Here is a 57,671-nt window from a genome sequence, read left to right on the forward strand (position 1 = left end):
GTCCAACACCGAGCCCTGCGACTCCGGGACAAGTGCTGCCAAGCCGAAGACTGCGACGCCCCCGCCGCCTGGACCGAAGCCCACCACCTCAAACCGTGGTCCGAAGGCGGCCGAACCAACCTCGCGGACATGGTCTTGTTGTGTCCGAGCGACCATCGCCGCATCCACGACCCCAACTACACCTATGAGCGACGACCCGACGGACGGATCAGGTTCGCGCGCCGCGCCTAGGGGGTTCGAGAGGGGACTAGGGAACGACGACGGCGCGGCCGCGAAGCGTGCCTTCGTGAAGTCGCCGGTACGCCTCCGGTGCCTCGTCCAGGGAGAACCGCTCCGTCTCCACGTGCACGAGCCCGGCACGGGCCAGGTCGAAGACCTCCATCAGCTCCGAGCGCGAACCCCAGTACGGAGCCCGGATCACCGCGTCGTACGGCTTGGCGAGCGTGCCGACCTGGGCGCTGGCGGTGCCGACGCCGACGATCACCAGGTCGCTCTCCACGCCGATCACGGACGAGGCCAGGTCGACGGTCGGCTGGGCGCCCACGAAGTCGAAGACGGCGGTGACGCCGCGGGCGCCGACGACCTTGCGGATGTTGTCGGCGGCCGTCTTGTCAGACAGGAAGGCGTGGTGGGCGCCGACGTCGGTGGCCAGGGCGAGCTTGTCCTCGCCGAGGTCGAGCGCGATCACAGTGGCGGGGGAGAGGGCCCGCAGCAGCTGGATCGCTACGTGGCCGAGGCCGCCCGCGCCGATCACGACGGCGGTCGAGCCGGCGACCAGCTTCGGTAGCGTGGCCTTGATGGCGTGGTAGGGCGTCAGGCCGGCGTCAGTGAGCGCCACGTTGGCGATCGGGTCGAGGTCGCCGAGCGGCAGCAGGTGTCGGGCGTCGGGGACCAGGACGTACTCGGCCATGGTCCCGTCGGTGCCGAGGCCTGGCGGGCTGATGTGGAGCTCGGCGGCACGCTCGCAGTAGTTCTCCTTGCCCTGCGCGCAGGGGTAGCAGCGGCCGCAGCCCTGCGGCCCGTAGATCGCCACCGGCTCACCGGGCTCGACCCCTTGCACGCCGTCGCCCAGCGCGTCGACGACCCCGACACCCTCGTGTCCGAGCGTCATCGGCAGCGGGTAGCCGAACGTATGCCAGGCCTCCTCCGGCAGACCCATCAGGAAGGAGTCGGAGTGGCAGGCGCCGGCTGCGGTGATCTTCACACGCACCTGGCCCGGTCCCGGCTCCGGCATCGGAACCTCGCTGATCTCCGGTGCCGCGCCGATCGTGACGTACCTCAGAGCCTTCATCGTCGATCTCCAGACCGGCAGGACCCCCGCCCGCCGCTGCGTCCCGTTCTACCCTGGCGTCCGCGACGACGCCAGGGTAGAACCGGTCCGGCTACTGACCGAAGACCTGCAGTTCCGCGGCGTGGACGATGGTGCCGCGGTCGGAGCCGGTCTTGCAGTCGGTCGTGGTGAGCGGGTCGGCGTCCTGCTCACCGGCGTAACCGGCGTAGCCCGTGCACTGGTTCTCCAGCGCCACCAGACGGACCGCCGCGGCGGCCGTGTCGGGGACGTCGAAGGTGCGCAGGTTGAGGTTGGGGGCGACCGGCCTCGGGCGCTTTCCGGGGAAGGCGTCATCGGCCGAGGTGTAGAAGCGCTTCCAGGTCGCCCCGGCCGTGTCGCACGCGGAGACGCATGCCTCCAGTGCGAACTTCCGCAGCGCGGTGAAGCGCGACCCCGAGTCGGCGTCGGTGTCTGTCGCCGGTGACAGGTAGGCGCTGACGTTGACGGTCCTCACCGTTCGCGTACCGCCCGCCAGGTCGACGGCGATCGAGGGCGTGGTGGCATCGACGTTGTCCGCGGTCACCCCACCCCAGTTGGTGCCTTCGGTGCCGTCGATCAGGGCGGCCGGGTTGCGCGAGCCATCCGTCGAGGTGAGCACCTTGGCGCCGTTGGCGGCCGCGGCCAGGTTGGTCGCGGCCGCGAACGAGACGGTCTTGGTGATCTCGGCAGGGGAGACCGTGACCGTCTTGCGCTGGGCGCCCCCGGTGGCGGAGACGTAGAGGAGCTCGTACGTCCCCGGCACGAAGTGAGCCACCGACCCGAGCGGGGTGTCGGGGAGCGTGTCGGCGATGGGGGTCGCCCGTGCCTCGAAACGACCGACGTAGACCTTCCCGGGCGCCGGCGCGCTGAAGGTGACCTTGACGTTGCGCGAGGCCGGCGAGGCGAAGCTCGGGGTCGGCTCGTGGTCGTCGGCGGTCGTGGTGGCGTACTGGCCCATGCCACGCCGGGCGAACGCGTCGGCGATCACCTGGCGGTTGGTGCCGCCGAAGCGCATCTGGTCGGCGGCGAGGAAGGCGTCACGGGCGTCCAGCATCGAGGTCGCGCCCTGCTGGAGCAGGAACGAGTCGAAGACCAGCTGGATCCAGCGGCGGTTGCCGGGGCACTTGTCGGCGGCCAGCGGTGAGGCGGTCGTCGTCCCGACCGAGCAGCGCCGCTGCAGGGCCTTGTCGGTGTAGGGGTAGGTCGCGTCGTACTTGTCGACCAGTGCCTGCCGCACCGACCACATCGTGCCGTTCCAGATCTCACCGTCGGCGTGGACCTCGGGCCCGGTGGTGTCGAAGCCGTAGTCGGAGAAGTTGAGCGGGTTCTTGTCGATGGCGAAGTCGCGGATCGCGGTCTCGGTGTTGCCGGTCGCGTAGGTGCCGACCGCCCACGGCGTGCCGCCGTTGTAGAGGTCGTGGGCGAACATGTGCTCCGCGCCGGCCAGGTCACCCCACGACTCGCCCATCGCGCCACCGTGCTCGGAGGTGATCCCGTCGTCGGGCCCACCGATCATCCGGTTGGAGATGGCGTGGGTGTACTCGTGGCCGACGATCCCGAAGTCCAGCGACCCGTCGGTGCAGGGCGCGTAGAAGGCGCCGGCGGCGGGCTGGAAGAGGTACTGGTTGGTGATGCCCGGGACCCCGTCCATCAGGGTCAGCTGGTTGGCGTTGTTGCGGCCGGTCAGCAGGCCGGTCTGCTCGATGACCTGCGAGTCGAGCGCGGCGGCCTGGGCGTTGCCGACCTCGGCGTCGAGGCCGCGACCGCCACGGCCGAGGTTGTCGGTCTGCAGGTTGTAGTTCTCCTCGGTGAAGCCGAGGAAGTAGGACCAGTCGTGCATCCGGTTGTGGCTCGCGAACAGGTTGCCGACGACATAGTTGACGTCGTTGCCGCCGGGAACCAGGTTGGTCGGTGCGCACCGGGAGTTGTTCCAGGTGTCGGTGAACGTGCCCGTGTAGTCACGCAGCGGCGAGATCGGCGCCTGCTCGAGGCCACCGGCGGCCAGCGGTGAGAGCCAGCCCTCGTGGGTGTTGGCGTTGTTGCCGATGGTCGTCAGCGAAGGCACGCCGACGGTCGTGTTGAGGAGCGTGTCCCACGGGCCGGCGTTGGCCAGGCTCTTCAGCTCCGGTCCGGTGCACTCGGCCACCTTGGTCCAGCACGCGACCACGTCGTTGGTGGGGACCGCGGCGCCGCCGGTCGAGGCGGCGTCGGGAGTGCCGGGAAAGTAGGACCAGCGCGGGTTGCTGCCCGGCAGCTCACCGCTGGCCGCGCCGGCGTCGGAGGACGCCACGGTCACCGTGTAGCTGCCGACGAGGAGCGAGTCGTCGAAGGGACACACCTGGACCGCGTACGTCCCGGGGTCGATCTTCTCGGCGGTGTAGGTCGCGGCCTCGGGGCTGGTGAGCAGGTCACCCTCCACGAGCAGGCGGCCGTCGGGGGGCGAACAGCTTCACGGTGAAGTCGTCGGTCGGCAGCCCCAGCGCGACCGCGGCCAGGGTGCGGGTCTTGTCGTCGGAGATCTCGAAGGTGTGCTTCGGGCCGCAGGCGCCGAGCGCGGTGCCGGTGAACGGTCCCTCGACGTCGTTCTCGTGGTCGACGTTGTCGCGGCGCAGGAGCACCTCGCCGGTGACCGCGTCGACCAGCACCGTCTGCCCCAGCAGGGTCGCCGCGGCGGAGTCGACGACGGTGGCCTGGAAGACGGGACGTACGCCCTCGCCGGGGACGGGGAGGGCCCGCAGCCGCACCAGCTGATCGGTCGCCAGGTCGGGGACCGTCAGCTTCGTCCAGTCGGTCAGCTTCGCGGCGGCGTCGGTGACGATCTCGCCGACCAACGAGTCGGAGATCGGCCGTCCGGCCGAGGCGGCGGCCTTCAACCATGCCTCGGTCGGGCTCAGCCTCGCCTCGGCGACATCGCCGGTCACCTTGGACAGCGAGGAGGAGACGTAGGTTATGTCGCCGTCGGCCACACACACGGTGACCAGCCCCTCGGTGGCGGCGGACAGACCGTCGTAGGTCTGCCGGAAGAGCACCGCATGACCCCCGCCACCGGCCAGCTTCTGGTCGCTGACGAGCTCGAGGTCGTCCAGCTGGGCCGCGGTGAGCCCGAAGACCGCCGCGTTGTCGTCGAGGAAGTCCCGGGCGGCGGCGACCGGGTCCGAGGAGCCGGCCGTGGCCAGCACGCCGTCTGAGGCGATCAGCGAGGTCGGAGTGCCGTGGGCGTTCCAGCGGATGTCGACGGCGTCCAGGGCATCGGCCGCGGACCTCTGGGTCGAAGTGGGCAGCACCCGGTCGCGTACGTCCAGGCCGGCATCGGCCTCGTGACCGAGCAGCCCGCCGGAGCGGGCCTCCTCGGCCTTGGTGGCAGTGTCATCAGTGGTGGAGAGCGCGGCACCCGAGACCGGCGTCGCCAGTACGAAGGCGCCGAGAGCGATGCTCAGCGCGGCACCGAGGCTCACCCCGGCGCGACTGGAACGAATATCGGTCATGTTATTGAAACGCCCCTTTACCGGCTGGGGTTACGTGATACCCGCAACGCCTGTACCGCGAACCGGCACACGAGAGGTGGAAGGCACCCGATAGTGTTCCGAACACATGTAACCGCCTTCACAGACAGGGGAGCGCCACGATGGGTGACTTCGTCAACCTCACCGTCGAGGACGGCATCGGCACGATCCGGCTCGACCGCCCGAAGATGAACGCGATCAGCTTCCAGGTGCAGGCCGAGCTGCTCGAGGTCGCGACCCAGGCGGCAGCCGACGATGACGTACGCGCGGTCGTCGTCTACGGCGGCGAGAGACTGTTCGCCGCCGGGAACGACGTCAAGGAGATGGCCGGCCTCTCCTACTCCGAGATGGCCAAGCGGGTCGCCGGAGTGCAGGCCGCGGTGACCGCCGTCGCGGAGATCCCCAAGCCGGTGGTGGCCGCGGTGACCGGCTACGCCCTGGGCGGTGGCTGCGAGCTGGCGCTCGCGGCCGACTTCCGGATCGTCGCGGAGGACGCGACCTTCGGCCAGCCCGAGGTCCTGCTCGGCATCATCCCGGGTGCCGGCGGCACCCAGCGGCTGGCGCGGCTGGTCGGGCCGTCCAAAGCCAAGGATCTGATCTTCTCGGGCCGCTTCGTCAAGGCAGACGAGGCGCTTGCAATCGGCTTGGCCGACCGGCTCGTACCGGCGGCCTCGGTCTATGAGGAGGCGCTCGCGTGGGCGAGCCAGTTCAAGAAGGCGGCACCGTACGCCCTGGCGGCAGCGAAGACGGCGATCGACAAGGGGCTCGGGGTGGACCTCGCCACCGGGCTGGCCATCGAACAGCAGCAGTTCGCCGGCGTGTTCGCGACGCAGGACTCCCAGACCGGGATGGGATCCTTCCTGGAGAACGGCCCCGGCAAAGCCAACTTCGAAGGGAAGTGAATCCTGTGTCCGACACCAAGACGTCGACCGGCCCGGGCGTGGTCCACACCATCCGGTCCTACGCCTCGAGGGTGGTCTGGGTGATCGCGCTGCTCGCCGCGCTGGCGCTGGCGATCGGAGCGCTGCTGATCGCGCTCAACGCGAACCAGGACAACCCCCTCGTGGAGTTCGTCCTCAACCTCGCCGACACCGCCGATCTGGGCCTGTTCTCGCGGGAGAACGGCATCAAGCAGTTCAGCGGTGAGGACGCCGAGATCAAGAACGCGCTCTTCAACTGGGGCATCGGGGCGCTGGCGTGGCTGATCGTAGGCCGCATCGTGGCCGGTGTGATCCGACCCTGATCCATGTGACATTCTCAACGCGTAGGCACCTGTCATCCGTATGTGACTGACGGGTAACATCGCTGGCGAACTACGACCATTCCAGGAGGGGCCGGCAAGGCCGCACCATCATGAACATTGTTGTGCTTGTGAAGTACGTGCCGGACGCGACCGCGGACCGGCAGTTCGAGGACGACTTCACCGTCGACCGCGTGAACGTCGACGGTCTGCTCTCCGAGCTCGATGAGTACGCGGTTGAGCAGTCGTTGCAGATCAAGGAGAAGCGTGAGGGTGAGGAGATCACCGTCACCGCGCTGACCGTTGGTCCGGAGGCCGCCGAGGCCGCTGTGCGCAAGGCGCTGCAGATGGGTGCCGACAAGGGCGTCCACGTCGTCGACGACGCCATCGCGGGCTCGGACGCCATCGCCACCTCGCTGGTGCTGGCCAAGGCGATCGAGAAGATCGGTGCCGAGACCAAGGTCGACCTCGTGGTCGGCGGTCTGGCCTCGACCGACGCCGGCATGAGCGTCGTCCCGGCGATGCTGGCTGAGCGCCTCGGCCTGCCGCAGGTCACCCTGGCCTCGGTCGTCGAGACCCAGGGCGACCAGATCCGCATCAAGCGGGACGGCGACGTGGCCACCGAGGTCATCGGCGGCACGCTGCCGCTGGTCCTCTCGGTCACCGACCAGTCCGGCGAGGCCCGCTACCCGTCCTTCAAGGGCATCATGGCGGCCAAGAAGAAGCCCCTCGACGCGTGGTCGCTGGCCGACCTCGGTGTCGACGCCGGCCAGGTCGGCCTGGGCGCTGCGTACACCGCGGTCGAGGAGACCGCGGCCCGCCCGCCGCGTACTGCCGGTGAGATCGTCACCGACGAGGACGGCTCGGGCGCCAAGGCGCTGGCCGAGTTCCTCGCGTCCAAGAAGTTCATCTGAGGCCGAGAAAGGATCTTTGAATCATGGCTGAAGTTCTCGTTCTCATCGACCACGTCGCTGGTCAGGTCAAGAAGCCGACCTACGAGCTGCTCACCCTGGCCGCCAAGCTCGGCGAGCCGTCCGCGGTCTACATCGGTGGCGCCGACGGCGCCGCGGGTGCCGCGGAGGCCGTGAAGGGCTACGGCGCCGAGAAGGTCTACGTCATCGACGATGCCCAGATCAAGGGCTACCTGGTCGCTCCGAAGGCCGAGGCGCTCGCGCAGCTGGCTGCCTCCGCCTCGCCGGCCGCGATCCTGCTGCCGTCCTCCGCGGAGAACAAGGAGGTCGCGGCCCGGCTGGCGATCAAGCTCGACTCCGGTCTGATCACCGACGCCGTCGACCTCGACGAGTCCGGTGTGGCGACCCAGTCCGTCTTCGCGGGCAACTTCACGGTCAAGGGCAAGGTCACCAAGGGCACCCCGATCATCACGGTCAAGCCCAACTCGGCCGCTCCGGTCGAGAAGGCCGGCGCCGCCGCGGTCACCCCGTTCGAGGTGACCATCTCCGATGCCGCCAAGACCGCCCAGATCGTGGCCTCCCAGCCGCGTAAGGCCTCCGGTCGCCCCGAGCTCACCGAGGCCGCGATCGTGGTCTCCGGTGGTCGTGGCACCGGCGGCGACTTCTCCGCCGTCGAGGGTCTCGCCGACGCGCTCGGTGCCGCTGTCGGCGCCTCGCGCGCCGCGGTCGACTCCGGCTGGATGCCGCACACCTTCCAGGTCGGCCAGACCGGTAAGACCGTCTCCCCGCAGCTCTACGTGGCCAACGGGATCTCCGGTGCGATCCAGCACCGTGCCGGTATGCAGACCTCGAAGACCATCGTCGCGGTCAACAAGGACGAGGAGGCACCGATCTTCGAGCTCGTCGACTTCGGTGTGGTGGGCGACCTGCACACCGTCCTCCCGGCGGTCACCGAGGCTGTGAAGGCCGCCAAGGGCTGATCACGTGTGGGACGTACGTCCCGAAAACCCGCCTCCGAGCACTGCTCGGAGGCGGGTTTCTTTCTGTTTGGCATCGTGTTCTGGGAATTGTCGTTGCACGGCATACGTCGCTGGGTATAGTCCGGCCGCATGTGGGGGAATGTGCTCAGGTCGAGGAAGACCCGGAAGATCTCGATTGCTTCGGCTGTGGCCGGCTGCGTGGCGGCTCTGATCATGGCGACGATGTCCGTGGTCTCGGCGCCGGCGACGGCGGCGACCTGGTCGCCGCCGGCGGGCCCGTTCTTCAACAACCCGACCGGTGCCGCGTCGCAGCGCAACTACATCGTCCACCGGATCAACAACAGCGTCCGCTACGCGCGGGCGGGTTCCTACATCCGATTCGTCACCTACAACCTCGACCGCGCCGACACCGTCGATCAGCTCATCGCCGCACACAAGCGTGGTGTCCACGTGCAGATCCTGGTCAACCGGAAGATGTGGAGCAGCGGTGAGCGGAAGCTGGCCAACCGTCTCGGCACCAAGCGCTCCCGTCCGAGCTTCATCTACGGCTGTGCCGGTGCCTGTCGTGGGTACGACAAGGGCAACCTGCACATCAAGATCCACTCCTTCACCCAGGTCGGCACCAAGCGCAACATCCTGATCAACAGCTCCGGCAACCTCGGTGGCGGAGCGGCCGGTTCGCAGTGGAACGACGCCCAGACGATCTACGCCAACGACAGCCTGTGGAAGACCTGGTTGCGGATGTTCAACGAGCTCAAGGCCGACCGGAAGGCCTCCCCGCGCTACGTGTCCTGGTCCGGTGGCGGCACCTCCGTCGGCTTCCAGCGTCAGCGGCCGGGCACGACCAGCGACGAGATCTACGCCCGCGGCAGCGGCGACCGGGTGATCGACCGGCTCCGCCTGATCGGCTGCCGTGCGCCGAGCGGCTACGGCACCAAGGGCAAGACGCTCCTGCGGATCCACATGTACGCCTGGTACGGCCAGCGTGGTGAGCGTATCGCCGACGAGGTGGTGCGGCTGAAGAAGCGCGGCTGCGTGGTGCGGGTGATCGGCTCGGTCACCAACAACGCGGTCTACCGCAAGCTGAGGGCGGTCGGCATCCCCGCGCGCGACGCCGCCTGGGACTGGGGTCAGAAGAAGTCGACCAGCGGTGACAACATCGTCTACGGCTCGCGCTGCTACTCCCACTACAAGTGGATGAGTGTCAACGGCCGCTACGCGGACAAGGGCACCTTCAGCGTCTGGACCGGCTCGGAGAACTGGTCGCCGCCGTCGTTCAGCAACGACGAGGTCACCTTCCGGTTCACCTCGAAGAGCTACTACCAGGCCTACACCTCCCGGTTCAACAAGATGTGGGACAGCCCGCGAGCGACCCACCGGATCTACACGCAGCCGAAGTCCCGGCCCTGCGCCTGAGCACGGGGCGCTAACCTCGCCCGGTGAGCGAGCGTCAGCGAGTGAACTATCCAAACGGCACGCGACCACGTCCGTACCCTGGCGCTTGCGCTACGGACGTGGTCGCGTGAGCTTCGGTGAACTCGGGGGCGGCCTCCAGCCGCTCGATGGTGGCTGGTCGGGCGAGACGTTCCTGGCGGAAGCCGGCGGGGAGAGGTCGGTCGTGCGGGTCTTCGCCGATCCGCGCCACCATCCGCAGGCCGCCGAGATCCAGGAGGCCCTGCACCGTCTGGTGCGCGGCCTCGTCCCGGTCCCCGACGTCCTGGAGCTCCGCCGCGACGACCCGGCCACGGGCATGCCCGCGCTGCTGGTGACCGAGTTCGTCGAGGGCGTACGCGGGGACCTGCTGCTCCGCGACCTGGACGAGACGCACCAGGGCAGGCTCGGCAGAAACCTCGGGGAGATCGCAGGCACCCTGGCCGGGATGCCGTGCTTGAGCGCCGGTACCTTCGCCGACAAGGACCTGCGGATCGAGGCGTTCGCGCTGGACCTGACCGAGTGGGTCGAGTCGTACGCCGAGCGCCTCGACTGGTCGCCGGCCGACCTGAAGGGCCTGCGCGACGTGGCCGCCGACGCCCAGGACCTGCTCGACACGGTCGCCCGGGTGAGCCTGGTGCACAGCGACCTCAACCCCAAGAACCTCATCGTGGACCCGGACACACTGCGAGTACGCGCGGTGCTGGACTGGGAGTTCGCCCATGCCGGCTCGCCGTTCGCCGACCTCGGCAACCTGCTGAGGTTCGACCGGGACGCGGCGTACGTCGCGGGGGTGCTGGAGGGCTATGTCGCGGTGCGGGGCGGCAGCGCCGCGGATGCTCTCGACCTGGCCCGTGCCGCGGATCTGGTCGCACTGGTCGAGCTGAGCGCGCGACGTACCGCCAATCCGGTGGCAGCCCGGGCGCACGATCTTCTCCTCGCGATCGCGCGATCCGGGGATGTCCACACCGCCCCGGAAGGCTCCGTTCACGGCTAGGATTCGGAGTGCGTCGGACGGTGCCGGCGCAACCTGGGGGATGGTTGTGGGAGTGAGTGGATTCGACGGGGCTCAGGGCCCCGCCGGAGGCTGGTGGCGTGGTTGGACGCCCTGGATCTCGGCGCTCGTGCTGTCGGCGCTGTTCGCAGGCGCGACATCGGGGATCGCGTTCGTGCGCAAGTCCTATCAGCCGCCGGTGGACTATCCGGCGATGACCGAGTCCGAGCCGGCGGCGAGCACGGCGGGCTCCGCGTCCGCGTCGCCGGAGCGGGACCGGAACGAGTCGCCGTCGACGCGACCGACGGGCACACCCGCCGAGCCGAGGCCGGTGAAGGCGCCGCGCAGCCGGCCCTCGCCCTCCGGGTCGGGGAGCGGCGAGCCGATGGCGACGACGGATCCCTCCGAGAGCCCCTTCCACCCGCTCGGGGGTCTCGGCGTGCTGTTGGGACTGGGCGAGGAGGACTGAACCCGGCCGTGCGGTCCGCACGGCGAAAGGGGTGGTGGCTGCGCACGCGCGACGGCATAGGCTTCTCGTATGAGTGCAGAGGCAGTGATCCGTGAGGTGGCGGCGAAGGCGCGAGAGGCGAGCTACGAGCTCGCGGTCGCGCCGCGCAGCGTGAAGGACGCGGCGCTGCACGCGATGGCCGACGCGCTCCTGGAGCGGTCCGGCGAGGTGCTGGAGGCCAACGCGGCCGACGTCGCCCGCGCCGAGGGCTCGGGCAGCCCGGCCAACATCATCGACCGCCTCACCCTGACCCCGGAGCGTCTCGACGGCATCGCCGCCGCCCTCCGCGAGCTCGCCGCCCTTCCGGACCCGGTAGGAGACGTCGTACGCGGCAGCACCCTCGCCAACGGCCTCGAGCTGCGCCAGGTGCGGGTGCCCTTTGGTGTCGTCGGGATGATCTACGAGGCCCGCCCCAACGTGACCGTGGACGCGGCCGGGATCTGCCTGAAGTCCGGCAACGCGGCACTCCTGCGCGGCTCCTCCAACATCGCCTCCAGCAACGCGGCGATCGGCGAGGTGCTCCGCGATGCCGTCGTCTCCGCCGGCCTGCCGGCCGACGTGATCCAGATCGTCCCGGGGGAGGGCCACGACTCGGTCAAGGCGCTGATGCGGGCCCGCGGCCTGGTCGACGTGCTGATCCCGCGCGGTGGCGCCGGGCTGATCCGCAGCGTCGTCGAGGAGTCGACGGTGCCGGTCATCGAGACGGGCGTGGGCAACGTACACGTCTATGTCGACAAGGGTGCCGACCTCGAGAAGGCGGTCGCGATCGTGGTCAACTCCAAGACCCAGCGCACCAGCGTGTGCAACTCCGCCGAGTCGCTGCTCGTGCACGCTGACATCGCCAAGGAGTTCCTGCCCATGGTGGTCCCCGCGCTGCAGGAGCGCGGGGTGCAGATCCACGGCGACGAGGCCTTCTGTGCCTACGACCTCGTCGAGCCGGCCACCGACGAGGACTACGCGGCCGAGTTCCTGGCGCTGAAGATCAGCGCCGCGGTCGTACCCGATCTCGACGCCGCCATCGCCCACATCCGGCGCTGGTCGAGCGGTCACACCGAGGCGATCCTGACCGAGGACCTGGGTGCGGCCCGCCGGTTCACCGCCGCCGTCGACTCCGCGGCGGTCATGGTCAACGCCTCGACGCGGTTCACCGACGGTGGCGAGTTCGGCTTCGGCGCGGAGATCGGGATCTCGACCCAGAAGCTGCACGCCCGCGGTCCGATGGGTCTCCCCGAGATGACCTCGACGAAGTACGTCGTCACCGGGGACGGGCACGTGCGCTGACCTGAAGCGGCCGCACGGGCGGGAGCAAGGTAATCTGTGCGCCATGTCGAACTCTGTTGTGTCGAGCATCATCACCTCCGCTGAGCACGGGGCCGAGCACGGCACCTCTGGCATCGAGTGGGTCATCGGCGGCGGCGTCCTGGCGCTCCTCGTCTTCGCTCTCCTGGTCCTGGTCTGGTTCGCCGGTGGCCGTGAGCACTCCTGAGCGCTGATCAGATGGGCATTGGGGGAGCGCCCGACCCAGGCCTGGAGGGCCTGACCGGCAAGCGTCGTGTCGGAGTGATGGGTGGCACCTTCGATCCCATCCACCACGGCCACCTGGTGGCGGCCTCCGAGGTGCAGTCGTTCTTCGACCTCGACGAGGTCGTCTTCGTGCCCACCGGCGACCCGTGGCAGAAGGCCGACCGCGATGTTTCGCCCGCCGAGCACCGCTACCTGATGACGGTCATCGCGACCGCCGCCAACCCGCGCTTCACCGTGAGCAGGGTCGACATCGACCGCGCCGGCCGCACCTATACGCGTGACACGCTGCGTGACCTCGCCAAGGCGCTGCCCGACGCAGAGCTCTACTTCATCACCGGTGCCGACGCGCTCGCCGAGATCTTCACCTGGCGCGACACCGACGAGCTCTTCGAGCTCGCCCAGTTCGTGGGGTGCACGCGTCCGGGATACTCCATGGATCCCGAGGTCATCGCGAAGATCCCGTCCGACCGCATCACCATGCTCGAGATCCCGGCCCTGGCGATCTCCTCCTCCGACTGCCGTGAGCGGCGTCAGCGGGGCGAGCCGGTCTGGTATCTCGTCCCCGACGGCGTGGTGCAGTACATCGGCAAGCACGACCTCTACCGCAAGAACCCCTCAGACAAGGACCGCGTATGACCGCGACCGAGCACGCCATCGAGCTCACCATCACTGCCGCCCGGGCGGCCTCGGACAAGAAGGCCGGCCACATCATCGCCTTCGACGTCAGCGACCAGCTCGCCATCACCGACGCCTTCGTGCTGGCCTCCGCCCCCAACGAGCGGCAGGTGCAGTCGATCGTCGACGAGGTCGAGCTGAAGCTGCGCGATCTCGGCTCCAAGCCGCTGCGCCGCGAGGGGCACAAGGAGGGGCGCTGGGTGCTGCTCGACTACGGCGAGATCGTCGTGCACGTCCAGCACGAGGAGGAGCGCCAGTTCTACGCCCTCGAGCGGCTCTGGCGTGACTGCCCGTCGATCTCGCTGCCCGCCGACATCGTCTCCGAGAGCTGAGGTCCGGTGGTCGAAGCTGCCGTGCCTCCAGCGACCCGTCGCATCGTCCTGCTCCGCCATGGCGTCACGCCCTGGAACGCCGACGGCCGTTACCAGGGCCAGACCGACATCGAGCTGGCCGAGACCGGCCACCAGCAAGCCAAGGCCGCTGCTCGTGCGCTCGGGACGACCTACGCGATCACCCGCCTCGTCTCCTCGGACCTGATGCGGGCGCGGCAGACCGCTGCGTACGTCGCCGAGGAGACCGGCCTGGAGGCCGCCTACGACCCGCGGCTGCGGGAGGTCTGCGCGGGGGATGCCGAAGGCATGAACCGCGCCCAGATCTTCGAGCGCTTCGGTGAGATGCCGGCCAGCTGGGAGCCGCACGGCGGGGAGTCCTGGCCCACCGTCGCGGCGAGGTTCGCGGCCGCGCTGAACGACGTCGCGGAGGAGGTTGCGCCCGGCGAGACCGTCGTGGTCGTCGCTCACGGCGGCGCGATCCGGCAGGGCCTGGCCGCCTTCCTCGGCTGGGACCCGTCCGTCGTCACCACCCTCGCCCCGCTGACGAACTGCGCCTGGATCGAGCTCACCGCCCGGGAGTCCGCCCACGGACTCATCCCGTCGGCGCCGTGGCGCCTCGCGACGTACGGAATGGGGGCCCCGATTTCGTGATCGGGAGAAGCTTCCGCTACTGTTCTTCTCGTTGCCCGGGGTGATCATCCGGGACAACGCCACGGGGGTGTGGCGCAGCTGGTAGCGCATCTGCATGGCATGCAGAGGGTCAGGGGTTCGAGTCCCCTCACCTCCACCGAAAATACTGGTCAGGGCCATGTTCTGAACTCTGAGAAGGGTTCGAGAACATGGCCCGTCCGCATTTATTCCGCACTTAGTACGAAGCCCAGTCCACATTGAGGGCGGGCTCCCTTTCGTCGGGTTCGTTGCGTCACCGACGCAACCGGATCGGTGGTGAGCTGGGGAGCGCTGCGCACCTACTGGGCATGAACACGACACATGCCACTGTCACGAACATCACCGCTGCTGCCTCGCAAGCCGTGCCGTCAGAGCACATGCCTGGGGCTACGGGCCCGGTCCTCGAGCCGACACTCACCATCAAGGAGCTGGCCGCGCAGCTCCACGTCGCGGTGCAGACGCTCTACGACTTGCGCAGCCAAGGCCGCGGGCCGCGCGGGTTCCGGGTCGGGCGGCACCTGCGGTTCCGGGTCTCCGAGATCAAGACCTGGCTGGCCGGTCTGGAGGCCGAGGACGCCCGCGCCTGCCAGGACGCCCAAGACGTCCGGGAGGCACGGGATGGTCGGGGAGGCACGTCATGAGCGGCCGACCTCGCACCGCGATCGGCACCTTCGGGGCGATCAATGTGATCAACAAGGGCCCCAAGCGACACACCGCCCACACGAGGTTCCGCGACATCGACGGCCGGCTGCGGGAGGTCGAGGCCACCTCGACCTCCCGCAACGCCGCGATCGCGCTGCTCAAGGAACGCCTCAAAGCGCGCACGGGCTACGGCGCAGGCGGACTGCTGCACCTGTCCAGCCCGTTCGGGGACCTGGCCGAGCTGTGGCTGGCCGACCTGGAGATGCGCGACATCGTGGAGAACACCAAGAACAACTACCGTGACGACCTGCGCCTGCACGTGGGCCCGTTCTTCGAGCACTACACCCTCGGCGAGATCACCACCGGCCGGGTGGAGGCCTTCCTCAAGGCCCAGCAGACGATCTCGTACTCCCGGGCCAAGCACACCCGTACGCTGCTCAACCAGCTCTTCGGGTTCGCGCTGCGCCACGACGTCCTCACCCGCAACCCGGTCGAGGGCACCTCCCCGTTGCCGAAACCGAAGAACGCGCCGCAAGCGCTCACCTGGCCCCAGATCACCGCCATCCGCGCCGCAGCAGCCGCCTGGCGCACCGGTCCTGACGTCAAGGGCCCCAGGCCCGACGGACGGGTCCGCGACGCGGTGGAGGTGCTGCTCGGCACCGGGATGCGGCCCGGCGAGGTGCTGGCGCTGCGCCCGGCCGACGTCCTCGACCGGCAGATGCAGTCCGCCGGATCGCCACGGCGCCGCATGGTCGTCCACGTCTGTGGGACCGTGGTGACCGAGAAGGGCAAGGGCACCTACCGGCAGGACCATCCCAAGACCGACGCCTCGGACCGCTGGCTCCCCGTACCAGAGTTCGCAGCCACGGTGATCCGTGACCGGCTCGCCACGATGCGACCAGAGCAGGCGGAGTGGACGCTGTTCCACAACCGCAACGGCAGGCCGATGACGCTGCACAACTTCCGGCGCACATTCCGGGAGTTCCTCGACCTCGCCGGCCTGGCGGGCTCCGGGATCAGCCCACGCTGGTATCGACGCACCGGTGCCACGGTCCTGGCCCGCGGCCTGGGCGTCGATGTAGCCTCCACCCACCTGGGGCACACCTCGGCGGCGATCACCGAGGGCCACTACATCGAGCCCGACACGCTCGTCGACCACACCTCTGCTGCGGTTCTGCAGAAGACTCTGCGACCGGGCTCGACCGCGACCGATCTGCTCACCCGGCCCACCAGTCCTGCCGAGGAAGCTGTGCTCGACGAGATCGATGACGACCCGGGCGACGGCGTCGGGACTGCCGCCATCACGGGAGAGGTGGCCTGAGTGACGAACGGCCGCGTGTCAGCGTCGACGCCGTCGACGCGTGGGTTGCCGAGCACGGTCGATGTCGGCCTCGAGGAACTCCTGCATCGCTGCGACAGCCTGCTGCCACAGCAGACTCTCCTTGAGTTTGGACAGTGCCTCGGGCGTGGTGAGCTGGCGGAACACGTCGGCCACTGCGTCGGGTGAGGTGGAGACGCGTCGCGCGCACTCCTGGAGGCCGTGCTCGTGGGTGACCACCTTGACATCGAAGGCCCCAGGAGTCCGTGCCCGGCGGGCGTCATAGGCGGCCTTGCGGCAGGCTGGGCTGCAGTATACGGCCCGGCGGCCGGTCGGCTTCGGCCATGGCAGCCCTTGCCCACACATGGGACACAGCCGGGTCACGTAGTTCAACCGGTCAGTCGTCTTCTTGGTCATCGATGTCTCCCTTCTGCCGGCGTGACCATCCGAGCCAGGGATCGCGGTAGAGGAGGCGTTGCTGTGGATCCCGGATGCGTCGGTGGCGAATCACTGGTTTCGTCGGACCGCCGGGGACGAGAGCCCACGTCCGTCGGGAACACATCTTGATACCTCGGCCTCAGATGAGACGGCGGCTGTTGAGCCGCTGCTCACGCATGAACTGGCGTAGGTCGCCGACCGTGGTCATCAGCCTGCGGCCGAGCTTGAAGTACGTCGGCCCGATACCCTGCCGGCGCCACCAGCGCAGGGTGTTCACCGGCGTCTTCAGGATCAGCGCCACCTCGGTCAGCGTCAGCACCTCCTCGTCGTCACGTCGGGAGAACGGGACCTCGCTCGTTGTCTCGTCTGTGGTCGTGTTCGTGCTCATGGGATCTACCTCCGATATCTCCTGGCACGTCGAATGTCACCGGATTCGAGACCCCGCTGAACGGTGATCGGCGACTGACGTGAACGGTTGTCACCAGGTAGGTGTGCAAGGCGAAGAAACTCCTCGGCGTGTCGATGTCCGTACGGGTATCGTTGCCACATCGAAGCAACCCGTCTCATCACTGCCGCACGACGGGGGAGTGGCCTGACCCAGACCGAGCTCGCCAAACGAGCCGGCACATCCCAGTCCACCCTGTCGGCCTATGAACGCGGCCTGAAGACGCCGAGCCTCGCTGTCACGGCCCGCATCGTCGAGACTGCCGGCTTCGACCTGCACCTGGGCACGGCGCCGAGGTTCACCCAGCGCACCGCACCCCGTCTGGCGCCGTTCTGGGTGCCCGACCGCCTCTGGCGAGGTGTCCTACCCGAGTGTTTCGCCACAGTCGTGATCGAGGACCCCTCCAGATCCGGCGTCAAACGCTGGAACCTCCGCCGACGCCCCGCACGGCGAGCGTGCTACGCGATCTTGCTGCGCCGCGGCACGCCCGTGGAGATAAGCACCTGGATCGACGGCGCCCTGCTCGTCGACCTCTGGGACGACCTCGACATCCCGCGGGCCATCCGTGAGGCCTGGCAGCCAGCGGTCGACCTGGCCGGAGCCGGGCCCGTCGAGCACGCGCGCTCGACCAGGGATGCCAAGCGCACTGACGAGGTGATCGTGGCCGACCCGATCCTGCTCACCCGTCGGGAAGCCCATGCGCTCGTCGCCGCCGAGGAGCGGCACGAGGCACGCATCCGACGGCCTTGATGCGACCGAGCATGTTTAGGATTTGCTACACTTGATTCGATGGATGAGTGGGAGGTCCGGGTGACGAACGAGTTCCTGGCATGGACCAAGGAACTCCAACAAGCCTCGATGGGACAGGTGATCGATGCGATCGACCGCCTTGCCGATGCCGGGCCGACCCTCGGGCGACCGTTGGTCGACAAGCTCTCCGCATCGACCATTCACAACCTCAAGGAGCTCAGACCAGGGTCAGCCGGTCGGTCCGAGATCCGCATCATCTTCGTCTTCGACCCATGGCGCTCGGCGATCCTGCTCTTGGGCGGGGACAAGTCCGGCAACTGGAGTGGCTGGTACAGGGAAGCCATCCCGCGAGCCGAAGAGCTGTATGAGGATTACCTGAAGGAGCGAGAACAGGAGGAGGAAGACCGATGAGCAACTATCCGAAGTGGACCGATGTGCGTGACGATCTCGTCGCGCAGGCAGGCGGCGAGGAGAAGGTCACCGAAGGCCGCCAGCGCAATCAGGCGGTCATCGATGGGCATCGCCTCGCTGAGCGCCGCAAGGCTCTGAGCCTGACCCAATCCGACGTGGCCGAGCGGATGGGGGTGACCAAGAGTCGCATCTCCCAGGTCGAGCGCGGTGACGTGTCGACCTTCGATGTGATCGCCCGCTATGTGCAGGCGCTGGGCGGCGAGATCCAGGTCTCGGCGGTCTTCGGCGACGATCACTACGTCTTGCGGGGAGCCAGCCCGCGAGTCGCCTGAGTTGGCGTTTCAGAGACCGAGTCCGCTGTCGCGTGATGGGGACTGTGTCGAGATGAGCCGAACATCGTGATCGGGGACGTTTGGTGCTCGGGAGGTGCGTCGGCGCGAGGATGTGTACCGGGGCTTGCCGATCGGGCCGAACCTCTCGATCTCCTCGGCTGCTCGTTGCGTGGACAGGGCCGGGCCGAGGTCGGCACGGTCGCGGTCGAAGACATCGATCCACTGCTGGCGGGCGTCATCGAAGGAGTCGGCGACCAAGTGGGCGACGTTGACGTGGCGGCCGCGGGTCATGGCGACGTAGGCGGAGGCAGCGCTGGAGTGATGCCCGATGAGCACGTGAGCTGTGGGGACGGTGGCACCCTGGATGCCGTAGGCCGTGGTCGCGTACGCCAGCTCGACCGCCTGCCGCGCGTATGACATCGGCAGATGACGGCGACCGGCCTCCCCCGCAATGGTGAGGCCGTGCCGGCCGATGGCGATGACGGTCCACGTCTCGCGGTTGGCGACATCGGCATCGGGATCGTTGCGGAGGGTGGCGATCGTGTCGCCGACACTGATGCGCTCGCCGCCGTCGGTGACCAGATCCCGACTGCTGCGGCGGGCGGGTGGGTTGGTGTGGTGGGCCATGGTGTTGATCCGTTGGGCGGCATCGCGAGTGTCGGTGATCACCGCGGTGCCGTCGGAGGCAAGAGAGGCGAGGGCGGCGAGGCGCTCGACCTCGCTGGGGTGGATGATGACCTGGCCACGCGCGAGGAGTTCATCGAAGACCGCCTCGGGGCGTTCGCCGCTGCGCATCCTCAGTGTGAGGTCCGCGTAGGAGGGGTCACGGAAACGGCGCACGCCGTCGAGATCGACGCACGCGGTGGCATAACGGGCGGCGAGGTCAAGCACACCACCGCGACCGACGGCGGGAAGCTGATGGCGATCACCAACCAGCGCGAGGCGGGCGCCGGCCATGTCAGCGACCTGCAATAGAGCCATGGCGGTGTCCTGGTCGAGCATCCCGGCCTCGTCCACGACGAGCAGATCGCCTCGCCTCAGCCGCGCGGCCGGAGTAGGCACGGTGTCGACAAGCCACCAGTGGCCGTGGTCGTCCCAGCGGTACCCGTGTTGGCGCACCAGCCACGCCGCCGACTGTGACGCAGCGCCGACCTGGTCTGCGGCGACCTTGGCGGCCTTCAAAGTGGGGGAGACCACCAGCATCCGTCGGCGCTTGGCTCTCATGGCCGCGCCCGCGGCAGCGAGGGTCGCGGTCTTGCCTGAGCCGGCGGCTCCCTCGACCACCACGAGTCGGGCCGACCCGGCGAGATGCGCCGCCGCGGCGATCTGTTCGGTGGCCAGGTCAACACCGACTCGGGTCGGGAGGGACGCCGGTCTGCCACCGACGTTGCCTCGCGCGGAGAATCTCTTGACCAGGAGATTCTCCACGGCGATCACCCGCGGAGAGGACAGCGAACGGACGTGCTCAGGTACGTCGTCGCGGTCGAGCAGCACCGTCGAAGCGTTCACCGCTCGGGCGGTGAGATCTTCGGCGAGCTCTCGACGGACGGCTCCGTCTACGATCATGCCGAGGCGCGGGCGCCGAGCCCGGTCAGGATCTCAGCGGCCATCGCGTCTCGGTCCAATGTCCCAGGTCGGACCGGCTCCAGGGGAACGGGTCGGGTGGGCCTGCGGAGCCCGAGGTGGGCCAGCTCATCTCTCCACCAGTCCTCCAGCCTCGCTCCCGAGGTCGGAACGACCTTGTCTGGCCGTTCCTCAGCCCATGCTCGCCGATCCCATGTCTGCCGTAGGCGGGGCCCTGGCTCCTGCCCCGGACGTGTATGGCGCCATTCGGCCTCGTACCGGTCCAGGTTCTGCTCGATCTGCCTCGAACGGGCACTGAACGTCGCGACGAACGGCTGTAGCTCGACGATCTCACCGCTGTCGGCATCGACCTGGAATCCCCGCGACGCCAGCAGAGTCCGAAACTCCAGATCGGTCATGACGACCGCGTGGCCGATTCCGTTGATCGCCTCGAGGAAGTCCCGTACGCCGATGGTGTGCAAGCCCCGCCAGTGTCCATGCGCGAAGACCCTGGCGTTGATCTGGACATGCAGGTGCCGGTGCGGATCACCGGCCCGCGAGGTGTGATGGTGGATCACCGCCGCCTCGATCTCCTCGACCGGGATCTGGACCTGCCGCCCTCGCGGGCCGATGCGCGTCGTGGCGTGCTGGGCCAGCCACCCGATCACCTCCTGCGCCGCACGCTCCTGCGCCCGGTCGTAGGCAGCGGCGATCTCGGGATCCACGACGGCTGCCAGCGACCACGTCTTCGGGCCGTTGATCGTGATCTCGACGAATCGGTTCGCACGATCATCGGTCCGCAACCGTCCCTTTGCCCGGCCTGCACATGGCCCCTCCCCAACGTGGCGGCCCGCGACCCAACGCTCGTATGTATCCCCGTCCATCGGCCCGGCGAGATCGATCTTGGAAGGGCTGGCGACGTAACGAGTGGCCACCCCGGTGCCCTCGGCCAGGTAGTAGTCATCGACACGCGACCGATCAGCTTCGACGTAGTTCCGCGCGGCAGCAGGACTGCCGCGGTATATCTTCAACCCGCCATGCAACGCCGAACCTCCGCCCATCAACAACCGTCACCAACCGTAAAAACTCCAGGTCAGGGGGTATCTCACTACTGAACTGCGTAGCATGCGTGCCGACCGCATGGAAGAGGTTTGCGGGCAGAACGAGTGTCACCTTCGGTAACCATCAATAACCATCGGCTGGGCGACGGAAGCCACCCGCTGGGCGGCGCAGTTGAACTACGGCGCCGTCGGGACGCAGGTCACCCTTGCGGGTCGAATCGGTATCCGAGCCCTCGGACGGTCTTGATGATCACGGGGTTGTCAGGATCGGCCTCGATCTTGGTCCTGATCCGCCGGATATGGGGCGGAAGATTTTTTGCCCGGAGGTGCTGGCGTCCGTCGGGTGAGGCCGCCCTGAGGAGGTGCACCCGCTTGAGGGCCTTCTCGGGATGTGTGATGAGTTCCCGCAGGAGGAGGAACTCGGTGACGGTGATCGGCACCACGTCGTCGCCGCGACGCAGCACGACGCCGTCGATGTCGAGAACGAGGGGCCCGTTGACCTGGTCGAGGACGACACATGTGTTTGCCGCGTCGATGACTGAGCGACCCGATACCACGGTTGGCATAGGCAAATCATCCGGCTCACCCATGATCTTGGGTGTGGAATCACGGGTTCTGACATGAATCCGTAATCGCCTTCACGAAACTGCAATACAACGGCATGCAAATCAGATGCTTCTCGCATGCCGATCGCAATCCGATCTAAGCCACGATTCTCTGGCGCTTCAGGGCCGCGTGGCGGCTGGGGGACTGGATCTGCTTGGCGCCGGGTTCGTCTCGACGTCACCCAAGGTCAGTTCTCATGGTTGGAGTGGTTGATGCGCTCACGCGCTCGAAATGTCGTTGGAGCCACGCTGTGCTCGTTGGCCGTGGCAGCGGCCGGCACGCTGGCGGGTCCGGTTGCAGCGATCGCAGCGTCCCAGGTCGTCTCGACCTCCGATGGCTTGCTGTCAGAGACCGAGGCGATGGCAATGGCGGAGGCGTCTGGCGAGTCCGTGGTTGCCAGCGAGTACACCACCGAGCGCGACCTGGTGACCGCTGTGCCCGGGGAAGGCCTCGTCGTGGAGTCGACAGTGGACCCGGTGCGCATTCAGCGTGGCGAGGACTGGGTCGACGTGGATCCGTCGCTTGCCTCAGCAGGGGACGGCCGACTGGTGCCCGCCGCCACCATCGCAGACATGACGATCTCCGGCAACGGGGAAGGTGCTCTGGTCGAGATCGCCGCCCCCGGTGGTGAGAGCCTCGCGTTGTCCTGGCCGGCGGAGTACGGCGACCTCCCGACTCCGACCGTCGAGGGCGATCTCGCGGTCTACAAGTCGGTGTGGCCCGACATCGACCTGGTCGTGCGTGCTGGAGTGGAGTCCTTCTCCACGTATCTCGTCGTGCACACCGCCGAGGCGGCCGCTCGGCCGGAGGTTGCTGACTTCGCGTTCGACATCGAGGTGGACGGTGCCGAGCTCCGCACAGACGATCAGGGCCGCGTGGAGGCGGTCAACGCTTCTGGTGACGTGGTCTTGGCTACCGATCTTCCGAGGGCATGGGACGCGGGCGAGTCCGGTGGCGCCGCGGTGCAGGACCTGGTGACCGAGCCGGTTGGTGCCCGAACGGCTGACATGGAGATGGCGGTCGACCCGGCAGATGGCGCGATGTCGCGCATGTTCGGGGAAGGGACCGGTGACCGGCTGCGCCTGCAGACCCCAGCAGACTTCCTCACCGCCAGCGATCTGCGTTTCCCTCTGGTTCTGGACCCGACCGTCACGGTCGCTGATCAGGATGACCGGTGGGCGATGGTGTGGGACAACGGCGATGACTGGTACGGCGCCCCCGATGACATGCGTGGTCGAGTGGGCTATGACGGCTGGTCCTCGGCTAAGAAGATCTCCCGGATGTATTACCAGTTCCCGATCGACCAGTTCGACGGGACGGATCTGAAGATCCAGAGCGCGACGTTCAAGCACAAGCAGGTCCATTCGCCCGAGCACACCTGCGACACCAGCGGTAGCCCGGCTGTCGAGGTCTATCGCACCGGCGGCTACGGCGCCGGGATCTCGTGGGGCAACCAGCCCGAGCGGATGGCGCTCCAGGACTCCTCGACCCTCCGCAGCGGCCACATCGACTATGGCTGTGATGCCCGCTACCAGGAGTGGGATGTCGTCACCGGCCTTCGCAGCGCGAAGTTCGACAACTGGCCGCGCTACACGCTGATGGTGAAGTCCGCCTCTGCGGTCAAGGACGGGTGGCGGCTGTACGGGATGCCGTTGTCGGGTTACCCGAAGCTGGTCGTCACCTACAACCGTGCGCCGTCGGCCCCCACGGGGATGTCCACCAGCCCGGCGACGACCTGTTCGGGTGGGACGTATCTGCGGGACACGACTCCGGTGCTGTCGGCGAAGTTCTCTGACCCGGACGGACACAACGTGTCGGCGAAGTTCGACGTCGGCATCAACGGGTCGCTGTTGTGGTCGAGCGGCTATGACGGCGCGAAGGCGTCGGGTCAGTTCCATGAGGTGACGGTTCCCTCCGGCACCTTGAGTGATGGGAAGACCTACATCTGGCGTGCCCGCGGACGTGACATCAGCACCGCGGACAACCGTGAGGGCGACTGGTCCACGATGTGCAGCTTCACCATCGACACGACCCGCCCGGCACTGCCCACGGTGACCTCGAGCGGGTATCCGGAGGACCAGATCGCCGGCGGTATCGGCACGGGTGGCTCGTTCACCTTCAAGAGCTCGAGTGATACGAAGTCATTCCGCTACTCGTTCAACGGGGCGACCCCGAAGACGGAGAACGCCTCGAGCATCGGTGGCACGTTGACCAAGACGTTCACTCCGTCGCGGGAGGGCTCGCAGCGGCTGACGGTCGAGGCGATCGACCGGGCCGGGAACGTCTCGGACGCGAAGACCTACCGGTTCAGTGTCGACTTCGCGACGGCGGCGGCTCAGTGGCGCATGGATGACACCAGCGCGGACCCGGAGGCGGATCCGAATGTAGTGCCGGACGCGGTGACCGGCGGTGAGCACCCGTTGACGGTGCCGACGAGCATCGCGCGTGGTGATGGCCCGTTCAGGGCGTTCTTCCCGAACGACTTTCCGGATGACCAGGCGCTTGAGTTCGATGGCACCGACAACGCCGCGATGTCGCCGAACGCGGTGCTGAACACCTCTCAGCCGTTCACGATCACCACCTACGTCCGCGTCGATGCGGTCGAGGACGCCACCCGGGTTGCGGTCTCCCAGGACGGCCAGCTCTACGGCGGGGTCCAGCTCGGCCAGCTCGGGTCGCAATACTGCCCCGAGAGCATGACGACGTGTTTCGGGTTCTGGATGCGGCCCTCGGACTCGGGGACCGACACGCGAGTGACCTCGGCGCGGCCGGTCAACCCCGGTGAGTGGGTGCACCTCTCCGCGGTGTGGGACGCACCGAACAAGCAGATGACGCTCTACACCTGCGCGGTCGGCACTCCGCCGGACGAGTTCCCGATCGACAGCGGTGTTCCGGCGGCGACCTCGACGAGTTTCGAGCCGACGGGCTGGTCCCCGGGTGGCCCGGTGCGGGTGGGGTCGAACCTGTGGAACGGGGTCGAGCAGAACCGCTGGAAGGGCGGGATCGATGACGTACGCCTCTACACCGCGGTCAGGCCCGAGTCCGCGATCAGCTCGATCTGCGCTGGAGACGTCACCGCATGACTGGCTGACCCAGTGACCGGCCGCCTGACGGGCTGATCCCGTCTGAAGCCGCCGCGGGCCCGAGGCCCCCGCAACCAGGGCCCGCGGCACTCCTCTTACCCCGCTATTCGTCAACCGCCACCACTCGGGTGGCAGGAAGCCGAGAAATCCGATGAGCGCAGATTCCCCCACACACTTCCAGGGACCATCCCGCCCGAGACGAGCCGTCTCTCCGTCCGGGCGTTGGTCTGGTCGGTTGCGTCGTTGGTGGCCCCGGGTCACAGCCGGAGCGTTGGGGGCGGTGCTGATCGGGTCCTCGATGTCGATGCCGGCGGTTGCTGCCGATGATGTCTCGTTGAAGGTTCGGCAGAACTGGACTGCGGAGGAACGCCGCAAGTACGGCCTGACCCAGCTCGAGGCGCGCAAGCTGGAGAAGACGATCCCGTCGAAGACCGCCAACACCTCCGATGGGGCACCAGGCAAGGCGTCCCCGGCCAAGGTTGGCGAGGTCAAACCGGAACCGGCCGCATCAAAGCTCCCGGCGGTCAGCAAGGGCCGGGCCAGCGACAAGACCACGACCGAGAGCGTCCTGGTCGGCGGGAAAGAGAAGGACCTCGGCAAGATCAGGGTCAAGGCACTCGCCTCGAAGTCGGAGCGAAAGTCGGCCATCGGCGACAACGCTGCGAATGAGCTGTCGCTGACCGAGTTGGGCGAGGACGCCGCCGCAGATGCAGGCGTCGAGACTCTGGTCGCAGTCGAGCCCGCCGAGAAGGCCGCGGCGTCAACGCCGAAGGGCAAGGTGAAGTTCGAGGTCGACTACGCCGAGCTTGCCGAGGACTCGACCGGCGACCTGGCCTCACGCCTGCGGCTGGTCCGGTTGCCGTCCTGTGCTGTCCAAACCCCGGAGAAGAAGGAGTGCCGGACTCAGACCCCGGTGACGGACACCAGCAACGACCTCGGAGCCAAGACCCTCACCGGAACTCTTGAGGTCCAGTCCACCAGCGATGCCGGCGACACGGCCCCGGCGGCCGAGCCGATGGTGTTCGGGGTCGCGGCCGCGGCATCGGGCTCGGCGGGGTCGTTCGCGGCGACCCCGTTGAGCCCGGCTGCCTCCTGGCAGGTCTCGGAGCAGTCGGGTTCGTTCGCGTGGTCGTACCCGTTCCGGATGCCGCCGTCCCCGGGTGGTCTCGAGCCGGACCTGTCCCTGGGCTATGGCTCCGGCAGCCTGGACGGCAAGGTTGCTTCGACCAACAACCAGACCTCGGAGGTCGGCGACGGCTGGAACCTGTCCGCCTCGGGGTATGTGGAGCGTAAGTACGTTGCCTGTGCTTCCGACACGGCCGCGGTGGACGGGAAGACGCCGAACAACGCCACCCACAAGACCGGTGACATGTGCTGGCGTTCGGACAACGCCACGCTGGTCCTCGGCGGCTCCTCGAGCGACCTGATCAAGGACGCCACCACGGGCGAGTGGCACGCCGAGACCGATGACAACACCAAGATCGAGAAGCTGAGCGGCGGCTGGAACCAGGACAACGACAAGGAGTACTGGAAGGTCACCACCGACGACGGCACCCAGTACTTCTTCGGCCGCGACAAGCGCGCCGCCGACGACCCTGTCAACACCTACTCGTCATGGACCCAGCCGGTCTACGGCAACCACCCCGGCGAGCCGTGCTACCAGTCCGCCGCCAACGGTGGATTCGGGGCTTCCCGGTGTCGCCAGACCTGGCGGTGGAACCTCGACTACGTCATCGACGTCCACGGCAACACCATGACCTATGTCTACGGCCGCGAGTCGGACAACTACGGCTACAACATGGGCCAGGGCGTGGCCGGCTACCAGCGCGGCGGCTACCTCGCCCGTATCGACTACGGCACCCGGACCGGGACCCTGACCGACAAAGCCCCGTACCGGGTCTCGTTCACCATGGCCGAGCGCTGTGTCCAGGCCGCGAGCGAGTGTGAGCCGGGCGACCTGACTGACGCGACGAAGTCGAACTGGCCCGATGTGCCCTTCGACCAGATCTGCACCTCGAGCACGGACTGCAAGACGAAGTATTCGGCGGCCTTCTTCACTCGCAAGCGGCTGACCGCGGTGACCGCGCAGTACCTGAAGTCGGATGGTTCGTATCAGAGTGTCGATCAGTGGAAGTTGTCCCACACGTTCCCGAACCCGGGCGACGACACGGACCCGGCGCTGTGGCTGTCCAAGATCCAGCACCTCGGTCTGGTCGGGTCCCAGATCACGCTGCCGGCGACCACCTTCCGCGGCACCCAGATGGCGAACCGGGTTGACACGTCCAGCGACAACCGGCCGATGATGAACCGCTACCGGCTCACCTCGATCACCGCGGAGGCCGGCGCGGTGACCTCGATCGACTACTCGGCGCCGCAATGTAGCGCGACCAACAAGCCGGCCAATCCGTGGTCGAACACGATGCGCTGCCTCCCGGTCCGGTGGATCCCGCAGGGTGAGCCTGATCCGGTGCTGGAGTACTTCCACAAGTACGTCGTCAAGGCCGTGACCGACGACCCGAACGACTCCGCGACCAGCCTGTCCCAGCAGATCCACTACACCTACGAGGGCGACCCGGCGTTCCGCTACAACGACGACGAGTTGACCGCACCCAAGGAGCGGACCTGGTCGACCTGGCGTGGCTACGGCTCGGTCAAGGTCGCCACCGGTGCCCCCAACAATCCCGACGAGCCGCAGAACATCACCCGCACCACCTACTTCCGCGGCCTCAACGGCGGCCGGCTCAACGACTCCGGCGGCACCGTCTCAGCCTCTGTGGACGGCGTGATCGACCGCAAGCAGTTCGCCGGTCAGGTCCGCACCGACATCACCTACAACGGGAGCAGCGAGGTCGACCGGACCACCGCGACCCCGTGGCGCTCGGCCGCGACGGCAACCGACGCGGACGGCGACAAGGCCTTCCATGTCGGCACCTCGACGACCGAGACCCGCGTCGTTGCCCCCGACCTGGCGGGCGGCAACCGCACGGTCCGCACCGAGACCGAGCACAACAGCCTCGGCCTCGCGGTGAAGATCAACGACCTGGGCGATGTCAGCACCAGCGCCGATGACCAGTGCACGGTCAACACTTACGCCAACAACACGACCAAGAACATCATCGGGATGACATCTCGCGTCGAGATGGTCGCCAAGGCCTGCGGTGCCACCGTGAGCCGGCCGGCCGACGTGATCAGCGATGTCCGCACCGCCTTCGACGGCGGCAGCTTCGGCGATGCCCCGACCCGGGGCCTGATCACCCGCAGCCAGGATCTGAAGGCCTACGACGGCACCACGCCGCAGTATCTGACCACCGAGACCACCACCTATGACTCCTATGGCCGGGTCACGAGCGTGAAGGATGCCCTTGGCCGGCAGACCACCACCGCCTACACCGACGCGAACGGTCAGAATGTCGGTGTGAAGACCACCGGCCAGGACCCCGACGGCGACCCCGCCGCGGGCGTGTCGGCATCGGTGACCACCACCGTGGTCCACCCCGCCTGGGGATCGGTCACCAAGGTCACCGACGGCAACGGCAAGGTCGGCTCCGGCACCTTCGATGCGCTGGGTCGTGCGACCCAGGTGTGGCAGCCCGGCCGTGTTCAGGGCACCGACACCCCGAACGTGAAGTACGCCTACACGATCGGCGGCGACGGGATCTCCGCGGTCACCACCCAGACCCTGAACCACGACGGGTCGAAGTATCTGACCAGCACCTCGATCTATGACGGCCTGCTTCGCGAGCGCCAGTCCCAGTCCCCGTCGGCGGAGGAGACCAGCGCCGGTAGGGTCGTCACGGACATGATCTACGACTCCCGCGGCCTGGTGTGGCGGGCGAACAGCCCGTGGTTCACCACCGGCAACCCGTCCACCTCCCTGGTCGTCCCGGCCGCAGCAGTGCCGGGTCGCACGGTGACCCGCTATGACGGCGCCGGCCGCCCGACCGCCGAGATCTTCCAGGTCAACGAGGAAGAGGTCTGGCGCACCACCACCAGCTACCGCGGCGACCGCGTCAGCGTGAACCCGCCCGAGGGCGCCACCCCGACCACCACGATCGACGATGCGCGTGGCCAGACCATCGAGCTGCGTCAGCACACCGGCGCGACCACCGCGAGTGCCTATCAGACGACGAAGTATGACTATGACGAGGCCGGTCAGCTCACCAAGATGAACGACCCGGACAACAACCAGTGGACCTACACCTACGACCTGCTGGGCCGTCAGACCGAGGTGAACGACCCCGACAAGGGCACCACCCACGTCACCTACGACGACGCCGGCCAGGTCCTGACCACCACCGACGCCCGCGGTGAGAAGCTCGCCTTCACCTACGACCTGCTGGGTCGCAAGACCACGGTGCGTGATGACAGCGCGACCGGAGCGGTGCGGGCCTCGTGGGACTACGACAAGCTGGCTGACGGCACGGTGGTGAAGGGTGCCACGGTGCGGTCGACCCGTCATGACGGGTTGAGTGACTTCTCGGTCGAGGCGACCGGGTACGACGCGAGCTACCGGCCGACCGGCCAGCGGGTGACGATCCCGTCCTCGATGGGTGCAGTGGCTGGGACCTATGACTACGCCTACACCTATACCGTCGATGGTCGGGTGAAGACGATGAGTCTTCCGAAGGTGGGGAACTTGTCGGCTGAGCGGGTCACCACGCATTATGACGACGCGAACCAGGCGGGCTGGATGGCGGGCTTGTTCCCGAACGGTACCTATGTCGCGAACTCTGTGTACTCGCAGTTCGGTGAGTTGTTGCAGGCGGATCTGGGTGGGAACTATGTGGTTCAGGCCAACTACCAGTACGCGGTGGGGACGCGTCGCCTCGAGAAGTCGTGGGTGACGCGGGAGGGCGCGGACGGCTATGACTATGACGCTGCCTATTCCTATGACGATGCCGGGAATGTGCGGGCGATTGCGAACAGGCCGACCGCGACGGGTGTGGCCGGGGATGTGCAGTGTTTCGACTACGACGGTCTACGCCGGTTGGCGGAGGCGTGGACCCCGGAGTCGGGTGATTGTGCGGCGGCACCGAGCGTGGCTGGTTTGGGTGGTGCGGCGGAGTATTGGACTTCGTACCGGTTCGACAAGGTCGGTAACCGGACGAGCCTGACGCAGCATGGTTCGACGGATGCGGTTTCGACCTATGCCTACCCGGCGGCTGGTGGTGCGAAGGCGCATGCGGTGTCGTCGGTGGAGACCACCACGGGTGGGACCAGCGTGACGAACACGTATGACTATGACGCGGCGGGGAACATGACCACCCGCGCGGTCGCCGGTGAGCCGGCGCAGTCGTTGGCGTGGGATGCGGAGGGTGAGCTCGCGTCGGTGACCGAGGACGGCGGAGACGCTTCGACCTACACCTATACCGCTGATGGTGATCGTCTGGTGCGGAAGCAGGACGGCAAGACCACGGTGTATCTGCCGGGTGGTCAGGAGGTCACGGTCGATGATGAGACCTCGGTGGTGACAGCGCAGCGGTACTACACCTTCAACGGGGAGACCGTGGCGGTGCGGACCGCGGCTGGGGCCTCGGGGACGACCACGATCGTGGCGGATCATCACGGCACCGGTCAGGTCCAGGTCGCCCAGGCAACCAACACCGTCCACCGGCGCTACATGGACCCCTACGGTGGTCAGCGTGGCGCGGTTCCGACGTGGACGGGTGATCACGGGTTCCTTGACAAGCCGGCTGATGCGACTGGTCTGGTGCAGGTCGGTGCCCGGTACTACGACCCAGGTCTGGGGAAGTTCATCTCTCCGGATCCGATCATGGATGTGACTGATCCGCAGCAGTGGGCTGCCTATAGCTATGCGAACTCGAATCCGGTGACGTGGTCGGATCCCTCGGGGATGTGGCTGGGCGGTCTGGTGAGCAAGGCGAAGAAGGCTGCATCGAAGGTCGTGAGTGCTGTGAAGAGGCACACGAAGCCCGTGGTTGCAGTGGTGAAGTCGGTGAGTCGGGCGATCTGGTCGGTGGTCAAGACGACGCCGGTTGGTCGGGCGATCTCGTACGTGGCGAAAGGGGTGTCGTCCTCACCGACAGTGCAACGGGTGGTTTCCGGGGTACGGAGCTTTGCGCGCGATCCGGGTGGGACGTTGCAGCGGGCTGGCAGTTCGGCGAAGGCGTGGGGCAAACAGAAGGCTCGTGATGCCTGGGCGGCTGCGAAGCGGCATGCTGAACACGTCGAGAGATTGGCGAAGGCTGCGGCGAAGGCGGACCAGAGGGCTCGCGATGCAGTCACCGCAGGTATCAAGAGCGCTGGGCAAAGCATTGCGAACGCTGCGTCAGACGCGGGCCAATGGCTCGTGGATAACCGGGGGACGATTGCCACGGTTGCGGCTGTGGCCGGGTGCTTGGTTCCTGGCGTCGGGCTTGCCGCCTGTGCGGTGCTAGGTGTGGCGATGGCTGGTATATCGGCTCAGGCGAGCGTCCAGTCCGCGACGGGACAGAGCGTCGGAGAGACACTGCGTAACAAAGAAACGTACAAGCGATGGGCTGTCGGCTCAGCGTTTGCTGTCAGTGGCGCAGGTGTGGGCCATGCCATCAAAGGCGGGTACGCGGCCGCACGCGTCGCGCCGAGGCCCTTTGCCGGGCTCCAAGGGCGACCTGGCCACGCGTCGGAGTTTGCGATGAGCACTCAGGTCGGGGTCGCCGTTGCCGGGGCCGATATGTCAGCTCAAGCAATGGTTTTCCGATGATCGGTGGAGACAGCGTGAGGACTGTTCGGCTCTGGAGTCCGTGGTGTTTGGTGCTGGCAGCTGTGATTGGGTGGCTCCCGCTGGCATTGATGTCGCAGCCAGACACAGCGGCCCGAGCAATCGGAGGTGTCGGTGTGCTGGTCGCAGTTCGTACTGCGGTTACGGGAGTCACGTTGCGGAACGAGACGATGATCGTACGTCGTATCTATTGGACGTTCAGGTTTCATCGCGATGAGATCTTCTCGGTGGATGCGGAGTTGATCGACGGAGGATCGCCGAGTCGGCCGACGTGGGCGCCGGTGGTCCGTTTGCGTGGCCGCAAGCGCCCGCTGAAGATTCGATCACTGGCGGGGTATGGCAGGTCGTGGGATGGTCCGCCGAACGTAAAGGTGCAACAGCGTGTTGAGCTTATGCGCCGGTTTGTTGGCCCAGGGGAAGCGTGATGGGGCAGCGTATGCCGGGTTGTTCAGTACGCAGGCAGGAGTGTTTCGTTAGTGATTCAGAGGAGTCGTCGCGTCTTTTTCTGGACCCCTTGGTCGTTGGTGGTCGTTGGTATTCTGTTGATGATCTGCTTAGGCGCCCTGGGTAGTGAAACAAGAATCGGTAATGCTGTTTCAGTCTTGATGCTGGTGCTCTCCGTAAGATCTCTCCTGCCATGGGGCGTACTGACCGCTTCGAAGCTGAAGGTTAAACGGTGGGGATTCTTGTGGAATCGAACGATCCGCCTGGTGAACATCCGTAGCGCATATGCTGAGATCATTGACGTCAAGTTCATGTTGGTTTGGGCGCCGATTCTTCAAGTTTCAAATGACGGTCAGCCAGTTGTTCTACGCGCGCTCTCGGGTTACGGAAATGCTGCCAAAGGCCGCCCCAATCAAAGGGTAGCGAAGATCGTTGCCCGTATCGAGGAGGCCGCGGCGGTCGCACGCTTGGGGTCCAACTCGGGGCGACCTCGATGACGCCGGGCCTATTGCCGGCGACCACGACGACCTACACCTCGCGTCTGGGAGAGCCGGTATGACGAGAAGCGACAGTGAGTTGCGGGCTATTTGGAGCGCCGACTGGCAGGAGAATGGGACTGTTCGACTGCGAGTAGTTAAGCGGCGCCTGTGGTTTGGCCTTGGGGGAAGCGCCGTCTTCGTGGCAGCCGGTGTAATTTTGGTTGTCCCCGATGATCTGGGTGGCCTTTTTGGTGGGATCTGCGTGACCCTCTTCGGTCTGGTTGCTGCGTCACTAATTGCACTCCAACTTGTTCGTCCTTCAGGCGAAGTGACAGTTTCGAAGGGCGGGATCGGCGTCACTTACGGAGATGGTCGGAACCACTTCATTCCATGGCCCGAGTTCGAAGGTGCGTTTGTATATTCAACTGGTGGCATTGACATGGTCGTTGTTGAGGTAACCTTGGATTTCGAGCAATCATTTGTAGAAAGGTTGGGGCGCATCCAGCGTCGTTTGACGCGGGCAAATCGAAGGCTGTTCGGCTTCCCAGCGATCGCTCTCCCCGCGCCGCTTCCGGACTCGCATGAGTTCGCCGAGTGGCTCATGGCCCTGGAAGCGAGCGGTAAGAGATGGTGAACGCAGAGTCAGCTGTAGAGATTCGTTCGCTTGACTTGAGTGCGCCGACCGCTCCGTTTGTATCATCGAGGGGCGGGGCAGCGTAGTGGCTGCCGGTTTGGGTGTCGCCGCCATATCAGTTCTACGGGCCGGCGGCGGGTGGTTGGCTGGGTACCCCTTGCTTCGACTGCGGCTGTTGCGTCGAGGCGCGCCGGCTTGGGGTACGAGTCGACTGGCATGGGTCGGTGGAAACCTGTCTGTTCTTGTGCTTACAGCCTTCGTGATGGCTGTGACCTACCAGGGTCTGGCGTCCTGGTACTTCTGGGGCCCGTTGGCAGCCGGGCTGGCCGCGTCGTGGACTCACGTGATTCGGCCCTGGGTCGGCGTCGATGGCCCGCGGCTGATCGTCGTGGGGATGCTGACGGCTCGCGTTGTGCCGCTGCGTGACGTCATGTGGGTCGAGCCGTCCTCCACTGGCTTGGAGATCGTGTGCCGTGATGCGTCGCTCATCAATGTGTGGGCGGTCCAGCAGTCCAACCTGGCGACAGCGTATGCATGGAACACGCGAAGCAGTCGGGTTGCCGCTGAGATCCAGCGTCTGGCAGATGTCGCTCGGGCGAGGGGCGCGTCGTGAGAGTCTGCGGTGACCCGGGCCGAGCGTGCCAAGGACGGCTTCGCTGAGGACCTGGATCTGATGAGCGACGGAACTCAGCGCTCTGCCGAAGCTGCTCTTGTGGTGCTTCAATGCGGCGCGAGTCAGCGGAAACTCCGCACTTTGATGTCATAGACGCCCCGAATCAGGGCGAGTTCGCACGAAACGGCGATGTAGAGTGAAGCTACCGATGTCCATCGTTCAGGACATCGGCCCAGGTCAGAGGCTAGTTCTGTCGAGGGCGATCGAGATTCTCCGAAGTTCGGTGCGGGGGCGGAACTGCACCAGAGGGTCAGGGGTTCGAGTCCCCTCACCTCCACCGAAACACCTGATCAGGGCCGTGTTCTGAACCTTCGAAAGAAGGTTCAGAACACGGCTTGATCGCTTTTACGGCGGATAGTGGCTCACGTTCCGGAGTCCTCTGTCATCGCCTCAGCCGGCCTCGTAGGCACGTGCGTGCCTCGGGTGCGTGAGTGCCACCGCGTCCCCATCGCTGAGGGCTCGCGACGACGACTTCGTCCACGGCGCCTTTGGCAACGTCCGACGCACTCGAGGACGCGGCCGCCCTGCTGATGCGGGCTTCCGGCGGGGCGGGGCACCGATGCATCACGAACGTAAAACTAATGCCTATAGAAAAAAAACCTAAAGGCGTACGGATTATCCCGTAACCTGCATCACATGACCTCGTTGAGTGTGATGCGCGTCGCACCTCGATGCGCCGAGCTGGAACCCGCCGCTGTCGGTGTCCCGGCCCGCCCCATCAAGTTGCACGAGGAGCGCAGACAGGTATGAGCACAGGTGCCGCTGCCCCGCCGATCACCAGGCGTGGTCCTTACGACAACCCGTTGTCGAACTCGCTCAGATGGTTGCCGCCGAAGGTGCGTGGCCCTGTGGTCGAGGCCGGCGGGATGGTCGACCTGCTCGTGAAGATCGTGAAGAGCGCGGTGCTGCATCCGCGCGGCTACTGGGTCGACGTCGCCGACGACATGTACCAGACCCTGAAGCAGGCTTCGCTTCCGATCGCTGCCGCGATCTTCGGGTTCCTCATCTTCATGTCGATCCTGACGGTCCAGTTCTTCGCGATGGCGGGAGCCACCCAGCTCTTCGGCCCGCTTCTCCTGCTGCAGGCGATGCGGACCTTCACGATGTGGATCGTCTCCATGGTGGTCGCCGGCGTGATCGGCTCGGCGCTGACTGCCGACATCGGAGCCCGGAAGGTCCGCGAGGAGATCGACGCCATGGAGGTCATGGGCGTCGACCCGATCCGTGACCTCGCCGTCCCGCGGGTGGTCTCACTGACCCTGCTCACGACCCTGATCTCGGTGCCCTCGATCATCGTCACGATCGTCTCGATGCAGGTCGGCGCCAACTACGTTGCCGGGCAGTCCAGCGCCGACTTCCACAGCAACCTGTTCGCCAACGTCTCGCCGGTCCAGGTGCTGGCCGTGGTCGCCAACTGCTTCCTGGTCGGCCTGCTGATCGGCACGATCTGCTGCTACAAGGGCCTGCACGCCTCCGGTGGCGCGATCGGCCTCGGCCGCGCCGTCAACCAAGCGGTGGTGCTCTCCTTCGTGGGCGTGTGGGTGCTTCAGCTCGCCTTCAACGCCCTGCTGCTCGGCCTCTTCCCGAACCTGGGGAACTTCCGATGACCGCCGCCGAACCGGTACGCCCGGTCGCGCCTGTCGCCGCCCGTCGCCGCCGCCCGGTCCAGCCTGCCAAGGGCCGCCTGGACGGAGTGGGGGAGTTCGTCGGCTTCGTCGGCAAGGTCTTCGCCGAGATCCCGGTCGCGATCCGTCTCTACCCCTCCGAGATCGTGCGGCACGCCAGCGCCATCGTTCGGGAGAACAGCCTGGTGATCCTGGCGATGCTGTTCATGATGGGCGCGGTCATGGGTCTGACCGCCAACTTCCTCTTCGCCAGCATCGGCATCGACTCCTACATCGCCGCCGTCAATTCCGTCGCCGGGGTCCGCGGGATCATCCAGGTGGTCTTCGGCTGGATGGTCGCGGCGAAGATCGGCTGCGGCATCGTCGCCGAGGTCGGCGCGATGCGGATCTCGGAGGAGATCGACGCCATGGAGGTCATGGGCATCCGGTCGATCCCCTACCTGGTCAGCACGCGGGTGATCGCGGGGGCCATCACGATGCCCCTGATCTTCGTCACCTCGATGGTGGTCAACTTCTTCGCGGGGTTCCTCTTCAACGTACAGCTGCTGCAGACGGTCAGTCCGGGCGGCTTCCAGTACTACCTGTTCCTGTTCCAGAACCCACGCGACTTCATCCTCGCGGTCATCTGGGGAACGGTCCTGGGCGTCGTGATCCTCACCGTCGCCTCGTACTTCGGCTACACCGCCAAGGGCGGCCCGGTCGGCGTCGGCCTCAACACGGCGCGCTCGATGCTCGTCAACCTCGTCCTCGTCAGCCTCATCGGCATGGCGCTGGTCCAGCTCTTCTACGGCAACACCCCCAACGCACCGATCGGCAACTAGATGACTCGCGCGCCACGTCCACGGGAGGAAAAGATGACCGCGAATCTCACGATTCCGCACACCAGCTTCGAGCAGCAGCCGAACAGTCCGCACAGCATCGAGCTGGTCGGCGTCCGCAAGTCGTTCGGCTCCGGCAACATCCTCGACGGCATCGATCTGACCTTTGTCCACAACGCCATCACCACCGTCCTCGGCCCGTCCGGCACCGGCAAGAGCGTGTTGCTCAAGCACATCGTCGGTCTGCTCGAGCCCGACGCCGGCGAGGTACGCGTCTTCGGCAGCGACATCTGGGGCGTCTCCGAGCACGAGCGCTACGAGCTGCGCAAGCGGTTCGGCGTGCTCTTCCAGGACGGTGCCCTCTTCGGGTCGATGAACATCTACGACAACATCGCCTTCCCGCTGCGCAAGCACACCAACCTCTCCGAGGCCGAGATCCGGGACACCGTGATGTTCCACCTCTCCGAGGTCGGCCTCGAGGCCGCCGTCGACAAGGCGCCGAACGAGATCTCCGGCGGTATGCGCAAGCGTGCCGGCTTCGCGCGGGCGCTGGTCATGCGGCCCGACGTGGTGCTCTTCGACGAGCCCGACTCGGGTCTGGACCCGGTCCGCACCAAGCTCCTCGGGCGTCTGATCCAGAAGGTCCACCGCCAGCACGGCGGCACCTACATCGTGATCACGCACGACATCCCCACCGCCCAGGAGGTCAGCGACCACGTGGCGGTGCTGTGGAAGGGGCAGATCGTGCATGCGGGCACCGCCGCGGAGACCTTCGCCTCGGAGGACCCGTTCGTACGCCAGTTCCTGGCCGGAGCCGCCGACGGCCCGCTCGGGATGGACTGAGGGGACGACGATGACAGCGATCCTTCAACGAGTCGGTGCCAAGGGCGTCATCGCCCTGGTGATCGTCGGCTCCCTCTTGACCTGGGGCGTCGTCAAGCTCACCGACGGGCCCGACTACAGCCTGACCCTGCTGATGCCCTCGGCCGGCTCTGCCTTCGAGGACGGCAGCGTCATGATCAAGGGCCAGCGGGTCGGGCAGGTCACCTCGGTCGGCGTCCGCGACGGCCAGGCCGAGGTCAAGGTCGCCATCGAGGACGAGTACGCCCCGCTCCGCGCCGGCACCACGGCCCGGGTCAAGTGGGCCTCCGTGCTCGGCACCCGGATGATCGAGCTCGTCCCCGGTGCGAAGACCAACCCCGAGATGCCGTCGGGCCACCTGGTCACCGGCAACGCCGAGGCGGTCGACGTCGACGAGCTGCTCGCCACCCTCGATGCGCCCACCCGCAAGCAGCTGCAGACCCTGGTCGCCCAACTGAACAAGACCCTCGCCGGCACCCAGCCCGACCTGCGTACGACCCTGGCCAAGGCCGGGCCGACGGTGAAGGCCATCGCCGACCTGCTCGGCGCGATCGCCCAGGACGGGCCGGCGCTGAAGAAGATCATCACCGAGCTGCACGGCGTGACGTCCAACGTCTCGGCCAACGACGCCGAGCTCGCGGCGAGCATCAACAACCTCGACACGCTCACCAAGCAGATCGCCGGCCGTCAGGCCGAGCTCTCCGCGAGCATCGAGAAGCTGCCCGAGACGATCGACTCGGCCACCACCGCGCTGGAGGCGGTCCCGAAGCCGGTCGACTCCACCCGGAAGGTGCTCCGCACCCTGCGGCCCTCGACCGACCGTCTCCCGGCGATCGCCAAGCAGGCCAACCCGGTGCTCGCCGACGTACGGCCCGCCCTGGCCATGCTGCCCGGCACCCTGAAGGACGCCCAGGAGTTGCTGCAGTACACCCCGGGGCTCGTCAACGACGCCAACGCGATCCTGCCGACCGCGACCAGCGCCTTGGAGCAGGCCGACCCGATGGTCTCGTACCTGCGGCCCTACACCCCCGAGCTGGTCGGCTGGCTCAGCAACTGGAACGGCGTCTTCGGAAGTCGGGACGCCTCGGGCCACTACGCCCGTGCGCTGATCACCGCCTCGGCCAGCAGCTTCGACCAGAACCCCGGCGTCATGCCGCCGGGCATGAAACAGGACGCGCGTCCGCTGCCGGGCTCGATCGCCGGCCAGCCATGGACCGATGCAGAAGGGGACGGGATCAACTGATGCTCATCTCGAAAGTCACCGTCATCTCCGCGACCGTCGTGGTCGGGGCAGCGACCGCGGTCACCGGCACCAACCTGATGGGAGCCTCTCCGAGCAGGACCGAGCTCGTCGGCCTCTTCGAGGACGCCAGCCCGCTCGAGGTCGGCAACGAGGTCCGCACCTCCGGTGTCCAGGTGGGCAAGGTCAAGTCGATCAAGCTCGAGAAGGGGGTCGCCCGGGTCACCCTCGACCTCGACGAGGACGTGCTCCCGGTCCACCAGGACGCCAAGCTGCTGATCCAGCCGATCAACGCGCTCGGCGAGAACTACGTCTCCGTCGAGCCCGGCAAGGAGTCCTCGCCCTACCTGAGGAACAACACGGTCCCGCTGAAGCAGACCGACTCGGCCGTCAACCTCCAAGACGTCCTGGACACCCTCGACGACCCGACCTCCACCGCCCTCGCGGCGCTGGTCAGCACGCTGGGCGAGGGCACCATGAACGGTGGCGGCCAGAAGATGGCCGACGCGCTCAAGGCGCTCGCACCCCTGATGGAGAACCTCGACCAGGTCGGCGCCATCCTGCAGAGCCAGAACAAGGTGCTTACCGATCTCGTCGCCAAGGCGGACCCCGTCGCCGCGTCGCTCACCGGCGAGAACGGCAAGCAGCTCGACCTGCTGATCTCGCGCGCCCGGGAGACCCTCGACGCTCTGGCCGACGAGCAGACGGCGCTCGAGGCGACCATCGCCGAGCTGCCCGCCACGCTCAAGGAGGCCCAGAGCACCCTGACCTCGCTCGAGACGGTCTCCGCCACGGTCACCCCGACCCTGAAGAAGGCCCGTCCGGTCACCCGGGATCTGGCCGAGATCGCCGACGAGATCAACCGGTTCTCGCCCTACGCGGATCCCGCCTTCAACTCCTTCGGTCCGCTCTTCGCTGAACTCGACGCGCTCCTCAAGAGGATCAAGCCGATCACCGAGGACCTGCGCGCCTCGGGCGACAACCTGCGTACGACCGCCTCGGAGCTGCGGCCCGTGGGCGACGAGCTCCTCGACGAGCACCTGGGCGACCTGATGTCGTTCGTCACCAAGTGGGCGCTGAGCACCAACTCGCGCGACGGGCTGAGCCACTACTTCCGAGGCCTGGTCCACGTCACCCCCGAGGCGCTCAACTCGCTCGTCGGCGCCGAGGTGCTGCCGAACATCGGCACCGTCGGCGGTGAGGATCCCGCGAAGGGCGCTGGCACGGCCGACAAGGCCGAGAAGGGTCTCTCGGACCTCACCGGCCCGCTGCTCGGCGGCGCCTCCGACGACCCTGACAGCGCTACCGGACTCACCTCCTCGCAGGAGCAGAACCTCCTCGACCAGCTCATCGGAGGCCACTCATGAGCGCACGACTGCACCGACAAGACGCTCGGCGACTCCTGATCGGGATCGTCGCGATCGCGGCCGGCGGCGTCATCGCCTACGTCGGCACCCTGGTCCAGGGCGGCGGCGCGCTGCCGCTGAAGGACCACACCGAGGTCTCGGCGTACTTCGACGACGTCGGCACCCTGAAGCCCCAGCAGAACGTGACCCAGAACGGCATCCGCGTCGGCGTCGTCACCGGCATCTCCTACGAGAACGGCCGGGCGCTGGTGAAGATGCGCCTGGACGGCGACCGCGACCTGTACTCCGATGCGACCGCCGCGGTCGGCAACGCCTCGGTCCTCGGCCGCAAGTTCGTCTCTCTCGACCCCGGCACGGCCAGCTCCGGCCTGCTCGGCGGGAAGCCGATCGCGGCTGAGCAGACCACGAGCTCCTCCGACCTGAACACCGTGCTCTCCGCGCTGCCCCCCAAGGCCCGCGAGGGTCTGCAGGTCGGGCTGCGCGAGGTCGGCGGGGGAGTCTCGGGCCACCAGAAGGACCTCTACAGCGCCCTCCAGGTCGCGCCCGGCATGCTGGACGACGCCACGCTCGTGCTCGACACGGCCTCCGACCCGAAGACCGACCTCGACGGCCTGCTCGTGACTGGTGACCGGCTGGTCTCCCACATCCACGGGCACGAGCGGCAGATCCAGACTCTCGTCACGACGACCAACACCACTCTCGGCGCGGTCAACACCGACGACACCGAGCCGCTCCGCCAGACGGTGGAGCAGGCCCCGGCCACGCTGGTGACGGCCCGCCAGGGTCTGGCCGAGATCAACCCGGCCCTCGACGACACCGCCGACGCGGTCACCGAGCTGCGGCCCGGCGTCGACGACCTGGTCGAGTCGGTGCCGAACCTGCGCGCTTTCTTGGTCGAGGCGCCACCGGTCGCGGTCACCGTGAAGAAGTTCGCCGAGGGATCCGCTGAGCCCGTCGGGACGCTGGTCCCGGCCGTCACCAAGGCCGAGCCGACCGTCGGCCGGGCGCGCAAGACGCTCGGCAAGACCGCACCGACGCTCGAGGTGCTCAGCCCGTACGCCCCCGACGCAGGCACCCTGTTCTGCGAGAACGACCTGCTCAGCGGCAACTACGGACCGGACAAGCACTACTTCAGCGCGATGCTCGTCTTCCCCGGCGTCTACGTCGCCAGCCAGCCCGACCCGCTCGCGAACGTCGACCCGTACTCCGGTCCGGGCAAGGCGTTCTCCCACGGTCTGAAGTACGGAAAGGGGAAGTGCTGATGTCCGCGCTCTCCAACTGGTTCCGGACGGCCGGGTCGCCGCTGACCCGCCGCGCGGTGATCCTCATCGTCGTCCTGGTCGCCGTCCTCACCGCGCTGGCCTTCAAGACCCAGCTCTCGCTGCTGCTCAGGTCGGGTGACACCATCCACGCCACCTTCGACCAGAACTACGGCCTGATCTCGGGCAAGACGAAGGTGAAGGTCGCCGGCCTGCAGGTCGGCGTCGTCTCCGACGTACGCCAGGACGCCGACGGCACCACCCACGTCGACATGAAGATCGACGACGGCGTCAAGGAGCGGCTCGGGTCGACCCCCAGCGCCCGGGTCGAGCCGCTGACCGTCCTCGGTGGCCAGTACGCCCTGAACCTGGTCCCCAACGGGGCGGGGGAGTACACCGACAAGGCGATCCCGAAGACCCGCACCCATGTCCCGGTCGAGCTCGACGCGATCCTCTCCGCGCTGCCGACCGACACCAGGAAGGACCTCCAGGGGACCATCAAGGAGGCCGGCGCGACCCTGTCGAACAAGAACCAGAAGTCGATCCGGTCCTTCGCCCACCAGGCGCCGCAGGTCCTCGACCCCTCGACGAGGCTGCTGACCTCCGTCCAGGGCACCAGGCCTCAGCGCGACCTGCCGGAACTGGTCGGCAACGTGGAGAGCCTCGCGGCCACGCTCAACAAGCAGGACGCCGCCCTCGCCCGCAGCCTGGTGAACCTGAACACCACGACGACCACCCTGGCGAACCACAGCAACGACCTCTCCCGGACCGTCGGCGGTCTGCCCACGGCCCTGGACGAGACGAGGACGGCCACCGACCAGCTCACTCCGACGTTGCATCAGCTCGATCGGACCGTGACCGGCCTGCAGCCCACCGCGGAGGAGGTCGGCCCGCTGGTCAAGACCCTGGAGCCGATGCTCGCCGACACCCGGCCGGTCGCAGCCAAGCTGCCCGGACTCCTCGAGGACGCCCAGCCACTGGTCCAGGACCTGATCCCGACGGCCCGGACCACCAAACCGATCCTGAAGGACATCAAGGGCCCGGTCATCGACCGCGTCAACGGCCCCGTCCTGGAGTCGCTGGGGAGCACCTACCGCGGCACCGGTCCGTTCAAGGACACCGGCGGCGGCGTCCAGGCGGACAACAAGTTCTACCAGGAGCTCGCCTACATGGTGACGAACCTCGACCGGGCCTCGATGACTCAGGACGCCCAAGGCAGCCTGCTCAACTTCCAGGCCGGCGTCAGCGCCGGCAGCGTCGCCCCGCTCAACCTGGACGACGCCCTCGCCCAGCTGATCCCGCAGCTGAAAGGTGAAAACTGATGGTAAGCCTCAGCACCCTCGCTGACCGGATCCGGAACACGCCGGGGCTCAAGCGCGACTCGATCGCGGTGGCCGTCGCGCTCCTCGCCGGTCTGGCAGCCAGTGTCTACGTCCTCAGCAACCACCACATCTCGCTGCCGTGGCAGGACCGCCAGTCGGTCGCGATCGAGTTCACCGCGGCCCCCGGCGTACGTCCCGAGGCGGTCCAGGAGGTCCGGATCGCCGGGGTGCCGGTCGGCCGGATCACCGCGGCCGACCCGACCGACTCCGGCACCGCCGAGGTCACCGTGGAGTTCGAGAAGGAGCAGCGGGTCTACCGCAACGCCACCGCGATCCTGCGCACCAAGGCCCCGCTCAACGTGATGTACATCGAGCTCGATCCGGGCGGCCCGCCCGCTGGCCTGCTCGAGGACGGCGGGACGCTCCCGGTCGCGCAGACCAAGCGTGCCGTCCAGCCGTACGAGGTGCTCGACAAGCTCGACGCGCGCACCCGGGCTGCGCTGACCACACTGATCGACCAGTCGCAGATCGGTCTGAAGGACGCGCCGACCACGCTTCCGGCCGGCCTGGACGCGACCACCGCGACCATGAAGCAGTGGGAGCCGGTCATCAACGCGCTCAACGAGCGGCGTACGAACATCTCCCAGCTGGTCACCTCGCTGACCACCATCTCGGAATCCGTCGGTCACGACCGACAGCGGCTCACCGAGCTGACCACCTCGATGGACAAGACCCTGGGAGCCGTCGCCAAGCGCGACAAGCAGCTCTCGGCGTCGTTGGACACGCTGCCCGGGTTCACCGAGCAGCTGTCCGGATCCATGGGCGAGGTCAACGACCTCACCGGTCAGCTCGACCCGACCCTGAAGGACCTCGACAAGGCCTCCGACACCCTCCCCGAGGCCGTCGAGAACCTCGACGGCACCGTCGGCTCGGTCCACCACTTCATCAACGGCGCCGCTCCCGTCGTCGACCGTGCCGGGCCCGTGGTCGACGACCTGCGCCCCTTCGTCGCCGATGCCAACCCGGCGCTGGCAGACCTGAAGCCGGTCGTCGGCTACCTGCCGCAGGCCACCAAGGAGCTGGTGCCCTGGATGGACGACCTGGCCGCCTTCACCTACAACACCTCGTCCTCGTTCAGCCTCTACGACGCCAACGGCGGCATGGGCCGAGCCAACCTCCATGTCGACCTGACCAACCCCACCGGCGGCCTCGCCGACGAGGGCATCGACCAGGGCAAGAAGGGAGACACCCCATGAGTGTCACGATGCGCACGATCCCGACCAACCGCTCCCGGTTCCGGCCGCGTACGTCGGTCGTGGTGATCCTGGCCATCTCGCTGCTGTGCGTCCTCGGCTTCGGCTACCTGTGGAAGGGGTCCGGCGGCACGCTCCCGGGTGGTGACGGCTCCTATCAGGTCTCGTTCGAGTCGGCCGACCTGAAGAATCTGCAGGAGGCCGGCGAGGTCCGGGTTGCCGGTGTCATCGTCGGTCGGGTCGCCTCCACGAAGGTCGAGGGACGCACGGCCCGCGTCGTGCTGGACCTCGACGACGAGGTTGCCCCGCTGCACCAGGGCGCCACCGTCCGGGTCGGCGTCAAGTCCGTCATCGGCCAGTCCTTCGTGGACGTGAAGGACGGCAACGGCGCCGAGATCGCGGACGGGACCACGCTGTCCCCGAAGTCGGTCGTCGCGGCCACGGACATCGACGAGGTCGTGCGTACGTTCAACTCGCAGACCCGCAGGCAGCTCGCCGCCGCCCTCACCGACCTCGGCGCGACGACCGACGGCACCCAGCAGAGCCTCTCGCAGGTGATGGAGGGGCTGGGCCAGATCGGCGGCACCGGCTACACCGCGGTCGACGCGCTCGCGGCCCAGAACGACGACCTGCAGTCGCTGGTGCAGGAGACCAATGCGATCCTCGCCGCCGCGGACACCAACCGAGGCGCGATCGTCTCGGTCATCGACAACACCCAGCAGATCACCCAGGCGACCGCGGGACAGCAGGAAGCCCTGGCCGCCACCGTGCAGCGGTTGCCGGGATTGATGAGCAGTGCGCGCACTGCGACCAGCTCGCTCGGCGAGCTCTCCGGCGACCTCAGCCCGGTCGTACGTTCCCTGGACCAAGCGGCGCCTGACCTCAATGCGGCGCTGGTCAACCTGCCCTCGGTCACCGCCAGCCTGGAGGCGCTGCTTCCCTACATGAACGGGGCGCTGAAGATCGCGCCGGAGACCGTCAACCAGCTGCCGGCGCTCTCGCGCAACCTGATCGCGATCACGCCCTACCTCGACCTGCTGCTGCGCAACATCAACCCGATGCTGACCTACATCGAGCCGTACGCGAACGACGTCGGCTCCTTCTTCGGCAACTTCGGTGGCGCGTTCGACATCCCGCTCGAGAACGGGGTCGCCCCGGCGCGGCTGGCGACGATCTTCAACGAGTACTCCGTGCGCGGGAACCCGTTGAACCTGCAGACGATCAACCCGCTGCACTGGAACAACCCCTACCCGGCTCCGGGACAGGCGGGCGATCCGGCGCCGTTCAAGGGTGAGGCTCCGCGGGTCGAGGAGGACAAGTGACCTGGAGGTCCGCGCTGCTGGTGCTCCTCGTCCTCGCGGCGGTGGGAGTGGGCATCTCGCGCGTGGAGGTCGACACCAAGGTCGACTCGTTCGTGCCCGCCGGGGACAGCGCCGACCGGCAGCTGCGGGCCTACCAGAAGACGTTCGGCGGCGACGCCGTCGTCGTGGAGATGAAGGGCACCACCCAGCTCGGGCTGGTCCTGGACCCGACCGAGCTGGTGCGCCTGATCCGCCTCGAGGGGACGCTGTCGGGGCTGCCCAACGTGCACACCGTCTACGGGCCGGGAACGGTGCTCAACCAGACCGCGGGGTCGGTCAAGGGCATGCTTGCCCAGGTCGCCGGCGCGCGCGACCAGATCCGCAACGTGGCCGAGGCCAAGGCGCGGCGCCAGCACAAGAGCAAGGCCGAGATCACCGCGGCCGGCGACGCCGCGCTCGTTCCCTTCGACCGCCGTTACGGCAAGCTGCTCGCCGAGGCGATGCCGGTCGGGCTTCCCACCGTGCAGAACCAGAAGTTCGTCGCCTCCGTGCTGATGGACCGTGCCGGCAACCCGCGTCCCGAGTGGCGCTTCCTGGTGCCCACGGCCAAGTCGGCGACCCTGCTCGTCCGTCCCGAGCCCGGGCTCGACCAGGAGCAGACCCGCCGCATGGTGGAGCAGATCCGCAAGGCCGTAGGCGCCTCGGGCCTGAGCATCGAGCGCCCGGTGGTCTCCGGTGTTCCCGTCGTCGTCTCCGGGGTTGCGGATCGCGCCCACACGGAGATCCTCCGGCTCGGTGCGGTGGCGCTCGGCGCGGTCGCGCTGGTGCTCGTCCTCTCCGGATGGAGCCGGCGGCGCCGGCACAGTCTGCTGCCGCTCGGCTGCGCGCTGCTCGGCACGGCGTCCACGGTCGCGGTCTTCGGTCTGCTCGGGGTGCCGCTGTCGCTGGGGGCCGCCGCGTTCCTGCCGGTGCTGCTCGGCGTCGGCAGCGACTTCCCGCTCTACCTGCTGCAGGCCGAGCGGGTGCGTGGGGTGCTCGTGACGGCGGGCGCGGCGGCCGCCGCCTTCGCCAGCCTCGCGCTGACCCCGCTGCCGTTCGTACGCGAGTTCGGCCTCGCCCTCGCACTGGGCCTGATGCTCACCGTGGGCTGGGCCCTGGCGCTGCGCCGGATGATCGGACGGATCGAGCCGCGGGCCGCGGCGAGCCGGGGTGAGACGCGCCGCGGGCCGGTCCTGTCGTCCGGGGCGGTCAGGGGCGTCATGGTCGTGCTCGCGGCGGTCGCCGTCGCGGGCTGGGTGCTGTTGCCCGGGATGCGGATCCAGTCCAGCCCCGAAGAGCTCGCCCAGGGCGTACCCGAGCTGGCCGACGCCGCTCGCATCGAGCAGACGCTGGGTTTCTCGGGCGAGCTCGACATCGTGCTGCGCGGCAAGAACGTCGCCTCGCCCGAGGCGATCGCATGGTCGCAGAAGGCCCAGAGCCTCGTCGTACGCGAGCACGCCGACCAGATGCGACCCCTGTTGACCTACAGCCAGCTGCTCGCATTCCTCGGGGGTGGAGCGACCGCTGCACAGGTCGTCGCCGGCACCGAGGTTCTTCCCGACTACCTCACCGATGCCGTGCTCGCGAGCAACCGCAGGGCGGCTGTCTCCACCTACGGCATCACGCTCGACGACGTACGTGCCCAGCGCCGGCTCATCGAGTCGCTGCGCCAAGAGCTGCCCGAGCCGCCGAAGGGCTATCAGGTGGAGATCGTCGGCCTGCCCGTGCTCGCCGCCGACGGCCTGAGTGCGATGGAGGACGCCCGCTACATCGTCAATGCCGTCGGAATCCTCGCCGCGGCGATCGCGGTCGGACTCGGCCTGCGTTCGTGGCGTGCTGGCGCGCGCGTCCTGCTCACCGCGCTGCTCGCTGCGGGCTGGCTCTTCGGCGCCATTCGGCTGGCGGGCATCGATCTGAGCCCGCTCACCCTCGCCATCGGCGCGCTGGTGACGGTCACCTCGTGCGAGTTCGTCACCATGCTCGGCGAACGGCGGCTGCTCGCCTCGGCCGGGCGCACCGTCCTGACCGCGGCTGTCGCCGGTGCCGTCGGCTATCTCGCGCTCGGACTGTCCGGCCTCACCGTGCTCCGCGACTTCGGGCTCCTGCTTGCCGCCGGCGTCGTCAGTTCCTACGCCGCGGCGCATCTGGTGGCCGGGGTGCTCCGCACCCCCGAGCCCCGTCCATCGGGCACGGAAACGCCCGAAACCCCACCCTCACGAGAACTCCAGGAGGTCAGCGCATGACCCAGCTCGCCATCAAACCGATCAACGTACGTTCCCTGATCCCGCCCTGGTGGCCGCGACTGCTGGCCGTGGTCGTGGCTGTTGCCGTCGTCGGTGCGGGCGCGTTCCTCGTCGTCCAACGAGCCAGCGCGCTTCCGTCCGACGCTGCGATGCAGGTCGGCGACCGGACCGTGAAGATCTCCGAGCTCGACAAGCGGATCAAGGTCCTCGCCGGTCTCTACAACGTCAAGCAGCCGACCGATCCCTCCAAGAAGGCTTCATTCCGCCGCGACGCCGCCAAGTCGATGGCTGTCAGCCTCATCCTGGAGCGCGCGGCGAAGAGCAAGGACATCACCGTCACCCGCACCCAGGCGCAGCAGCAGCTCGACAAGGTGATCGAGTCGCAGATGCTCGGTGACCAGAAGACCTACGAGCAGTTTCTCGCCACTGCCGGGGTCACCGAGACCGAGGTGCTCGCCGAGATCACTCGTGTGATCGCGACCAGCCGGCTCTACTCCGAGATCACCGCCAGCGTCCCCGAGGTTACCCAGGCCGACGTCCAGAGCTACTACGCGGACCACAAGGCGGAGATGGTCACCCCGGAGCAGCGCTCGATCAGCAACATCGTGGTCGGCACCGAGGCGGAGGCCGAGCAGGTGCTCGCCGAGCTCGGCAAGGGCACGGCCTTCGCGACTCTTGCCCGGAGCACCTCGCGTGACTCCAGCACCGCGGCCAAGGGCGGCAGCCTCGGCGCCGTCCAGGCCTCCCAGCTCGAGGACACCTACGCGAAGAGCGCCTTCGCCGCCACGAGGGGCAAGGCCTTCGGCCCCGTCCAGACGAGCAACGGCTGGAACATCGGTCTCGTCACCGACATCACCGAGCCGATCCCGGTGAACCTTGAGCAGGCCACGCCGACCCTCACCCAGACGCTGACGACCCAGGCCCAGACCAAGGCCTGGAACAAGTGGCTGGGCCGCCAGATCAAGGCCGCCGAGGTCGAGTACGCCGACGACTACCGCCCCAAGGACCCCGACGCGCCGCCGAGCACCCCGGCCGGCTGAACACCCGGCCGGCTGAGCGCCCCGTTCCCGGGGCGCTCAGCCCGGGCCTCAGGGTAGGAAGACGACGCCGCGGTCCAGCAGGTCGGCGACCAGGTCCTCGTCGAGACCCAGCAGGTCACGGCAGATCGACTCGGTGTCGGCCCCCGCCAGCGGGGCCGGCCCGAGCGTCGGCACCTCGAGCCGCTCGTACGCCGACGCCGCGTCCTCCGCCGGGAGGGTCTGCTCCAGGAGCGGGTGGCTCAGGGTCGTGTAGGTCCCGCGATGGGCCAGCTGCGGGTCGTCGAGCAGCTCGGGCAGCCGGAGCATCGGCGCCGCCGGCAGGCCGCGACGCTGGAGCTCCTCGCCGACCTCCGCCGGAGAGCGAACGGCGGTCCAGGCGCCCACCGCGTCGGCGAGGTCCTGTTCGCCGGCCCCCACTGCCTCGCGCAGCACCCCGACCTCATCCGGGTCGCGCGCGTCGATGACGCACCACTCGTCCTCGCCCGCGCAGGCGAAGATGCCGCCGAAGATCTCCCGACCCCGGTTGCCGACCGCCGAGACCGACCCGGGCCGCAGGCTCTCCAGCAGGGCCAGGTCGGCGAGCTGGTGCAGGACCACGTCGGACTGGGCCATCTGCAGGTGGCGCCCGCGGCCGTCGCGGCTCCGGGCGAGCAGCGCGGCCGCGACCGAGAGAGCTCCGAGACGGGCGGCGACATGGTCGGGGAAGACCGTCACCCCGTCCCAGGACGCGGTGTCGCCGGCGGCGTACTTCCACAGGCTGGTCACCCCGCAGGCGGCCCGCACCAGCGGGCCGTAGCCCAGGCGCTGCGCCCACGGCCCCTCGGCGCTGAAGGCCGAGCTCTCCAGGACGACGATGCCGGGGTTGGTGGCGGCCAACGTCGTGAACCCGATGCCGAGGGAGTCGAGGGTGCCGGGCTTGAAGTTGGAGAGCACCACGTCGCTGTGCCGGGCGAGCTCGATGAAGATCCGCTTGCCCTCCTCGGCGCGCAGATCCAGCCCGAGACTGCGCTTGCCGCGGTTCCCCCAGGCGAAGGAGGCGTTCATCGCCTCGCCGTTGCGGGTCTGTCGCAGCCCGTCGGGGTAGGCGCGGCTCTCGACCTTGATCACCTCGGCGCCGAGGTCGGCGAAGGCACGCCCCGCCTCGGCGCCGAACACGATGACGCCGAGGTCGAGGACCCGGAGGCCGGCGAAGGGAGCCCCGCCGGTGGCCGGGACCGGGTGGACGGGCTCCTCGCGCGGGGCCCACGCACCGGCCGAGGCGGTCTGCGTCGGCAGCCCCGGGCTCGGTGTCCGGAGCCCGAGCAGGTGTCCGTCGGCGGCGAGGTAGCCGACCGGCACGGTCGCCGTCAGCCCGGGAGCCACCTCCGTGCGCGCGACGGTTCCGGCCTTGGTGAAGTGGTCCGCGGCGAGCGCCTCCCCGAGAGAGAGCACCTGGGCGAGCGGGATCCCGCGCCTGGCCGCCTCCTCGACCAGCTCGGCCGCGGTGCGGTCGGCGAAGAGCGCCTCGATGAGCGGCTCGAGACGGTCGGAGGCGGCCACCCGGGCGGTGATCGAGTCATAGCTGGGGTCGGCGAACTCGGCCGGCTCGCCGAGCCAGCCGAACATGCCCCGCCACTGGCGCTTGGCGAGCAGGCACAGACGTACGAACCCGTCGGCGCAGCGGTAGATCGGGTAGGAGTCGGCCGGCGGACGGCCGCGCCGGAACTTCCCCGACCGCCCGGCCGCGGCCGATCCCTGCACGCCGAACGCCGGGTCGAGCCCGGTCGCCACCGCCTCGTGATGGGACAGGTCGATGGTCTGCCCGAGTCCGGTCCGTGTCCGTTGGGTGTGGGCCACGATCGCCAGCCACGCGGCCTGGGCGGTCGCGGTAGCGGTCGCGAGCTGCTCGGGCGGAACCAGCGGCGGCTCGCCGGGGCTGCCGGAGCGCGACATCGCCCCGCCGAGGGCGAGCAGCGTACGTCCGGTCGCCTGCCAGTCGCGTCGCGGACCGCTGAGGCCGAAGGGCGAGGAGATCACTGCGACCAGCCCCGGATGGGTGTCTCGCAGCTCAGCCAGTCCGATGGCGTCGGCCGTGGTGGGGGAGAGGAACACGATGTCCGCCTCCGCGACCAGCGCGCGAGCGTCCGCCCTGCCCTCGGGTGTGGTGAGGTCGGCGATCAGTGCCGACTTGTTCGCGTTGCGAACGCTGTAGGGCAGCGAGTGGCCGTCCACCACAGGTTGTTCCGTCCGGGTCCGGGCGCCCTGCGGGGGTTCGAGCTTGAGCGTCTCGGCGCCGAGATCCGCCAGCAGGCGGGCCGCGGCCTCTCCGACGGCGTCTCCCAGATCGGCGACGCGGACTCCGGTCAAGAGCAGTTCAGCAGCCATGGTGTTTCCTCCTGGTTTCAGATTAACCTAACGCCATACGGTTTATCTGCCAATGTCAGGAGCTTTGAGATGACTGCTGGTCCCGTGGTCGACTACCAGGTCGAGGGCAGGGTGGCGACCATCGCCCTCGACCGCCCCGCGCAGGGCAACGCGATGACGTTGCGCCTGTGCACCGAGCTGGTCGACGCGATCGACCGTGCCGAGGCCGACGACGAGGTCGCGGTGGTCGTGCTGACCGGGCGGGGCCGCAACTTCTGTGTCGGTGCCGACCTCGACGAGGGGTTCCATCACGGCGACCGCGAGCCCTCGCCCGAGTACGCGGCCTTCGTGGAGCGGTTCGGCGCTCTCGACGGTGTGCCCCGGGACGCCGGCGGCGTCGTCACCCTCCGGATGGCGGCGATGCTCAAGCCGGTGGTCGCCGCGGTCAACGGTGCGGCCGTCGGTGGCGGGGCCTCGATGATCCTGCCCGCCGATATCCGGGTGGTGGGCGAGTCGACCCGGGTGGGCTTCGTCTACACCCGGCGCGGGATGCTCGTCGAGTCCGCCGCGAGCTGGTTCCTGCCGCGGCTGGTGGGCACCGCCCGCGCCACCGAGTGGGTCCTCACCGGCCGCCTGCTGGCCGCCGGCGAGGTGGTCGCCGGCGGGCTGGCGGGGCGGGTCGTCCCCGACTCCGACCTCCTCGACACCGCGTACGCCATCGCCACCGAGATCGCCGAGCGGGCCTCGACCGTGGGGATCTCCCTGTCCAAGCAGCTGTTGTGGAGCATGTGGGCCGCGCCGAGCCCGTGGGAGGCCCACCGGATCGAGTCGCGCGGCGTCTACGAGCTGCCCGGCCTCGGTGACGTCGGCGAGGGCGTCGCCGCCTTCCTCGAGAAGCGCGACCCGGCCTTCCCGCTCCGGGTACCCCGCGACTATCCCGCCTATGGCCCGCGGTGGCCGGATCCCGCTGGAGGTTGACTCCCTGCTCGCCGAGTCGGCGCGTTCTGGCGCGCCGCGCGGCGATCTGCAGCGGTCCGTCAGTAGGCGGTGAGGCCGCCGTCGACGCTGAGCGTGGTGCCGGTGACGTACGTCGAGGCCGGGCTGACCAGGAAGAGCATCGCGGTGTCGAGCTCGTGCTGCTCCCCGAACCGTCCGAGCATGCTCTGCTCGGCGACCATCTCGCGGAGCACCTCTCCCTCGCCGGCGGTCATCTCGGAGTCGAAGTAGCCGGGGCACAGCGCGTTGACCCGGATCCCGCGCCGAGAGGACCACTCACCGGCGAGATCGCGGGTCAGGCCGATGACGCCCGCCTTGCTGGCGGCGTAGGCGGCCTGGGGGAAGCGCGGCGCGACCTGCCCGAGCACGCTGGCCACGTTGACGATGGAGCCACCGTTCTCCATCCGTGCGGCGCATGCCTGGGCCATCCAGAAGGTGCCGTTGAGGTTGACGTCGATCAGCCGGCGGAAGCCCTTGGGTGTCTCCTTGAGCGCTGTGACGGCTGAGCCGAGACCGGCGTTGTTGACCAGGCCGTCGATGCCGCCGAACGCCGAGACCGCGACGTCGGCGACGTGGGCGCAGTCGTCGGGGTCGGCGACGTCGGCGACCGCGATCGCCGGCTCCTGGCCGATCTCCCGCACCTCCGCGGCGAGGGCTTCGAGCCGGTCCTTGCGGCGGGCCGCGATCACCACGTTCGCCCCAGCGTGGGCCAGGGCGCGGGCGAAGCCTGCTCCCAGGCCGCTGCTGGCACCGGTCACCACAACGGTGCGGCCGTCCATGCGGAAAAGGTCGAGCGGGTCCATTGCCACCTCCGGGCGTCAAGTATGTACGATGCTTTCCAAACCTAACATCATTAGATAAAGTGCTGCCAGAGAAGAGGTGAGACGTGATGACTGAGGAAGCCAGAAGGGTCCGGGTGGCCGAGAGGCAGGACCTGGCCGACGGCGTCGTCGGCCTCGTGCTGGAGCCGCTCGCCGGGGAACTCCCGGCATGGGAGCCGGGGTCGCACGTCGACGTCCTTCCTGATGGTGGCGAGGTCCGGCAGTACAGCCTGTGTGGCCCGGTCGGCGACCGCGATCGCTATCGCGTCGCGGTCCTACGGGTCGAGGACGGCCGCGGCGGTTCGGTGCGCATCCATGACAAGCTCGCCGAGGGAGACGAGCTCGACCTCCGTGGCCCGCGCAACCACTTCCGGCTTGAACCGGCCGATCGACACCTCTTCATCGCGGGCGGCATCGGGATCACGCCGATCTTGCCGATGACGGCCGCCGCGACGGCCGCCGGCTCCGACTGGAGCCTGGTCTATGGCGGCCGCTCTCGTGGGTCGATGGCGTTTCTCGACGACCTCGAGGCGTACGGCGACCGGGTCGACCTGTGGCCCCAGGGTGAGCGCGGACTGCTGGACCTGCCGGCGATCCTCGGTGACCCGGTCGAAGGCCGCCGCGTCTACTGCTGCGGCCCGGAGCCGCTGCTGGCCGCGGTCGAGCAGGAGATGCGTACGCGGCCGGGGGAGACCCTGCACACCGAGCGTTTCGCCCCGAAGGGGCCCGTCGAGACCGGTGGGGCCGCGTTCGAGGTCGAGGTCTCCTCGACCGGTGTGCGGGTCCCGGTGGCGGAGGATGAGAGCATCATCGATGCCCTCGCCGGTGCTGGGATCGAGGTCGACTTCTCCTGTCGTGAGGGCACCTGTGGGACCTGTGAGACCGGGGTCCTCGGCGGCATTCCCGACCATCGCGACTCCGTGCTCAGCGACGACGAACGGGCCGCCAACGACTGCATGATGATCTGCGTCGGCCGTTGCCGCACGGGTCCGCTCATTCTTGACCTCTGATTCGCTCTCGGGGCATTGACAGTGACGCACGTCACGGGTACAACTCAGTTATCTACAACCAATAGGTTTATTGAAGGAGCTGCCATGAGCGCCACCATCGGTTCTGCTCTCGCCTGGTGGGCGCGGACACAGCCGCATGCACCAGCCTTTGTCTTCGAAGAGGAGACGCTCGACTACGCAACCGTCGAGCACTGGTCCAGCCGGGTCGCGCTCCGCCTCCAGGCCGACGGTGTCCGCCCCGGTGACCGGGTGGGTCTGATGGCCCCCAACGACGTGCTGTGGCCGATCGCCGCCTTCGGGGTCCTGAAGGCCGGTGCGGTCCTGGTGCCGCTCAACAGCCGGTTCACCGCCACCGAGCTGCGCAAGGTGCTCGATGATGCCGGTGCGACCGCCGTGGTGGTCGACGACTCCCTCGTCGGCACGGCCACCGAGGCCGGCGCGAGCGGGGCCCCCGTCACGGTGGTGCCCTTCGCCGACTTGGCCGCCCTGCGCGAGGGCGATCCGGAGACCTTCCGCATCGACCGCGGCGAGGAGGATCCGATCTCGGTCATCTTCACCAGCGGTTCCACCGGCCGGTCCAAGGGTGTTGTCCTGACCAACCGCACGCTGCTCAACATCGTCTTCGAGGCCAGCCTCGTCGAGGAGGGCTTCCACCGCGGCTCGACCGCGCTCCTGGTGCTTCCGCTGGCGTTCACTCCTGGGCTGGTGTGGGGCATGCTGATGTCCACCGTGCTCGGTGGAAAGCTCGTGATCGAGAAGCAGCTGGTGCCTTCGCGAGCGGTGCAGCTCATCGAGGAGCACCGGATCGAGGCGATCTTCGGTGTGCCGCTGATCTATCAGGCGATCGCCGGGGCCCCGGAGTTCGCCGACGCCGACCTGTCGTCCCTCTCGACCGCTGTCGTCGGTGGCGCGGCCGTGCCGGGCGCCCTCCTGGAGGAATGGGCGAAGAAGGACGTCGCGCTGCGCCAGATCTACGGCATGACCGAGGCCGGCGGCATCGCCACCTCGACACCGGTCAGCGAGTTCCGCGACCACCCCGACAGCTGCGGCGCCGGCCACATCTTCACCGAGGTCGCCGTGATGACCGCCGACGGCGAGCTCGCCGCTCCCGGCGAGACCGGCGAGCTGGTGATCAAGGGCCCAGGTGTGACTCCCGGCTATTGGGAGTCGCCTGAGATCAACGCACAGGTCTTCCGTGACGGCTGGCTGCACTCCGGTGACCTCGGTGTCTGCGACGAGGACGGCCGGATCAGGTTCGTCGACCGGCTCAAGGACCTGATCATCACCGGCGGGATCAACGTCTCGCCGGTCGAGCTGGAGCAGGTCCTCGCCGCGATCCCCGGTGTCGGCGAGGTCGCCGTGATCGCCGCGACCGACCCGAAGTTCGGCGAGACGCCGGCCGCGATCATCCAGGCGTCGGGTGACCTCACCGAGGAGGACGTGATCCGGGAGGCGTCGAAGGTGCTGGCCGACTTCAAGGTGCCCCGCTACGTCGTGCTCCGGGACGACCCGCTGCCGCGGCTGCCCAGCGGAAAGATCAGCAAGACCGACATCCGCACCGAGTACGCCGACCTGGTCGAGCACTACCAGAAGGTCCGCTGACCCGCCCCGCATGACGATGCCCGACGACGCACGACGAGAGAAGCCATCCATGAGCACCGCCCAGGTCGAAGCCGACAACCAGATCGTCACCCTCGAGCGCAGAGGCCATGTGGCAGTGGCGACCATCCGTCGCCCGGACGCGATGAACGCGGTCAACTCGGCCGTCTCGGTCGGCCTCGGCGCGGCTCTGGCCGAGGCCGAGGCGGACGAGGACGTACGCGTGCTGGTGGTCACCGGAACCGGTCGGGCCTTCTGCGCCGGCGCGGACCTCAAGGCGCTCTCCCGGGGTGAGCGGGTCGACGACCCGGACCATCCCGAGTGGGGATTCGCCGGCTACGTACGCCACTACGTCTCGATCCCGACGATCGCGGCGGTCAACGGTTTCGCGCTGGGAGGGGGCACCGAGATCGTGCTCGCCTCCGACCTCGCCGTGATCGACGAGGAGGCCAAGCTTGGCCTGCCGGAGGTCAAGCGAGGCCTGATGGCCGCCGCCGGTGGCGTGATCCGTACTCAGCGGCAGGTACCGCTCAAGCACGCCCTCGAGCTCGTGCTCACCGGTGACCCGGTGAGCGCGGAGCGGGCCGTCGAGCTCGGCCTGGCCAACCGGGTCGCGCCCGCCGGCACCGCCCTCGAGGTCGCCCTGGAGCTCGCCGACCGCATCGCCGCGAACGCGCCGCTGTCGGTGGCGGCGACCAAGGAGGCCGTGCACCGCACCCTCGCGGCCGGCTCCGACTGGGACCAAGAGCCTTGGGACATCAACGACCGAGAGATGGCCCGGATCATGCGCTCGGAGGACTTCAGAGAAGGCACCAGGGCGTTCGCGGAGAGACGCGATCCCGAGTGGAAGGGCCGCTGACATGGCCGACCTCGAGCTGGTCGACGGGATCCGCCGGCTCGTCATCGTGGGTGCGTCCCTGGGTGCCGCCCGTGTCGTGGAGGAGGCCCGCCGGATCGGCTTCGACGGCGAGATCACCGTGATCGGTGAGGAGCCGCACGGACCCTACGACCGCCCGCCGCTCACCAAGGAGTTCCTCGCAGGAGAGGAGGAGCCTGCGCCGTTCTGGCACCTGCCCGACCCGGACTCGCAGGGGGTCACCCTCCACACTGGCACGAAGGCGCTCTCGCTCGACTCCCGCAACCGGCGGGTCCGCACCGACAAGTGGGACATCGACTACGACGCGCTGGTGATCGCCGTCGGCGCACAGCCGCGACCGCTCGACGTCGACGGCGCCCAGCTCGACGGGGTCACCGCGCTGCGTACGCTCGACCAGGCGCGCGCCATCCGAGAGGCCCTCGAGCCCGGTGCCCGCGTGGTCGTCGTCGGGGCAGGCTTCATCGGAGGCGAGGTCGCCTCCAGTGCCCGGGCCCGTGGGGCCGAGGTGACGCTGATCGAGGCCCGGGAGCTTCCGCTGGTGGGTGCGGTGGGATCCCTTGTCGCCGAGCGTCTCGCGTACTTGCACCGGCAGTACGACGTCGATCTCCTCACGCACACTAAGGTGCGCCAGATCCGTGGCCACGGCCGGGCGGAGAAGGTGTCCCTCAGCGACGGCACGACGGTGCCGGCCGACCTGGTGATCGTGGGCATCGGCGTCGAGCCCGCCACCGGATGGCTGCGCGGCTCCGGCGTCGCGATCAGCGACGGCGTGGCCTGCTCGCCCTACCTGGAGAGCACGGTTCCCGGCGTCTACGCCGTCGGCGACGTCGCTCGCTGGGTCAACCCGTGGAACGGGCGCTCGACCCGGATGGAGCACTGGACCTCGACCGGCGAGCAGGCCGAGTTCGTGGTCCGCAACGCGCTCACCACTGACCGCCGCCCGTGCAGCATCACCCCCTACTTCTGGTCGGAGTGGTACGGCCACAAGCTCCAGCTCCTCGGCGAGCCCGCCGACCAGGTCGAGCTCATCGGCAACGGTGGTGCCACTGACCCGTTCCTCGCCCAGTACCGCTACGACGGCCAGCTGGTCGGCGCCTTCGGGTTCGACCGCACCGGCCCGCTCATGAAGCTGCGTACGGCCGTCTCCGAACGGCTGTCGTGGCAGTCGATGCTGCGCCGACCCGAGGGCACCGCGCGGACCTGACCCGCTGCGCCGGACCGGCCGGCGGCGTACACTCATCACTCGAAATACCTAAAAACATTAGTTAAGAGGAGGCGTCATGACGGACGACGTCAGCATCGACCGCGAGGCGCGGATCAGACGGGCGCTGGACCACCTTCGCAACGACACCACCGACCAGTTCGAGAAGGTCGAGCCGTTCGAGGCGCACGAGTTCACCGATCCCGACCTGGCGGCGCGGGAGCGCGACCTGATCTTCGGCCGGGTGCCGACGATCGTCGCCCACGGGTCCGAGATCCCGAAGACGTACGACTTCAAGACCGTGCGGCTGCCGCGCAACAACATCATCATCACCCGGCAGCGCGACGGCAGTGTCAAGGCCCTGGTCAACCTCTGCCGCCACCGCGGCGGTCTCCTGGAGGGCGACCCCTGCGGCAAGCGCAGGCTCTTCTCGTGTCCCTACCACCGCTGGTCCTACGACATCGACGGCACGCTGCGCACCATCACGCGCGACACGACCGTCGGTGATCTCGACCAGGCCGAGTACGGCCTCGTCGAGCTCCCGGTCGAGGAGCGCCACGGCTTCGTCTGGGTCGTCGACAACGCCGACGCGGAGATCGACGTCGCCTCCTGGCTGGGTCCGGAGATGGACGAGATCATGGCCGGCTACGACCTCGGCGGCCTCGGCTGCATCCGGGCCGAGGGCTTCGAGGAGCCGGTGAACTGGAAGGTGATGCAGGACGCCTTCCTTGACGGCTACCACATCCAGTACGCCCACCCGAACTCCGCCGCGAAGTACAT

The 57,671-nt window shown here is 68.2% G+C and carries 49 protein-coding genes, 1 tRNA gene and 1 pseudogene (1 of these 51 running past the window's edge); 41 read left to right on the forward strand and 10 right to left on the reverse strand.

Annotation, left to right across the window (positions count from 1 at the left end):
* A partial coding sequence (locus tag ABZ796_RS07320) for an HNH endonuclease signature motif containing protein (protein ID WP_357335810.1) occupies positions 1–231 on the forward strand: 231 nt, incomplete at its 5' end.
* 16 nt (positions 232–247) lie between these two features.
* Here ABZ796_RS07320 and ABZ796_RS07325 read toward each other — a convergent pair.
* From ABZ796_RS07325 to ABZ796_RS07335, 3 genes are all read right to left on the reverse strand, one after another.
* On the reverse strand, positions 248–1,291 hold the full coding sequence (locus ABZ796_RS07325) for an NAD(P)-dependent alcohol dehydrogenase (RefSeq protein WP_357335812.1): 1,044 nt from the start codon (positions 1,289–1,291) through the stop codon (positions 248–250).
* 91 nt (positions 1,292–1,382) lie between these two features.
* Positions 1,383–3,728 (reverse strand): M36 family metallopeptidase, encoded by a 2,346-nt coding sequence (locus ABZ796_RS07330; RefSeq protein ID WP_357335813.1) that lies wholly within the window; start codon positions 3,726–3,728, stop codon positions 1,383–1,385.
* Entirely contained in the window at positions 3,718–4,794 is a 1,077-nt protein-coding gene (locus tag ABZ796_RS07335; RefSeq protein WP_357335815.1) for a hypothetical protein, read from the reverse strand. Before ABZ796_RS07335 ends, ABZ796_RS07330 begins: the two co-directional genes overlap by 11 nt.
* A gap of 140 nt (positions 4,795–4,934) precedes the next feature.
* On the opposite strand from ABZ796_RS07335, the gene ABZ796_RS07340 reads away from it, so the two are divergent.
* From ABZ796_RS07340 to ABZ796_RS07410, 15 genes are all read left to right on the forward strand, one after another.
* Positions 4,935–5,714: an enoyl-CoA hydratase-related protein gene (locus ABZ796_RS07340; RefSeq protein ID WP_357335816.1), complete on the forward strand. Its 780-nt coding sequence runs from the start codon at positions 4,935–4,937 to the stop codon at positions 5,712–5,714.
* Positions 5,715–5,719: 5 nt separating this feature from the next.
* Positions 5,720–6,055: a hypothetical protein gene (locus ABZ796_RS07345; RefSeq protein WP_357335818.1), complete on the forward strand. Its 336-nt coding sequence runs from the start codon at positions 5,720–5,722 to the stop codon at positions 6,053–6,055.
* Between the two features lie 110 nt (positions 6,056–6,165).
* Positions 6,166–6,966, forward strand: coding sequence for an electron transfer flavoprotein subunit beta/FixA family protein (locus ABZ796_RS07350; protein WP_357335820.1), 801 nt, complete (start codon positions 6,166–6,168; stop codon positions 6,964–6,966).
* A 23-nt stretch (positions 6,967–6,989) separates the two neighbouring features.
* Positions 6,990–7,943: an electron transfer flavoprotein subunit alpha/FixB family protein gene (locus ABZ796_RS07355; RefSeq protein WP_357335822.1), complete on the forward strand. Its 954-nt coding sequence runs from the start codon at positions 6,990–6,992 to the stop codon at positions 7,941–7,943.
* Positions 7,944–8,156: 213 nt separating this feature from the next.
* A complete protein-coding gene (locus ABZ796_RS07360; protein ID WP_357335823.1) occupies positions 8,157–9,359 on the forward strand; it encodes a phospholipase D-like domain-containing protein in 1,203 nt (400 codons plus the stop codon).
* Between the two features lie 106 nt (positions 9,360–9,465).
* Positions 9,466–10,371, forward strand: coding sequence for a phosphotransferase (locus ABZ796_RS07365; protein ID WP_357335825.1), 906 nt, complete (start codon positions 9,466–9,468; stop codon positions 10,369–10,371).
* A gap of 52 nt (positions 10,372–10,423) precedes the next feature.
* Complete coding sequence (locus tag ABZ796_RS07370; RefSeq protein ID WP_357335827.1) at positions 10,424–10,837, forward strand: hypothetical protein; 414 nt, start codon at positions 10,424–10,426, stop codon at positions 10,835–10,837.
* 69 nt (positions 10,838–10,906) lie between these two features.
* Positions 10,907–12,157 (forward strand): glutamate-5-semialdehyde dehydrogenase, encoded by a 1,251-nt coding sequence (locus tag ABZ796_RS07375; protein WP_357335829.1) that lies wholly within the window; start codon positions 10,907–10,909, stop codon positions 12,155–12,157.
* A 43-nt stretch (positions 12,158–12,200) separates the two neighbouring features.
* Positions 12,201–12,362, forward strand: a complete 162-nt coding sequence (locus ABZ796_RS07380; RefSeq protein ID WP_357335831.1) for a hypothetical protein — start codon at positions 12,201–12,203, stop codon at positions 12,360–12,362.
* A gap of 11 nt (positions 12,363–12,373) precedes the next feature.
* Entirely contained in the window at positions 12,374–13,036 is a 663-nt protein-coding gene (gene nadD / locus ABZ796_RS07385) for a nicotinate-nucleotide adenylyltransferase (RefSeq protein WP_357335833.1), read from the forward strand.
* A complete protein-coding gene (gene rsfS / locus ABZ796_RS07390; RefSeq protein ID WP_357335835.1) occupies positions 13,033–13,407 on the forward strand; it encodes a ribosome silencing factor in 375 nt (124 codons plus the stop codon). The genes nadD and rsfS overlap by 4 nt, the downstream gene beginning before the upstream one ends.
* Before the next feature lie 21 nt (positions 13,408–13,428).
* Positions 13,429–14,058 (forward strand): histidine phosphatase family protein, encoded by a 630-nt coding sequence (locus ABZ796_RS07395; protein WP_357335837.1) that lies wholly within the window; start codon positions 13,429–13,431, stop codon positions 14,056–14,058.
* Positions 14,059–14,121: 63 nt separating this feature from the next.
* Positions 14,122–14,194, forward strand: a tRNA-Ala gene (locus ABZ796_RS07400).
* A gap of 259 nt (positions 14,195–14,453) precedes the next feature.
* Positions 14,454–14,717 (forward strand): helix-turn-helix domain-containing protein, encoded by a 264-nt coding sequence (locus ABZ796_RS07405; protein ID WP_357335838.1) that lies wholly within the window; start codon positions 14,454–14,456, stop codon positions 14,715–14,717.
* Entirely contained in the window at positions 14,714–16,039 is a 1,326-nt protein-coding gene (locus ABZ796_RS07410; protein WP_357335840.1) for a tyrosine-type recombinase/integrase, read from the forward strand. Before ABZ796_RS07405 ends, ABZ796_RS07410 begins: the two co-directional genes overlap by 4 nt.
* An 18-nt stretch (positions 16,040–16,057) precedes the next feature.
* On the opposite strand, the gene ABZ796_RS07415 is transcribed toward ABZ796_RS07410, so the two are convergent.
* On the reverse strand, positions 16,058–16,453 hold the full coding sequence (locus tag ABZ796_RS07415) for a hypothetical protein (RefSeq protein ID WP_357335841.1): 396 nt from the start codon (positions 16,451–16,453) through the stop codon (positions 16,058–16,060).
* 160 nt (positions 16,454–16,613) lie between these two features.
* Positions 16,614–16,862: a helix-turn-helix domain-containing protein gene (locus ABZ796_RS07420; protein WP_357335843.1), complete on the reverse strand. Its 249-nt coding sequence runs from the start codon at positions 16,860–16,862 to the stop codon at positions 16,614–16,616.
* 87 nt (positions 16,863–16,949) lie between these two features.
* Here ABZ796_RS07420 and ABZ796_RS07425 point away from each other — a divergent pair.
* The 4 genes and pseudogenes from ABZ796_RS07425 to ABZ796_RS07440 all read left to right on the forward strand — a co-directional run.
* A pseudogene (locus tag ABZ796_RS07425) lies at positions 16,950–17,183 on the forward strand (helix-turn-helix transcriptional regulator); the annotation flags it as partial.
* Positions 17,184–17,408: 225 nt separating this feature from the next.
* On the forward strand, positions 17,409–17,669 hold the full coding sequence (locus tag ABZ796_RS07430) for a hypothetical protein (protein WP_357336031.1): 261 nt from the start codon (positions 17,409–17,411) through the stop codon (positions 17,667–17,669).
* Positions 17,670–17,708: 39 nt separating this feature from the next.
* A complete protein-coding gene (locus ABZ796_RS07435) occupies positions 17,709–18,080 on the forward strand; it encodes a type II toxin-antitoxin system RelE/ParE family toxin (protein WP_357335844.1) in 372 nt (123 codons plus the stop codon).
* Positions 18,077–18,412, forward strand: coding sequence for a helix-turn-helix transcriptional regulator (locus ABZ796_RS07440; RefSeq protein ID WP_357335845.1), 336 nt, complete (start codon positions 18,077–18,079; stop codon positions 18,410–18,412). Before ABZ796_RS07435 ends, ABZ796_RS07440 begins: the two co-directional genes overlap by 4 nt.
* Before the next feature lie 9 nt (positions 18,413–18,421).
* Here ABZ796_RS07440 and ABZ796_RS07445 read toward each other — a convergent pair whose 3' ends face one another.
* The 3 genes from ABZ796_RS07445 to ABZ796_RS07455 all read right to left on the reverse strand — a co-directional run bounded on the left by ABZ796_RS07445 (position 18,422) and on the right by ABZ796_RS07455 (position 21,626).
* Positions 18,422–19,921, reverse strand: coding sequence for an AAA family ATPase (locus ABZ796_RS07445; RefSeq protein WP_357335847.1), 1,500 nt, complete (start codon positions 19,919–19,921; stop codon positions 18,422–18,424).
* 53 nt (positions 19,922–19,974) lie between these two features.
* Positions 19,975–21,018 carry a MobF family relaxase gene (gene mobF / locus ABZ796_RS07450; protein WP_357335849.1) on the reverse strand — a complete coding sequence of 348 codons (1,044 nt, stop codon included), beginning with the start codon at positions 21,016–21,018 and terminating at the stop codon, positions 19,975–19,977.
* A gap of 218 nt (positions 21,019–21,236) precedes the next feature.
* On the reverse strand, positions 21,237–21,626 hold the full coding sequence (locus ABZ796_RS07455; protein WP_357335850.1) for a winged helix-turn-helix domain-containing protein: 390 nt from the start codon (positions 21,624–21,626) through the stop codon (positions 21,237–21,239).
* A gap of 381 nt (positions 21,627–22,007) precedes the next feature.
* Here ABZ796_RS07455 and ABZ796_RS07460 point away from each other — a divergent pair, with 381 nt between their 5' ends.
* The 15 genes from ABZ796_RS07460 to ABZ796_RS07530 all read left to right on the forward strand — a co-directional run bounded on the left by ABZ796_RS07460 (position 22,008) and on the right by ABZ796_RS07530 (position 48,044).
* On the forward strand, positions 22,008–24,725 hold the full coding sequence (locus ABZ796_RS07460) for a LamG domain-containing protein (RefSeq protein WP_357335852.1): 2,718 nt from the start codon (positions 22,008–22,010) through the stop codon (positions 24,723–24,725).
* Positions 24,726–25,059: 334 nt separating this feature from the next.
* Positions 25,060–31,428, forward strand: coding sequence for an RHS repeat-associated core domain-containing protein (locus ABZ796_RS07465; RefSeq protein WP_357335854.1), 6,369 nt, complete (start codon positions 25,060–25,062; stop codon positions 31,426–31,428).
* Between the two features lie 1,017 nt (positions 31,429–32,445).
* Positions 32,446–33,003, forward strand: a complete 558-nt coding sequence (locus ABZ796_RS07470) for a hypothetical protein (protein ID WP_357335855.1) — start codon at positions 32,446–32,448, stop codon at positions 33,001–33,003.
* 262 nt (positions 33,004–33,265) lie between these two features.
* Positions 33,266–33,616: a hypothetical protein gene (locus ABZ796_RS07475; RefSeq protein ID WP_357335857.1), complete on the forward strand. Its 351-nt coding sequence runs from the start codon at positions 33,266–33,268 to the stop codon at positions 33,614–33,616.
* Between the two features lie 806 nt (positions 33,617–34,422).
* Positions 34,423–35,283, forward strand: coding sequence for an ABC transporter permease (locus ABZ796_RS07480; protein WP_357335858.1), 861 nt, complete (start codon positions 34,423–34,425; stop codon positions 35,281–35,283).
* Positions 35,280–36,122 carry an ABC transporter permease gene (locus ABZ796_RS07485; protein ID WP_357335860.1) on the forward strand — a complete coding sequence of 281 codons (843 nt, stop codon included), beginning with the start codon at positions 35,280–35,282 and terminating at the stop codon, positions 36,120–36,122. The genes ABZ796_RS07480 and ABZ796_RS07485 overlap by 4 nt, the downstream gene beginning before the upstream one ends.
* A gap of 33 nt (positions 36,123–36,155) precedes the next feature.
* Entirely contained in the window at positions 36,156–36,962 is an 807-nt protein-coding gene (locus ABZ796_RS07490) for an ABC transporter ATP-binding protein (RefSeq protein WP_357335862.1), read from the forward strand.
* A gap of 10 nt (positions 36,963–36,972) precedes the next feature.
* Positions 36,973–38,223: an MlaD family protein gene (locus ABZ796_RS07495; RefSeq protein ID WP_357335864.1), complete on the forward strand. Its 1,251-nt coding sequence runs from the start codon at positions 36,973–36,975 to the stop codon at positions 38,221–38,223.
* Entirely contained in the window at positions 38,223–39,587 is a 1,365-nt protein-coding gene (locus ABZ796_RS07500; RefSeq protein ID WP_357335865.1) for an MlaD family protein, read from the forward strand. Before ABZ796_RS07495 ends, ABZ796_RS07500 begins: the two co-directional genes overlap by 1 nt.
* On the forward strand, positions 39,584–40,849 hold the full coding sequence (locus ABZ796_RS07505; RefSeq protein WP_357335867.1) for an MlaD family protein: 1,266 nt from the start codon (positions 39,584–39,586) through the stop codon (positions 40,847–40,849). The genes ABZ796_RS07500 and ABZ796_RS07505 overlap by 4 nt, the downstream gene beginning before the upstream one ends.
* The gene (locus ABZ796_RS07510) at positions 40,849–42,168 is read left to right on the forward strand and encodes an MlaD family protein (protein WP_357335869.1); all 1,320 of its coding nucleotides are present in this window, start codon (positions 40,849–40,851) and stop codon (positions 42,166–42,168) included. The genes ABZ796_RS07505 and ABZ796_RS07510 overlap by 1 nt, the downstream gene beginning before the upstream one ends.
* Positions 42,168–43,424 (forward strand): MlaD family protein, encoded by a 1,257-nt coding sequence (locus ABZ796_RS07515; RefSeq protein ID WP_357335871.1) that lies wholly within the window; start codon positions 42,168–42,170, stop codon positions 43,422–43,424. The genes ABZ796_RS07510 and ABZ796_RS07515 overlap by 1 nt, the downstream gene beginning before the upstream one ends.
* On the forward strand, positions 43,421–44,743 hold the full coding sequence (locus ABZ796_RS07520; RefSeq protein ID WP_357335873.1) for an MlaD family protein: 1,323 nt from the start codon (positions 43,421–43,423) through the stop codon (positions 44,741–44,743). Before ABZ796_RS07515 ends, ABZ796_RS07520 begins: the two co-directional genes overlap by 4 nt.
* Positions 44,740–47,004, forward strand: coding sequence for an RND transporter (locus ABZ796_RS07525; RefSeq protein ID WP_357335875.1), 2,265 nt, complete (start codon positions 44,740–44,742; stop codon positions 47,002–47,004). Before ABZ796_RS07520 ends, ABZ796_RS07525 begins: the two co-directional genes overlap by 4 nt.
* A complete protein-coding gene (locus ABZ796_RS07530) occupies positions 47,001–48,044 on the forward strand; it encodes a peptidyl-prolyl cis-trans isomerase (protein WP_357335877.1) in 1,044 nt (347 codons plus the stop codon). Before ABZ796_RS07525 ends, ABZ796_RS07530 begins: the two co-directional genes overlap by 4 nt.
* Positions 48,045–48,092: 48 nt before the next feature.
* Here the strand turns inward: ABZ796_RS07530 and ABZ796_RS07535 are convergent, their stop codons facing one another.
* Positions 48,093–50,408, reverse strand: coding sequence for a CoA transferase (locus ABZ796_RS07535; protein ID WP_357335879.1), 2,316 nt, complete (start codon positions 50,406–50,408; stop codon positions 48,093–48,095).
* Between the two features lie 69 nt (positions 50,409–50,477).
* Between ABZ796_RS07535 and ABZ796_RS07540 the strand changes: the two genes are divergently transcribed.
* Positions 50,478–51,365, forward strand: a complete 888-nt coding sequence (locus ABZ796_RS07540; RefSeq protein ID WP_357335881.1) for an enoyl-CoA hydratase-related protein — start codon at positions 50,478–50,480, stop codon at positions 51,363–51,365.
* Positions 51,366–51,424: 59 nt separating this feature from the next.
* Here the strand turns inward: ABZ796_RS07540 and ABZ796_RS07545 are convergent, their stop codons facing one another.
* Positions 51,425–52,162: an SDR family NAD(P)-dependent oxidoreductase gene (locus ABZ796_RS07545; RefSeq protein WP_357335883.1), complete on the reverse strand. Its 738-nt coding sequence runs from the start codon at positions 52,160–52,162 to the stop codon at positions 51,425–51,427.
* A 110-nt stretch (positions 52,163–52,272) separates the two neighbouring features.
* Between ABZ796_RS07545 and ABZ796_RS07550 the strand changes: the two genes are divergently transcribed.
* The 5 genes from ABZ796_RS07550 to ABZ796_RS07570 all read left to right on the forward strand — a co-directional run.
* Complete coding sequence (locus ABZ796_RS07550) at positions 52,273–53,214, forward strand: PDR/VanB family oxidoreductase (RefSeq protein ID WP_357335885.1); 942 nt, start codon at positions 52,273–52,275, stop codon at positions 53,212–53,214.
* A gap of 84 nt (positions 53,215–53,298) precedes the next feature.
* On the forward strand, positions 53,299–54,816 hold the full coding sequence (locus ABZ796_RS07555) for an AMP-binding protein (protein WP_357335886.1): 1,518 nt from the start codon (positions 53,299–53,301) through the stop codon (positions 54,814–54,816).
* Positions 54,817–54,865: 49 nt separating this feature from the next.
* Positions 54,866–55,672: a crotonase/enoyl-CoA hydratase family protein gene (locus ABZ796_RS07560; RefSeq protein ID WP_357335888.1), complete on the forward strand. Its 807-nt coding sequence runs from the start codon at positions 54,866–54,868 to the stop codon at positions 55,670–55,672.
* Position 55,673: 1 nt separating this feature from the next.
* On the forward strand, positions 55,674–56,894 hold the full coding sequence (locus tag ABZ796_RS07565; RefSeq protein WP_357335890.1) for an FAD-dependent oxidoreductase: 1,221 nt from the start codon (positions 55,674–55,676) through the stop codon (positions 56,892–56,894).
* A 76-nt stretch (positions 56,895–56,970) separates the two neighbouring features.
* Positions 56,971–57,671 carry the 5' portion of an aromatic ring-hydroxylating dioxygenase subunit alpha gene (locus ABZ796_RS07570; protein WP_357335892.1) on the forward strand. 499 nt of this gene lie beyond the right edge of the window, so 701 of the gene's 1,200 nt are visible here — the first part of the coding sequence; its start codon is at positions 56,971–56,973; its stop codon lies off the right edge, out of view.

This window comes from Nocardioides sp. NPDC047086 (genome assembly GCF_040643685.1).
Lineage (GTDB): Bacteria > Actinomycetota > Actinomycetes > Propionibacteriales > Nocardioidaceae > Nocardioides.

Bases quoted from the DNA above. Each gene is read 5' to 3' on its own strand.
- ABZ796_RS07325 (WP_357335812.1), bottom strand. From the start codon at position 1,291: ATGAAGGCTCTGAGGTACGTCACGATCGGCGCGGCACCGGAGATCAGC.
- ABZ796_RS07335 (WP_357335815.1), bottom strand. From the start codon at position 4,794: ATGACCGATATTCGTTCCAGTCGCGCCGGGGTGAGCCTCGGTGCCGCG.
- ABZ796_RS07340 (WP_357335816.1), top strand. From the start codon at position 4,935: ATGGGTGACTTCGTCAACCTCACCGTCGAGGACGGCATCGGCACGATC.
- ABZ796_RS07350 (WP_357335820.1), top strand. From the start codon at position 6,166: ATGAACATTGTTGTGCTTGTGAAGTACGTGCCGGACGCGACCGCGGAC.
- ABZ796_RS07355 (WP_357335822.1), top strand. From the start codon at position 6,990: ATGGCTGAAGTTCTCGTTCTCATCGACCACGTCGCTGGTCAGGTCAAG.
- ABZ796_RS07360 (WP_357335823.1), top strand. From the start codon at position 8,157: ATGGCGACGATGTCCGTGGTCTCGGCGCCGGCGACGGCGGCGACCTGG.
- ABZ796_RS07375 (WP_357335829.1), top strand. From the start codon at position 10,907: ATGAGTGCAGAGGCAGTGATCCGTGAGGTGGCGGCGAAGGCGCGAGAG.
- ABZ796_RS07380 (WP_357335831.1), top strand. From the start codon at position 12,201: ATGTCGAACTCTGTTGTGTCGAGCATCATCACCTCCGCTGAGCACGGG.
- nadD (WP_357335833.1), top strand. From the start codon at position 12,374: ATGGGCATTGGGGGAGCGCCCGACCCAGGCCTGGAGGGCCTGACCGGC.
- rsfS (WP_357335835.1), top strand. From the start codon at position 13,033: ATGACCGCGACCGAGCACGCCATCGAGCTCACCATCACTGCCGCCCGG.
- ABZ796_RS07405 (WP_357335838.1), top strand. From the start codon at position 14,454: ATGCCTGGGGCTACGGGCCCGGTCCTCGAGCCGACACTCACCATCAAG.
- ABZ796_RS07410 (WP_357335840.1), top strand. From the start codon at position 14,714: ATGAGCGGCCGACCTCGCACCGCGATCGGCACCTTCGGGGCGATCAAT.
- ABZ796_RS07415 (WP_357335841.1), bottom strand. From the start codon at position 16,453: ATGACCAAGAAGACGACTGACCGGTTGAACTACGTGACCCGGCTGTGT.
- ABZ796_RS07420 (WP_357335843.1), bottom strand. From the start codon at position 16,862: ATGAGCACGAACACGACCACAGACGAGACAACGAGCGAGGTCCCGTTC.
- ABZ796_RS07435 (WP_357335844.1), top strand. From the start codon at position 17,709: ATGGATGAGTGGGAGGTCCGGGTGACGAACGAGTTCCTGGCATGGACC.
- ABZ796_RS07440 (WP_357335845.1), top strand. From the start codon at position 18,077: ATGAGCAACTATCCGAAGTGGACCGATGTGCGTGACGATCTCGTCGCG.
- ABZ796_RS07455 (WP_357335850.1), bottom strand. From the start codon at position 21,626: ATGGGTGAGCCGGATGATTTGCCTATGCCAACCGTGGTATCGGGTCGC.
- ABZ796_RS07460 (WP_357335852.1), top strand. From the start codon at position 22,008: ATGGCGGAGGCGTCTGGCGAGTCCGTGGTTGCCAGCGAGTACACCACC.
- ABZ796_RS07470 (WP_357335855.1), top strand. From the start codon at position 32,446: ATGACGAGAAGCGACAGTGAGTTGCGGGCTATTTGGAGCGCCGACTGG.
- ABZ796_RS07475 (WP_357335857.1), top strand. From the start codon at position 33,266: ATGGCTGTGACCTACCAGGGTCTGGCGTCCTGGTACTTCTGGGGCCCG.
- ABZ796_RS07480 (WP_357335858.1), top strand. From the start codon at position 34,423: ATGAGCACAGGTGCCGCTGCCCCGCCGATCACCAGGCGTGGTCCTTAC.
- ABZ796_RS07485 (WP_357335860.1), top strand. From the start codon at position 35,280: ATGACCGCCGCCGAACCGGTACGCCCGGTCGCGCCTGTCGCCGCCCGT.
- ABZ796_RS07490 (WP_357335862.1), top strand. From the start codon at position 36,156: ATGACCGCGAATCTCACGATTCCGCACACCAGCTTCGAGCAGCAGCCG.
- ABZ796_RS07495 (WP_357335864.1), top strand. From the start codon at position 36,973: ATGACAGCGATCCTTCAACGAGTCGGTGCCAAGGGCGTCATCGCCCTG.
- ABZ796_RS07500 (WP_357335865.1), top strand. From the start codon at position 38,223: ATGCTCATCTCGAAAGTCACCGTCATCTCCGCGACCGTCGTGGTCGGG.
- ABZ796_RS07505 (WP_357335867.1), top strand. From the start codon at position 39,584: ATGAGCGCACGACTGCACCGACAAGACGCTCGGCGACTCCTGATCGGG.
- ABZ796_RS07510 (WP_357335869.1), top strand. From the start codon at position 40,849: ATGTCCGCGCTCTCCAACTGGTTCCGGACGGCCGGGTCGCCGCTGACC.
- ABZ796_RS07515 (WP_357335871.1), top strand. From the start codon at position 42,168: ATGGTAAGCCTCAGCACCCTCGCTGACCGGATCCGGAACACGCCGGGG.
- ABZ796_RS07520 (WP_357335873.1), top strand. From the start codon at position 43,421: ATGAGTGTCACGATGCGCACGATCCCGACCAACCGCTCCCGGTTCCGG.
- ABZ796_RS07530 (WP_357335877.1), top strand. From the start codon at position 47,001: ATGACCCAGCTCGCCATCAAACCGATCAACGTACGTTCCCTGATCCCG.
- ABZ796_RS07535 (WP_357335879.1), bottom strand. From the start codon at position 50,408: ATGGCTGCTGAACTGCTCTTGACCGGAGTCCGCGTCGCCGATCTGGGA.
- ABZ796_RS07540 (WP_357335881.1), top strand. From the start codon at position 50,478: ATGACTGCTGGTCCCGTGGTCGACTACCAGGTCGAGGGCAGGGTGGCG.
- ABZ796_RS07545 (WP_357335883.1), bottom strand. From the start codon at position 52,162: ATGGACGGCCGCACCGTTGTGGTGACCGGTGCCAGCAGCGGCCTGGGA.
- ABZ796_RS07550 (WP_357335885.1), top strand. From the start codon at position 52,273: ATGACTGAGGAAGCCAGAAGGGTCCGGGTGGCCGAGAGGCAGGACCTG.
- ABZ796_RS07555 (WP_357335886.1), top strand. From the start codon at position 53,299: ATGAGCGCCACCATCGGTTCTGCTCTCGCCTGGTGGGCGCGGACACAG.
- ABZ796_RS07560 (WP_357335888.1), top strand. From the start codon at position 54,866: ATGAGCACCGCCCAGGTCGAAGCCGACAACCAGATCGTCACCCTCGAG.
- ABZ796_RS07565 (WP_357335890.1), top strand. From the start codon at position 55,674: ATGGCCGACCTCGAGCTGGTCGACGGGATCCGCCGGCTCGTCATCGTG.